The sequence below is a fragment of the Campylobacter estrildidarum genome (assembly GCF_005406205.1).
GTDB classification, from domain to species: domain Bacteria; phylum Campylobacterota; class Campylobacteria; order Campylobacterales; family Campylobacteraceae; genus Campylobacter_D; species Campylobacter_D estrildidarum.
On the sequence record NZ_NXLZ01000010.1, the window covers coordinates 1 to 57671 of the forward strand.

The following is a 57671-nucleotide window of genomic DNA, read 5'->3' on the forward strand; positions in this document are numbered from 1 at the left end:
ATCAAATTTATTTTCAAGAAGTTTTTTTATGAGTTCATTTCTTATATTATCATCTTTATAAGTTTCTTTGTTTTTACTTTCTGCTTGGATGGGTTTGAAATTTATTACTTCTTGATCTTTTTGTTGATTATATTGTTTTTGTATAGCTTGCATTTCTTGCTGAATATCTTTTCTGCTTTGCTCGGCAATTTCACCAGATCTAGCTTCGTGTTTGGCTTGAAGATCTAACCATTTCTGTTTAAATTCTTCTACACTCATACTTGTGTGATAAATTTTTACATATTCTTTTTGTAAGTCTTCATCCAACCAATACTCTGAAGCTCTATTTTTATCTTTAAAATCTTCAATTTCTTTGAAATCTTCTTGACTGAATTTACCCTTTAAAATCTGATCTTGTATAGAGCCTTTAAGAATAGGAATTCCTTTTGCAAGTTCATCATAATAATCTTCGTAACTTTTAAGAAGCTGATTTAAATTTGCAACATTATTTTTAGATTGAGCGATATTTTTATCGTTCAATTCCCTATTATTACTAACTATACTTATTCCAAAAATGTTTAATTTTGAACCAATAGTATTCATTTTTACCTCCTAGGATACCAACCGCCAAGAGTGCTTTTATATTTATTTGCCATTTTCTTGATTGTCATAATTATTATTTAGCATTTAATATCGACAAAATACAAATTTTTATTAATATCAATAAAATATAAAAATTAAATTTTACTAATACATTCTTTAAAGGTTTTTCCGCGTTCTATATAAGAACTAAATTGATCTAAACTAGCACAAGCTGGGCTTAAAAGAGCGACTTCATTTTTTTGAAGAACTTTTGAAATTTCTTCTACAGCTTTGCTTAATATTTCACATTTAATTATTTTTATATCAGCATTTTTAGCATAATCAAGCATTTTTTGCGTGCTTATGCCTATAGCATAAAGCGTAATGTCAAATTTTTTCATAAATTCAAATAAAGTACTTAAATCAACCCCTTTATCATCTCCGCCGATGATTAAGTGAATTTTCTTATCTTTATAACGATTTAATGCTGCCATAACAGCACTTTCATTGGTTGCTTTCGTATCATTTACCCAAAGTCTTCCCTGAGTATCAAACAATTCTTCTAATTTATTTTTTTCAAGAACAAATTGATTTAAAAGATCATAACTTAAAGTATCTAGTAAAATTTTTTCTATAGTTAAGGCCATAACAGCATCAAGCAAAAAAGGACTTTTAAAAGAAATTTTATTTATATCGATACCGAATTTGCTTGCTAGATCTTTTTCATCTTCATAAGCAATGATATAAGCTTTAGTAGGGGTTTTTTCATAAATTTTTGGCAAAATCACTACATCACATTCATTCATTCTTTCTAAAACACTAAGTTTATCTTTAACATAATTTTCAAAATTGCCATGCCATGAAAGATGATCTGCACTGATTGGCAAAAGAGCGTAAATTTCAGGTTTTGCAGTGTGGGTATAATGAAGAGTAAAAGATGAAGTTTCAAGCACCCAAAGCTTAGAATGAGCATCAAGTTCAGCCAAAGGAATACCAACATTTCCTCCCATAATAGCTCCTATGCGTGATAATAAATGTGTTATCATTTGTGTAGTTGTTGTTTTTCCATTGGTGCCACTAATCCAAACAGATCTTGGCATAGCATCATAAAAAAAATCATATTCACTTTGTAGATTTTTTGCCTTTTTGATTAATGTATGATTAGGTGGAAAACCTGGGCTTGGAATTTCAAGATCGCTTAATTTTTCATCAAATTCTTTAGGATTTAAAAGATAATTTCCAAATTCATCTTGAGTTGTGCTTTGAAATTGATCATCATAAATATGAAAAATACCAAATTTATCGCTAAGATTTTTTGCTATAGCACGTGTTGTTTTTCCATATCCAAAAAGAGAAATTTTCATTAGCGTAACTTTATAGATGCGAGTGCGAGTAAATTTGAAAGAAAGGCTATCATCCAAAAACGCACTATGATTTTATTTTCTACCCATCCTACTTTTTCAAAGTGGTGATGAATGGGTGCCATTTTAAAAACTCTTTTATTGAAAATTTTAAAACTTCCTACTTGCAGAATAACTGAAATGGTTTCAAGGACAAAAACAAAACCTATAAGTAAGAGTAGAACTTCATTTTTGCTAATAATAGCTAAAAAGCCTATAAATCCTCCAATAGCTAAACTTCCGCTATCTCCCATAAAAACTTGAGCAGGATAGCAGTTATACCATAAAAATCCCATTAAAGATCCAATTAGTGCGGCACAGATAATCGTTACCTCTCCTAGGCCTTGAATTTTTGGTAAAAGCAAGTATTCGCTATAATTGAAATTTCCACTAAGATATAAAAATATCCCTAAAGTTGATAAAGAAAAAATGCTAGGTACTGTAGCTAATCCATCAAGCCCATCAGTTAAATTTACAGCATTAGAACTCGATATTAATACCAAAATCCAAAAGAAAAGTGCAAAAATTTCCATATTAAAAAGAGGATATTTATAAAACGGAATATAAAATTCAGTATTAAATTGAGAACTAAAATATAAAGGTAAAATGCAAACAAAACTAGCACCAATTTGGGCTATAAGTTTCATTTTTGGACTAAGTCCTGAGTGATTATCTTTTTTTAAAACTTTGCCAAGATCATCAACAAGGCCAATAAGACAAAAAAGAGTAAGACAAAGTAAAGCACTTATAGCAAAAATATTTTCATATCTTATACATAATAAACTTGCTAAAAGAGCGCAAAATATAAATACAAGACCACCCATAGTCGGAGTGTGTGATTTTACCTTGTGGTTTTCAGGGGCATATTCATAAATAGGTTGATTAGCGTTTTTAGCTTTTGCCCAAGCTATAAATTTAGGCATTAAAAATAAAGATAAACATAAAGCGATAAAAAACGCAAAGCCAGCACGCACACTAATATAAGTAAAAAAAGCATAATTGCTTAAATCAGAAAGATAATACAAATTGAACCTTCTTTTTGGTTTTTAAAAGTTTAATTTTATTAAAATGTAGCCAAAAAAATTCTTATAAAAGATTAAAAAAATGAAACAAAAATGTATTTTAGTCATTACAGATGGAATAGGTTTTAATCAAGATAAAAAATTTAATGCTTTTGAAGCAGCAAAAAAACCTACTTATGAAAAGCTTTTTAAAGAAGTGCCTTATTCTCTATTAAAAACCAGTGGTTTGGCAGTGGGATTGCCTGAAGGTCAAATGGGAAATAGCGAAGTGGGGCATATGTGTATAGGCAGCGGACAAATTATTTATCAGAATTTGGTGCGAATCAATCAAGCGGCTGAAAGTGGAGAACTTAAAAACAATTTTAATTTGAAAAAACTGTTAGCAAAATGTAAAAGAATTCATATTATAGGCCTTTATAGCAATGGTGGAGTGCATTCTATGGATACGCATTTTAATACCTTGCTTGAAATTTGTACTAAAAATGGCAATGAAGTTTTTGTGCATGCAATTACTGATGGACGCGATGTAGATCCAAAAAGTGCTTTGGGTTTTATAAAAAATTTACAAGTGTATTGTAAAAAACTTGGAGCTTGTTTTGCTACACTATGCGGCCGCTTTTATGCAATGGATAGAGATAAGCGTTGGGATAGAATAGAAGAATATTATAAATGTTTAATGGGGCAAGGTAAGAGTGTTGCTGATTTTGCTGAATATATAGAGCAATCATATAAAGATCAAATAACAGATGAATTTATAAAAGCGATAAAACATAAGGATTATAAAGGGATGGATGAGAATGATGGGTTGATTTTCATTAATTTTAGAAACGATAGAATGAAACAACTTGTTGAGGCGCTAAATTTTCAAGATTTTAAAGAATTTAAACGAGATAAAATTTTTCAAAATTTATTAACTATGAGTGTTTATGATGATCGTTTTGATATCCCTGTAATTTTTCAAAAAGAAAAAATTCAAAATACTTTGCCAGAAATAATTTCTAAAGCAGGATTAACTCAACTTCATACAGCTGAAACAGAAAAATATGCCCATGTTACCTTTTTCTTTAATGGCGGTAAAGAGGAATTGCTAGAAAATGAAACAAGAATATTAATACCAAGCCCCAAAGTAAAAACTTATGATGAAGTACCAAAAATGAGTGCTTTTAAAGTATGTGATATTGTGAAAAAAGGAATAGATAAGGGTGAAGATTTTATCGTTGTTAATTTTGCAAATGGGGATATGGTAGGGCATACAGGCAATTTTAATGCAGCCACTAAAGCTGTAGAGGTGGTGGATACTTGTTTGGGTGAAGTGATCGAATACGCTAGAAAAAATGATTACGCTTTTATTATTACAAGTGATCATGGAAATTGTGAGGCTATGCAGGATGAAAAAGGAAATTTGTTGACCAATCATACCACTTTTGATGTTTTTGTATTTGTAGAGGCAAAAGGGGTGAAAAAAATTAAAGAAAATATGGGACTTAGCAATATAGCTGCAAGTGTTTTAAAAATTTTAGGTTTAGAAATTCCAAAAGAAATGAATGAAGCTTTGTTTTAGTTTATTTGCTTTTTCCTTTTTAAATTTGTTAAAATTCTAAACATTTTTTTTAAAGATTAATTTTTGATAAGGATTAAAGTATGAAATTCAGTGGAAAAAATGTTTTAGTAACAGGCGCAAGCAAGGGTATAGGTGCTTCTATTGCAAAAATTTTAGCGGGATTTGGACTTAAAGTATGGATTAATTATCGTTCGAAACCAGAACTCGCAGATGCTTTAAAAGATGAGATTATTTCAAAAGGTGGCAATGCTGCAGTGATTAAATTCGATGCAAGTAAAGAAGATGAATTTGAGAATGCTATCAAGACTATATTGGAAAGCGATGGTGAGCTTAGTTATCTTGTAAATAATGCAGGTATAACCAATGATAAATTAGCTTTAAGAATGAAAATAGAAGATTTTAGTTCTGTTGTAGATACAAATTTAACTTCAGCATTTTTAGGCTGCAGAGAGGCTTTAAAAACTATGAGTAAAAAGCGTTTTGGTGCTGTGGTAAATATAGCTTCTATCGTTGGAGAAATGGGTAATACAGGACAAGTTAATTACTCAGCAAGTAAAGGTGGAATGATAGCTATGACGAAATCTTTTGCCAAAGAAGGAGCTAGTAGAAATCTACGTTTTAATTGCGTAACTCCAGGTTTTATCAAAAGCGATATGACTGAAGTTTTAAGCGAAGAGATCAAACAAATGTATCAAGATAGTATTCCTTTGAAACGCTTTGCAGAGCCCGAAGAAGTAGCTAATTGTGTTGCGTTTTTATTGAGCGATTATTCTTCTTATATTACTGGAGATGTGCTTAGAATCAATGGTGGCTTATATATGTAAGGATGATTGTATGGATTTAAAAGAAATAGCACAATTTTTAGACGATAATGCACCTGCCTTTTTAGCAACTTTGGGAACTTGCGGTAATCCTAGAGTTCGTCCTATACAAAGTCCACTTTTAGTTGGAGATAGAATTTATTTTTGTACTTCAAATACAAAAGGACTCTTTAAGCATATACAAAATTACAATGGGATTGAATTTTGTTCTTGCTCCAAAGAAGGGACTTTTCTAAGACTTAGAGCTAATGCGATTTTTGAACCTAATTTAGAAGTTAAGAGAAAAATGTTTGAAAAATATCCTTATTTAAAAAATTTATACGATACTCCAGAGAATTCAAAATTTGAAGTATTTTATCTTGATAATTTGAGTGCTAGAATGCAATTTAATAATGGAGAGTTTAAACTTTTTAAGGCTTAAAGCAAGAAAATCTTGCTTTAAATATTTACTTCCATTTTTAAGGCGTGTTCCCAAAAGGCAACTTCTAAGCGAACGACATTGTGAAAGATTTTACTCAGTTTGTTAAATTTTTCTTCTGATATTTGTTTAGTATAAGAATTTACAAAATCTTCAAATTCTTTTACTGTTGCTTGAAATTCTTGACTCGAATAGGTTAAAATCCATTCTTTATAGATATGATTTTGTAATTTTTCTTTTGATATATTTTTATAAATTTCATTTCCTATATATCCATAACCTATCGCACAAGCACTAAGAGCGATTAACATATCTAAAAAATCTCCGTTTTTTCCAACGCCTAATATGTATCGTGAATAAGCAATATTAACAAGACTTTCATCTTTTTCATTAAAATTATTTGTGTTGATACCTAGATCTAAGATGCTTTTATGAAGTTCCAATTCACCCTCTAGAGTGTAATTTTGAAATTTAATAGCAAAATGTAATTCTTCAATTGAATTTGCATTCAAGGCAAGTCTTGCATAGCATTCGAGTAATTAATAAGATATATATAATCTTGTTTTAAATAAAAAAGAAACTGATCTTTACTTAAAGTTTCATTTTCAAGTTGTTTTATAAAATTATGCTGTATATATTCCTTCCAAATTTTTGAGTTTTCTTTAACAAGTCTTTGAAAAAGCATATTTTTTTACTCCTACATTTTTAATATACTTTTTAAAGTGTAGCTAAAAACTATAAATATTTTAAGTTTTTTTATAGTAAAATACGCTCTATTTTTATATATTTTATTTTTAAGGAGATACAAATGGCAACATTTGATGATGTAAAAGCAGTAGTAGTTGAGCAATTAAGTATTGATGCAGATACAGTTAAAATGGAATCAAAAATTATTGAAGATTTGGGCGCAGATTCTTTAGACGTAGTTGAATTAATTATGGCTTTAGAGGAAAAATTCGAAGTTGAAATTCCAGATAGTGATGCTGAAAAACTTATTAAAATTGAAGATGTTGTAAATTATATTGATAATCTTAAAAAATAATTTTTTTAATTAACTTTACAAGGAGTTTATTCTTGAAAAGAGTCGTGGTTACGGGCATTGGAATGATTAATGCTCTTGGTTTAGATAAAGAAAGTTCTTTTAAAGCTATTTGTGAGGGTAAGAGTGGAGTAAAAAAGATTACTCTTTTTGATACTACAGATTTTCCAGTCCAAATAGCTGCAGAGATTACGGATTTTGATCCTTTAGAGATTGTAGATCCTAAAGAAGCAAAAAAAATAGATCGTTTTATTCAGTTGGGTATAAAAGCTGCTAGAGAGGCGATGCAAGATGCTAATTTTAAAGATAATTTTAATCAAGAAGAATTTGGCGTCGTATCTGCTGCTGGAATAGGAGGCTTACCTAATATAGAAAAAAATTCGATCATCTGTTCTGAACGCGGACCACGAAAGATTTCTCCGTTTTTTATTCCTTCAGCTTTAGTTAATATGTTAGGCGGTTTAATTTCAATTGAGCATAAGCTCAAAGGTCCAAATATTTCTTGTGTGACTGCTTGTGCTGCAGGAACTCATGCAATTGCAGAAGCTTATAAAAGTATAGCTTTAGGTACTGCAAGTAAAATGCTTGTCATAGGCGCTGAAGCAGCTATTTGTCCTGTAGGTATAGGTGGTTTTGCATCCATGAAAGCATTATCAACTAGAAATGATGAACCAGAACGTGCTTCAAGACCTTTTGACAAAGAAAGAGATGGTTTTGTTATGGGAGAAGGTGCAGGCGCTTTGGTTTTTGAGGATTACGAAGAAGCTAAGAAAAGAGGTGCTACTATTTATGCGGAATTAGTAGGTTTTGGGGAAAGTGCTGATGCACATCATATTACTTCTCCAACTTTAGACGGTCCTTTAAGAGCAATGAAAAAAGCTTTAAATATGGCCGGAAATCCTAAGGTTGATTACATAAATGCACATGGAACTTCAACTCCGGTTAATGATAGAAATGAAACTGCCGCTATCAAAGAACTCTTTGGTGTCAATGTTCCGTTGGTTAGTTCTACAAAAGGACAAACAGGGCATTGTTTAGGAGCTGCAGGAGCTATTGAAGCAGTTATAAGTATAATGGCTTTAAGGGATGGAGTTGTACCGCCAACTATAAATCAATTTGTAAAAGATGAAGAATGTGATTTAAATTATGTTCCAAATTCTGCTAAAAAAGTGGATTTGAAAGTTGTAATGAGCAATTCTTTTGGATTTGGTGGCACAAATGGTTGTGTTGTATTTAAAAAAGTAGATTAATATGGCTTCATATTTAGATTTTGAAAAAAATATTCAACAGCTTGATGAAGATATTGCTAATGCTCAAATCAAAGCAGATATTGATGCCATTAATATTTTAAGAAAAAATCTTGAAAAAGAAATTATAAAAACTTATAAAAATTTAAATGATTATGGCCGTTTGCAGCTTGCTCGTCATCCAGATCGACCTTACGCTCTTGATTATATAGAGCTTATATTGCAAGATGCATATGAAATTCATGGAGATCGTGCTTTTAGAGATGATCCTGCTATCGTTTGTTTTATGGGGTATTTGGGGGATAAAAAACTTATTGTTATTGGCGAACAAAAAGGTAGAGGAACTAAAGATAAAATAGCAAGAAATTTTGGAATGCCACATCCTGAAGGTTATCGTAAAGCCTTAAGAGTGGCAAGACTTGCAGAGAAATTTCAAATTCCAATTTTATTTTTAATTGATACTCCTGGTGCTTATCCTGGTATAGGAGCCGAAGAAAGAGGTCAAAGCGAAGCTATTGCTAAAAATCTTTACGAATTTAGCGATTTAAAAACTCCTACTGTCGCAGTGGTAATTGGAGAAGGTGGAAGCGGAGGAGCTTTGGCTATAGGAGTTGCTGATAAACTTGCTATGATGAAAAATTCTGTTTTTTCAGTCATTTCTCCTGAAGGTTGTGCGGCAATACTTTGGAATGATCCGAGTAAGATTGAAGTGGCAACTAAAGCTATGAAAGTGACAGCTGATGATTTAAAACAGCAGGGTTTAATTGATGATGTCATTGAAGAGCCTATCAATGGTGCACATAGGGATAAAGAAGGTGCAGCTGTTGCTATTGCTGAATATGTAAAGAAATCTTTGGACGAATTAGACAAAATAAACCCAAATGAACTTGTCGCTAATCGTATGCAAAAGATTCTTAAGCTTGGAGCTTTTGCAGAAAGTTAGTATAAGATATTGGTTAAAATCAATAATTTCTGATAGTTTTATAATTTTTAATATTTAGAAAATTATTTTTAAGGTTTAATATGGCATTTGAAAATTTAAAAGAAATAGCATTTGATAGTTCTGATTATATTAAACCTAAACGTTTTTCTTATCAAAGTAATGGAAAAAATTGCACTTGGGATTTTATAGAAGTAAAAGACAGTGTGTCTATTCTTGTATATCATAAAGATTTTAAAAGTCTTGTTCTAGTTCGACAATTTCGTATACCGCTTTGGTATCATCAAAAAATCAATAATTATAAAGATAAAAACTTAGGTTATACTATAGAACTTTGTTCTGGTCTTGTAGATAAAAATTTATCCATAGAACAAATTGCGAAAGAAGAATGTATTGAAGAATTAGGTTATGCACCTAAGCATCTTGAAAAAATAAAAGATTTTTACACAGGTTTTGGATCAGGAGTTAGCAAACAAAGCCTTTATTTTGCAGAGATTGATAAAAGTGATAAAGTTTCTAATGGCGGTGGAATAGAAGATGAGCAAATAGAAACTATTTATGTAAAAATTAGCGAATATGAAAAATTTTCTAGAAATATTATCCACAATTCTTTACTTGATTTTGCTTATTTATGGTTTTTAAAAGAAAAAATGAAACCCTACTTTTAAATTAAAAGCAGAGTTTCATTATATCAAGCGTCTTTCGTTTCACTCGATTGCGTTTCATGAAGGATTTCTTTAAATATATCAAATAGATTTAAAGAGGCATGTTCAGCAGTTTGGCATTTTTCAATAATTCTATGTTGGACAGCATTTAAACTTACATCTTCTGCTCCCGCTATATCAATAGCAGCATTCATATTTTCATGTACTCTTTCGTGAGGTTCTCCAATTTTCAAGAAGCTTTTACTAGTTCCAAATCTATCTTTCCCTGCACCTGCAAACCATTTTCCAAGGCGACAACTTGTATGGTCTGCAAGTCTTTTTCCTGTTTTTGTAAAGATTTCTCTATATCCGTTAAGTTTAAAAGCAATATGATCGAGCTTAGCTAAAGAAATGAATGCTTCTGAGGCTATATTTACAGCATTTGAATTGGTAGAATGTGCTTCATTTACCAAACGGAAAAATTTCTCTGAAAAGTTTACAATATAAGCACTAGAATCTATAGAAATTTTTTCCACTTGCTCACTTTGAGTATACATTTCGTTTGCATTTTGTTTTAAAAGATTAATATTCATCTCTACTTCTGTAGTCGCTTTTTGTGTTTTCTCAGCTAATTTTCTAACTTCATCAGCTACAACAGCAAATCCTCGTCCATGTTCTCCTGCGCGTGCAGCTTCAATAGCAGCATTTAATGCTAAAAGATTGGTTTGATCGGATACATCTTTAATTAAATTGATTACATTAGTAATTTCATCAACGCTACGATGTAGAGTCCCTGCTACATCACGTGTTTTATTTGCTGATTCAGTAATATTGCTAAGAGAAGAATTAATAGAATCTGCAATATGACTAAGTTCGTCCATTTCTGCAAGTGAAGTTTTAGAATAATTAGAAATAATCTCAGCTTTACCAACATTTTCAAGCATATCATTTTGAACGATAGTAATATTTTTTAAAGCCCCATTTAACAATACATTTAAAAGTTCGGTTTTAAGTTTTGATTCCAAAGCTTCTTGTTCAAGAGCTGAAATTTTGTTTTTTAATTCCAAATTTTCAGCTTTTAAGTTTTGAAGTTGATTTGTAAGACTTTTGTTTTCTTCTTCAAGTTTGCCCGAGTCTATGTGATTATTTTTCTTACTAAACATAATTTCCACCTATTTTTTATAATTTTCTAGATATTCTTTTATTTTATCTTTAAGATAAAGTTTTTCTTTTTTAAGACTTGAAATTTCAATATCACTAAGCGATGGAATATCCCCTTGCTCTGCATTTTTAATTTGATCATCAAGTTCATTGTGACGTTCAAACAACTTATCAAAATGTGCATCTTTACCTTTTAATTCCGAGATTAAATCGCGATATTCGTGTAGCAAAACTTCCTCCTTTAAATATTTAAATTCTAAAGTTAAATATTCATTTATTTAACATTATACCTTAAAAACTTAATATTTTTACTTAAATATTTAAATTTATCGTAAATATCTAAATTTATAGTGAATAGGAATTAATTTTGTAGAAGTCTTAATTGAGGATAAGTCCTCAAAAACATTATTTAGAATTTTGTTTTTTGAGAGTCCTCAAAGTTGAAGCAGCAATTTTCATTTTTCTTGTAGTGCCATCTTCTAAAGTGATACGAACTGTTCTAAGATTAGGTAAAAAACGTCTTTTTGTTTTATTATTAGCATGGCTAACATTATTACCTACCATTGGCCCCTTGCCTGTAATTTGACATACTCTTGCCATTTTAGTTCCTTGTGAAAATTTAAAATTGAGATTTTAACAAATTTAAACTTAAAAATTCATATTTTTGCCGTTTTTAATTATAAATATAGATAAAATATAATAGAATGCTGCTTTAATCAAAACAAAGGATTTTATTATATGTATGTTGCTCCAAGTTTATTATCGGCTAATTTTTTAAATCTAGAAAAAGAAATTAAAGCCGTAGAAGAAGCGGGTGCTGATCTTTTGCATATTGATGTAATGGATGGTTATTTTGTACCTAATTTTACTTTTGGACCTTGTGTGATAGAGAAAATTTCTAACATCAGTAATCTTCCTTTAGATGTGCATTTGATGGTTGAAGATGTTAAGAAATTTGTAGATTTGTTTATTCCATTAAAGCCTAAATTTATCTCTTTTCATATGGAAGCTGAAAAACACCCTATAAGAATGTGTGAGTATATAAGATCTCATGGAATTCATCCCGCTATAGTTTTAAATCCTCATACTCTAATCAGTTCAATCGAATATATGATAGAATTTGTGGATATGATACTTTTAATGAGCGTAAATCCTGGTTTTGGTGGGCAAAGTTTTTTAAATTTTACCTATGAAAAAATTAAAAAATTAAGAGAAATGATTGATCAAAAAAATGCTAAAGTGTTTATAGAAGTTGATGGAGGAGTCAATGGTTTAAATGCTAGCGACTTAGATAATGCGGGAACGGATATTTTAGTTGCTGGAAGTTATATTTTTTCTTCTAGTGATTATAAGACTTCTATTTCATCGTTAAAGTTAGAATTTTGAGCTTTCAACAAATTGAGAAAATTATTTCTGTTTTAAGTAAACAGAGTAAACCTTATGAATGGGTGGTTAAACAATTTCAACAGGTTGATGAACTTAAGGATTATGAGTTTGATTTAGAAACTTTTGAGCTTTTAGGTTTGGGTTTTTGCTTAAATCAAGATAATATTTTAAGTTTAAAAACACGTACTACTAAAATTAAAGAAGAAAATTTTTGTATAGTAGATATTGAAAGCACGGGCGGTATTAAAAAAGGTCAGATTTTAGAAATTGGTGCTGTTAAAATTCGAAATTCTAAGGAAATAGATCGTTTTAGTAGCTTAATAAAGGTGGATCAAATACCGGAAAATATTACGGAGCTTACAGGAATTAGTTCGGATATGGTTGCAAATGCTCCGAATTTAACACAAGTTTTAAAAGATTTTAAACTTTTTTTAAAAGATAGTATTTTTGTAGCTCATAATGTTCGCTTTGACTATGGTTTTATTTCCAAAGCTTTAAATGAATGCGGTTTTGGTATTTTACTTAATCGTTATATTTGTACTATAGAATTTGCACAATGTTGTATACAAAGTCCCAAATATAAGCTTGATGTTTTAAAAGAATTGCTTGGAATAGAAAATATCCATCATAGGGCTTTAAATGATGCTTTAGCAGCTGCTGAAATTTTTAAATATTGTCTTAGAAAGCTTCCTTATCATATTAAAACTACAGAAGAACTTATTAATTATATAAAAACATCTCGCATAAGACAAAAATAAAAATTTAAAGAGTATAATTTAGAATATAAATGACGGGAGTTTGTGGAACAGGCTGAGAATAAGCTAAAAGCTTAGACCGAACCGGATCTGGATAATGCCAGCGTCGAGAAGATTTATACTTTTTTACACTTTTCAAAATTTATTCGCACCCTCATTTATCCAATTTTTAAAAGGATAAATTATGAAAACTCAAATGCTTTATGCTAAAGAAGGTATTTTTACCAAAGAAATGAAAATCGTCGCCCAAAAAGAGCAAGTAAGTCAAGATTTTTTACTTGAAAATATTGCTTGTGGCACAAGATCATTATCCCTGCTAATATTAATCATAAAAGTCTTGATCCAAACGGTATAGGATCTGGACTTCACACCAAAGTAAATGTTAATTTAGGCGTTTCAAATGATTGTATCGATTATAGCGAAGAGATGAAAAAAGTAGAACTTCCTCATAAATTTGGAATTGAGACTATTAAGGATTTAAGTAATTATGGAAAAACAAGTCGTTTTAGAGATGAACTCATTGCTTTTTCAAAAGCAATGATAGGTACAGTTCCTGTGTATGATGTAGTAGGATTTTTAGAAAAAGATCTAAAACAAATTAAAGCTAAAGATTTTTTAGATGTAGTCTATCATCACGCAAAAAGTGGTGTGGATTTTATGACAATACACGCTAGAATAAATTCACGTGCTGTTAGGGTTTTTAAAGAAGGAAAAAGACTTACAAATATAGTTTCAAGAGGAGGATCTGTGCTTTATGCTTGGATGACGATGAAAGAAGCTGAAAATCCTTTTTTTGAATATTATGATGATCTATTAGAAATTTGCTTAAAATATGATGTAACTTTATCTCTAGGTGATGCTTTGCGTCCCGGTTCTACACACGATTCAACCGATGTGTCACAAATTACGGAGCTTATAGAATTATCTTTGCTCACACAAAGAGTGTGGGAGGCTGGAGTGCAAGTAATGATATAAGGTCCTAGGCACATGGTAATAAACGAGATTGAAGCCAATATGCAACTTGAAAAACGTCTTTGCAAAGGAGTGTCTTTTTATGTTTTAGGACCTTTGGTTACCGATATTGGTGCAGGATATGATCATATAAGTGGAGCGATCGGAGGAGAGCTGTAGCGGCTGCTAGCGGTGCTGATGTACTTTGTTATGTAACACCAGCTGAACACTTAAGACTTCCAAATTTAGATGATGTTAGAGATGGCATAGTGGCGACTAAAATTGCAGCTCATGCAGGTGATATTGCTAAATTACCAAAAGAAAGAACTAGAGATGATAATATGAGCAAGGCAAGGCAAGATATTGACTGGGAAAAAATATTTAAGTCTGCTATTGATGGAGAGAAGGCTAAAAAATGTTTAATGAACGTCGCCCAGATGATTTAAATTCTTGTTCTATGTGTGGAAAAATGTGCGCGATGAATACAATGAATCAAGCTCTAAAAGGCGAAGATGTAAGCTTAATCTGAGTAAATTTCCACAGAAAAATTGATAGCAATACCTTTTTGTGTTGCTTTTAATATAAAAGGATAACCAATTTTAATTAAACTATCATAATTTTGTAAAGCGTCTATAAAATCATAAAAGCGTCTAGGGTTATTCATAAGTCCTTGAATATTTAATTTGTGGGTTAAGTATTTTTCTTTTTTATCGATATTAATTTCTTTAATTTGAATATTTTGAAAATATTTTTGCAAAAAAACTTCTAATTGTTTTATATTTAAGCCTTGATCAAATTGTTTGAGAATTTTATTATTCTGCGCTTTTAATTTAGAAATTTTATTTTCACTTATTTCTAAATCGGTTTTAACTGAATTAAAGATAGCGATTTCGGAATTTTCTTTTAGATTGTTATTTTTATAATCTTTCAATATAGGTAGTAATAAAAATAAAATTAAAGCCGTGCATACAGTAATAAAACTTAAGGCAAAAATAATAGTTTTTAAAATATCTAATTCTTCAAGACTTTTATCTTTCATTGTAAAACTCCTGAATTTTTCTTACTAATACTTACAAAGCGATACCAACCATTATTTAAACGATAATATGTTGTATTACTTTGATCAAAAATGCTTTTTAAAGGTGTCTCTAATAATAAAGCAAACATTTCTTTTGTAGGAGTAACTCCAATAAGTTCTAAAGAATTTTTTTCTTGTTTCATACTTTCAAGCGTGATGTTGTCAGTTTTAATGATTATGTCGAAAAGATTTTTTAGGCTATTTTTTATGATTTGATTTTCATCATTTATATTGTAAGCTATCTGACTTTTTCCAGAAAGTATCTTATAAGATATTTCATTTTGCTTGGTTTGTTTTTGCATTTTTATAACTTCTTGTTTTTGATTTTCTATGGAGTGATTAACCAATGCGATTTTTGTAATATATAAAAAATATATGGCAAATATAAAGATAATTCCAAATCCAAAAAGTCCAAACCAAATTTTGCTAAATAGTGTAAAAACAGGTTTTTTTCTAGGCTCGATAAAACTATAAGTCATTGAATTTCCTTCTGCATAAGCTCTATCATAAGTTCAAGAGTATTGACTTGTTTAGCAGTAATTTCTAAAAATGTTTCATCTTCTAAAAATTCAATAGCACTAATACCTAGTTCTTTTTCGCTATATATATACATATGCTCAATAAAAGTTCCAGAATATTTTTCATCTTTATAGAATTTTTCAATACTTGAGATAATGTAGCGGCAAAGTTCCATATTGCTACTAAATTGATTAAAATCTTCAAGATTGAATTCACTATTGTCATCTGAATTTTCTAGGTTATTTTCTTGATTTAAAGGTTCTTCTAAATTTTCATTAAAATTATCAAGCTCAAGTTCCTTATTGGGTATATTTTCGCTTGATTCATTTAAAAATTCTTCTGTATTTTCTGATTCTTGTTCGAAAAAAATTAAATCTCCATATAAAATTGTCTTATTTTTACAGATCATAATTGCCAATATTTCATTATAGTAGTAAGCATAGAGTGTTATTTTATTATCGTTTATATTTTTTTTTGAGATTTTGTAATAAAGTAGAGCAAAAGGAGAGTATAGAAAATCTAATCCATTATAATCTTCAAAAAGCTCGTTAAAATATTCTACATGCTCTGTTGCTGCAAAGACTAAAGCATTGTTTAAAGTGATGGATTTTAAGCTCATTTTGCCAATATCAAATCGTTCAAAATCTTTTTCATCGGTACTCGGAATAAGCCCTTGCTCTTTAGCATCTAAAAAAAGAGCTGTATTGAAGAATAAAAATTTTTTACTGATATTTTTAACATGTTCTAATGCTTTTTCGCTTTTATTGAAAGTTTTTTCACTACTACTTAGTAGTTTTTGGTTTCTATATACAGAAGTTTTAAGGACGCTTTTTTTATCCCCTAAAATAACACTGATAAAGAGTCGAGGTAATATTTTTTTAAGTAAAAATAACATTTTATTCCTTAAAACTATCCATTTTTTCAATATTTTCAAGCTGATTTAATAAAAATTCTTTAGCTTGATTTTTATCAAAATTTGAAATATCCAAGGGATCACTAAGCCTATAAATCAAATTTGTGAAAGGTTTAGGCAAGATCATTTTATCCCAACTTTTAAATTCCCAAAAACATTCCGCTTCATAATTTAAGAGCCTTATTTTAACATTTTTTTTCTGTGCAAGCAATACTGCTCCATCTGAAATACTATGATAAGGTCCGCGTGGTCCGTCTGGAGTGATAACTATATCGTCATTTTTATCCAAAACTTTAAAAGCTGATCTTAATGCACCACTAGCACCTTTTGATGTACTTCCTCTGACTGAATTTAATCCAAATAATTTAATAATTCTAGCGATTTGTTCTCCATCTTTGTGATGAGAAATCATTACATAAGCTTTTTTATTTTTTTGCCTAAAATACCTAAAAGCAAAGGGCATTAAAGCCAAGCGTCCATGCCAAAAAAGTATTATATATGGATTTTCATCGAGCTTATTTCCTCTATATGTTTTTTTACAAGTTAAAAAAATGATCCATTGTAAAATAAAGACTAGATATGATGTAAGAGTAATTTTAAACGAGTTCCCCATATAAAACCATACGCTTTGCATTTTTGATTTTTACATTTCTAATTTGTCCTAAAAGTTCTTCACTATGTTCAACTTGGACTAAAAAATTATTATCTGTTCTTCCTGCTATTGAATGATTAGCTCTTAATTCTTCAAACAAAACTTTAAATTCTTTATCGTTTTGTTTTTTAACAATTTCATCTAAAATTTCATTATGACGATTTTGCAAAATGGAGAGTCTTTTTGAAGCTGTTTCAGAATCAATTTGGTTTGGCATAGTTGCAGCTTTGGTTAAAGGGCGTTTTGAATATTTAAAAGAAAACATTTGTTCAAATCGAACCTTTTCTAGAACATCCATTGTATCTTCAAAATCTTTTTCACTTTCTCCAGGAAATGCTACAATAATATCTGTAGAAATGCTTACATTTGGACATAACTCTCTAAGCTTTAAAGCTCTGTCTAAATACCATTCTTTTGTATAACCACGTTTCATAGCTTTTAGAATTTCGGTAGAGCCACTTTGTAATGGCATATGCATTGATTTGCAAACTTTAGGGTTTTTGGAAAAAACTTCTAAAAATTTATCATCCATATGTAAAGGATGTGGGCTAGTAAAACGGATACGCTCTAAACCATCTATAGCGCTAAGCTCTTCTAAAAGATCTGAAAAATCCATTTTTTTATGATCATTTCTAAATCTTTTGCCGTAATTATTGACATTTTGCCCCAGTAGAAAAATTTCTTTTGCTCCTTTTTGCACCGCTTTTTTAGCTTCATTGTAAATGATATCAAAAGGTATGGAAATTTCATCTCCTCTAGTATGAGGCACTATACAATAGGTGCAATGCTTATCACACCCTATAGAGATATTGATATAAGATTTATAGATACTGTTTCTAAATTCAGCAAAAGCAAATTCACTTTCATCATAATCGATATCTACACTAATAAATTTTGGAGTGCTGATAGCCTGAGTAATTTTTGAAATATTTCTAGCTCCTAAAACAAAATCAACATAAGGAGCACGGCGAAAAATTTCATCGCCTAAATGCGAAGCAGTGCATCCACAAACTCCTATTTTAGCATCTTTCTTTTTGGCTTTTTCAAAACTTCCTACTTCAGAAAAAAGCTTATGCACAGGTTTTTCACGCACAGAGCAGGTATTAATAAGTATCAAATCCGCTTCTTTGATATCTTCTGTTAAGGAATAATTCTCTTTTTGTGTAAGTTCTGCGATCATATGTTCAGAATCCCTAACATTCATCGCACAACCTAAAGTTTGGATAAAAAGTTTTTTAGCACTCAAAGAATATGCACCTCATACATAAAGTCATTTTCATCTAGGCTATACTTAATGGTTCTATAGTAAACACTTAATCCTTTTTTTTCAAAATGCTCGACTAAAGCAATAAGGCTTTTATGAGAATTTTCTTTATCAAAATAAAAAAATTTTTGCCCTTCTTTATTTACAATCTCCTCAATTGCATTAAGACTGATATTTTTAGGCTTTTCATTAACTAAACTTCTTACTAATTTTAAATCCATATTACTTCCTTAAATATCATTATAAATTTGTAATCTTATCAAATTTTACTTTTAATTAAACTTATTTAAAGTATACTTTTAATCTACTTTATTATAAATCCCAAAATTAAGGTATTGATTATTATGGAAAAAATCGCAGATATTATAGAGAGCATTGCGAATGAAAAAAAATTGGAATTAGAGAGTGTTAAAGAAAAAGTTATTTTAGCATTAGTAAATACAGCTAAGCGAATTTATGGCCAAGAATATGATTTTTTTGTAGATAAGAAAAAATTAAACCTTTATCAAAAAATTACTATCGTAGCAGATGATGATCCAAGATTGGAAGAAAATAAAGAAAGTTTCATTGCGCTTAGCAAAGCAAAAACAGAAGCTCATGATGTTGAAGTTGGAGATGAACTTACTTATGAGTGTTCATTAGAAAATTTAGGTAGAACTGCAGTTAATATATTGCATAAAGAGTTAGAATATCATATTCAAAAATTATTAGAACAAACTATTTTTGAAAAGTATAAAAATAAAGTTGGAAAAATAGTTTTTGGCAATGTTGTCCGTATCGATAATGATGAAAATACTTTTATAGAGGTCGATGAGTTAAGAGCTTTTTTGCCAAGGAAAAATCGCATTAAGGGTGAAAAATTTAAAATAGGTGAGGTTGTTAAAGCTGTAATAAGACGTGTTTATACAGATAAAGGAATAAAAATGGAACTAAGTCGAACGAGTCCTAAATTTTTAGAATGTTTGCTTGAGGCTGAAGTTCCTGAAATTAAAGATGGTTATGTTAATATTGTAGGATGTGCAAGAATTCCAGGTGAAAGGGCAAAAATTCTACTTAAGTCTAATGGAGCAAATATAGATCCAGTTGGAGCTACTGTAGGAGTGAAAGGGGTTAGAATTAATGCGGTAAGTAAAGAATTGCATAATGAGAACATTGATTGTATTGAATTTAGCAATGAACCTGAAATTTTAATAACAAGAGCTTTAGCACCTGCTATAGTCAATTCTGTCAAAATTGAAAATAAAAAAGCTATTGTAAGTTTAAATAGTGAGCAAAAAAGTAAAGCAATAGGAAAAAATGGTATTAATATACGTCTTGCAAGTATGTTGAGTGGTTACGATATAGAACTTTATGAGTTAGAAAGTGGCAAATCAAATCATTCTTTAAGTAATGAAGAGGCTTTAAAAAATTTACAAGACTTGTTTAAGATTTAACATAAAAAACCATATTTCAAATTAGAGATATTTTTGATTAAACCATTTCCAATAAAAAGCAGCAAAAATAAAAATAGTTCCTAGTAAAAATGTGATAATTTCTAAGCTTAAACCCAAATAAAATAAAAATCCCATAAGTTGAGAAATTATAGCACTGAAGCTAAGATAAACCATATCAGTATAAGCAATTACTCTTCCATAATAAATTTTATTACAATTTTTTTGTATCATAGTATAAGTATAAGCCCAAAGAGACGAAGTAAAAAAACCGGCTGCGATGAGTCCTAAAAAAGAGATATAAAAATTAAATTGAGTCAAAGCCCATAATATAATTCCAAATCCTTGTCCTAAATATAGATAAAACAAGGTTTTATTGTTGATAAATTTGCTTAAAATAATAGGTCCTAACGCTAAAGAACAGGCACGTACTGCATTTAAAAAACCAATAACTAAAGCAGCCGATAATAACTCTTTGTATTTATGTTTTGCTAGTAAAGTTACCAAAGTTTCATAAGCTGTAAGTCCTACAAAAGCGTGTAAAAAAATAAGATGAAGTATAGTTTTATTTTTCAAAATATAAAAAAATCCTTCTTGGATCATTGAGAAAAAATTATTTTGGATTTTTTGTTTAAATTCAGGAATATTTAGTCTAGTTAAAAATAAAAAACCGATCATAATAAGACAGCAATCAAACAAGAAAGCGGTTTTTATGCCAAAAAAATCGATAAAAATTCCAGCACTTGCCATTCCAGCTGTATAAGAAACTGCCCAAATAACACTATGCATTTCATTAGCAAGTTTTAGCTCTTGCGAAGTCAAAATTTTAGCAAGCAAACTCATTTCAGCTTGAAAATAAATAGATGCAACGCACAATCTAATAAAAATTAAAATAAATAAGAGCCAAAGCATACTTAAACTTGTTACAAAAGTAAGGCAAAAAATAGAGATAAGCTCTATGCTAATCATACTTAATAAAAGCTTTTTGGGTTTGTTTTTTTCAACAATAACTCCATTAATTGGAGCAAGTAAAACTCCAGGCAAAAAAGCAAGCATAGCACTAGTTGAGATTGCCCAAGTGGGTGCATTAAGATTGACCAATAAAGTAAAAACACCCGTTTGAGAAAACCAAGCACCAAAATAAACTATAAATTGAACTGAAGCTAAAATTCTAATGTTTTTATTGTTTTTTAATAAATCAAAATAATTCATAAATGAAACTATAGCATAATTTATGTTTTTAAATGCTATAATTATTTTAAAATTTTATAGTATAAAAGGAAAAATTTTGAAAAGATTAAATAAAACAGAAGCTTTAGATTTATTAAAAAATGCGAGTTTAATTGAGCTTGGAGAAATGGCTTATCAAAAAAAAATAGAACTTCATCCCCAAAAAATTACAACCTTTGTAGTGGATAGAAATATAAATTATACCAATGTGTGTTGTATTGATTGTTCTTTTTGTGCGTTTTATCGTCATCATAAAGAAGATGATGCCTATATTTTAAGTTTTGAAGAAATTGGTAAAAAAATTGAAGAATTAGAGGCCATAGGAGGAACTCAAATTCTTTTTCAAGGCGGAGTGCATCCAAAACTAAAAATAGAATGGTATGAAGAGCTTGTTTCTTGGATAAGAGAGCATTACCCAAATATTACTATCCATGGTTTTTCTGCGGTTGAAATTGCTTATATTGCCAAAGCATCTAAAATCTCTATAGCAGAAGTTTTGCAAAGACTTCAAAAAAAAGGTTTATTCTCTATACCTGGAGCAGGAGCTGAAGTTTTAAGTGATAGAGTGCGTGATATCATAGCTCCAAATAAATGCGATACTAAAACTTGGCTAGAAGTGCATCGTCAAGCTCATAAAATCGGTATGAAAAGTACAGCTACTATGATGTTTGGAACGGTTGAAAATGATGAAGAAATTATAGATCATTTAGAACATTTAAGGACATTGCAAGATGAAACTGGAGGATTTAGAGCTTTTATTTTATGGAGCTTTCAAAGCGAAAACACTCTTTTGATTAAAAAACATCCTGAAATCATGAAGCAAAGTTCAAATAAATATCTTAGACTTTTAGCTTTATCAAGGCTTTATTTGGACAATTTTAAAAATTTACAAAGCTCTTGGGTTACTCAAGGTTCTTTAATAGGGCAGCTTGCTTTGAAATTCGGAGCAAATGATTTAGGATCTACTATGATGGAAGAAAATGTTGTCAGTGCCGCAGGTGCAAGTTATAGAATGAATCAAGATGAAATGATTAGACTTATTCGCAGTCTTGGAGAGAATCCTGCAAAACGCAATACAGCTTATGAAATTTTGGAGAAATTTTAATGCAATATTTAGAAAGCAAAGGGGTAAAAATTCCTTTTATCTTTGAAAAAAATCAAGATTTGCCTATCGTTGTTTTAAAGCTCGTTTTTCAAAATTGTGGAAGAAGTTATGATGAAATTGCTGGGCTTGCAAAAATGTTTTCCCGTATTTTAAACGAGGGTGTTGATGATAAATTTTTTAAAGAATTGGAATTTAGAGCCATTAGTTTAGAAGCAAATAGTGGCTTTGAAAGTTTAGAAATAAATCTTTCTTGCTTAAAAGAGCATTTTAAATTTGCTATAAAACAACTTGAGAATTTGTTATTAAAACCAAGAATAGAAGAGAAAATTTTAAAAAAGTTAAAAATAAATGTTTTAGGAGAATTAGCGAGTAAAAATAGTGATTTTGATTATTTGGCTAAAAATTTACTTAATTCTGAAATTTTTGAATACCCAGAGTTTCAAAGTCCTAGCGATGGAGATGAAAAAAGTATAGAGAATATTGCTTTAGAGAGTTTGTATCGCTATTATAAAAAAGCTATTTGCTTGAGTAATTTGGTGTGTATTATAGGCGGAGATATTGAAGAAAAAAAGGCTAGAGAACTTTTAATTTGCTTATTAGATAAGCTCGATAAAGGAATGCTTAGTAAAAACAAAAAATATGAATTTTGTAAGAAAAATAAAGATAAAATACTGATTAGAAAAGAAAGCGAACAAGCTTACATTTATTTTGCTACCCCATTTTTTTCAGCTCTTCAAGATAAGGATATTCATTTAGCTAAAATCGCTTTATTTGTTTTAGGTCAAGGTGGATTTGGATCAAGGGTAATGGAAGAAATTCGCGTCAAAAGAGGACTAGCCTACTCAGCTTATGCGATGCTTGATATAAATTTATCTTATTCTAGAGTTTTTGGATATTTGCAAACTAAAAATGAAAGTTCAGTTGAAGCTAAAAAAATAGTTAAAGAGGTTTTTTCAAATTTTTTAAAACATGGTATCGATACAAATGAGCTTACTCAAGCTAAAAATTTTCTCATCGGTTCTTCTCCTTTGCGTTATGAAAGTCTGTCCAAGCGTTTAGCTATAGCTTTTAATGAGTATTATCAAGGATTGGAGCAGGGTTATTATAAAAAAGAATTAGATTTGATACAAAAGGTAAAACTTGAAGAAATCAATGCTTATATCAAACAGCACAAAGAGATATTAAATATGAGTTTTGCTAGTATTCAAAATGAAAATTAAAGAAAACGATTTTGAACTTTTTAAAAAGTTAAAAATAAAGAGCGCTATTGATTTGGCGCTTATTTTGCCTAAAAAGATTGAAAATTTAAATTCAAGTAAATTCCCTAAAGAAAATGAAATTTGCACTCAAAAGATTATTTTAAAAAATGTAAATTATAATAGAAATCAACTTTTTGGTACAGGGTTTTGCAAAGAGTGGAGTAAAAATATTTCTTTTGTTTTTTTTCATCCAAGACCTTGGCATCATAAAATTTTAAAAACAGGAAAAGAAATTATTTTTAATGGAAAGCTTACATATTTTAATCATTCGTGGCACTTTAATAATCCTAGAATTTTAAATTCTTTTGAAGGCTTTGTTCCAAAATATCAAATTCAAGGTATCAGAGACGTAAAAATTCAAGAATTTATAAAAAAGTATCTGACTTTTGAAAATTTAAAAGAAAGTGGAATAGGTGATAAATATATTAATTTTCTTTTAAATTTACACACTTATGATGAAAAAAGTTTTAAAATGTTTGAAAATTTAGAATATTTTTTTAAAGATTTAAAGTATATTGAAATTTTTAATTTTTTAAGACGATTAAAAGCTAAGAAAACAAAATATCAGTCTTACAAAATCGAAGTTTTTAACATAGATGCTTGGCTTAAAGAACTTCCTTTTAAACCTACACAAGATCAATTTAATGCTTTAAAGGATATAGAGCAAGACTTAAATTCAAGTGAGGCTAAAAGACGAGTGATTATGGGAGATGTGGGTTGTGGAAAAACTTTAGTTTTGCTAGGAGCTGCTTTGATGGTTTATCCAAAACAGGCTATTTTAATGGCACCAACTAGCATACTTGCCAATCAGCTTTACGAAGAGGCTAAAAGACTTTTACCTGAATTTGTTAATATTTTATTTATCAAAGGAGGCAAAAAAGAAAAAGATTTAGCTCAAAAAATAGAAAAAGCAAATCTAATCATAGGAACACACGCCTTAATCCATTTAGAAAATCATAAAGCTGTTTTAGTGATGATTGATGAACAACATCGTTTCGGTTCAGCTCAAAGGCAAAAAATATATACCTTAAACAAAAAAGATTTCGCCCCTCATTTTATACAATTTTCAGCGACACCTATTCCTAGAACTTTAAGTATGATACAATCCGAATTTTTAGAATTTAGTTTTATCAAACAAATGCCTTTTAAAAAAGATATTACCACTATTTGCATACAAAATGAAGATTTTTCAAAATTAAACGAAAAAATCAAAGAAGAAATTGCACAAAACCATCAAATTATTATTATTTACCCTTTGGTTAATCCAAGCGATAAAATCCCTTATCTTTCTTTGGAGCAAGCTGGCGATTATTGGCAAAGTCATTATGAAAAAGTTTTTATAACACACGGAAAAGACAAACAAAAAGATGAAATTTTAGAACATTTTCGAGATGAAGGAAACATCTTATTAAGTACTACTGTAGTAGAGGTTGGGATTTCTTTGCCAAGACTAAGCACTATCGTGATAGTTGGAGCAGAGCGTTTAGGGCTTGCTACCTTGCATCAACTTCGCGGACGTGTAGGAAGAATAGGGCTTAAGAGCACCTGCTATCTTTATACAAAGCTTAAAGAAATTCCTACACGTTTAAAAGAATTTGCAAATACTTTAGATGGTTTTGAGATCGCAGAACTTGATCTTAAAAATCGTTTGAGTGGAGATTTACTTGATGGTTTTTTTCAGCACGGAAACGAGTTTAAATTTTTTGATTTTTCAAAAGATGAAATCATATTAAAACAAGCAAAAAAGGATTTAGAAAAAGCGATATTAAATTAATGTTTATATCGATAAAGCATATTTTGAAAATGAGAAGCTATCATATTTGCACGTTGTAAAATCATATTTTTAATTTCTTCATTATATATTTTATTTAAACTTTCTTCAAAGAGCTTAAGCCAAATTTCAAAAAATTCTTGAGGAAAAGGAGGTAGATCGAGATGTTTTTTTAAAGGTTGTCCATTATAATCACCCTTGCCTAAAAGCATACCCGCCCAAAAATTTCCTATTTTTGCTTTGTGTTCCTTCCATTGTTCGTTGCTTGTTCCAATAGCTTTGTTAAAAATAGGGCCAAGATTTTCATCTTTTCTTATTTTTTCATAAAATATTTCCATTAAAGTTGCAATATTTTCTTGATTAATTGTGTCAAATTTCATATAAATTCTCCCAAGGGTATTTTAAGAATATTATTAAAAAAAGAATAAAATGTGAATTAAAAAGTTTATTGAAATAAATCAATTTCGTAAGCTTTATTGTTTAAAGCTTGATTTTGTTCTTTTGTGAGTTTTGAATCCCCCCCCCCGCCCTTTTTTAAGATTGTTTTTAAAGCTAAAATGTCTTTGTTGATTTCAATTTCTTCTTTGGCGTCGATTTAAACCTTTTTTGTTATATCCTTTTAGTTACACTTAAAAGATTAGTTCTAATGTCTTTTGCAAGCTTCAACTAAAGATGCCGTTAAGGAAGCACACTCAATTCTAAACAACTCATCTTATCTCTAAACAATCTTAAAAGCTTATTTTCCACATCTTTATAACTTGAAATTTCTTCATCTGATTTTTTATTCTTGGAATTAATTTGCGAATAAAAAGTATTCGTGTAGTAGAATTTACTTGCATTGTAATCTCCTTATAAAGATTGTAATAACTTACTTAAATAATCAATACTCCGATTTTTCCTAGCTTGAAAATGTGCCTCACTCTCAAGGTTATTAACTTGAGAGTAAAGAGAATTACAAGAATTATTAATTGTCATAACAGTCCTTTTATTTAATATAAATACTTGTGCTTAATGAATTGAAAGGTGAATTAATCGATCTAGAACTAAATTCAAATCTTCCGCTAGAATTAGCAGGTTTAGAAATATCCCAAATATCAAGCCAACCATCGATAATATTATCGCCTGTTAAGTCTACTCCATCTGAGCTTAATTGCACTGCATCATTTCCTGCAAATTTAGCTCTATCATAACTTCCACCACCATAGCCTGTTACACCTGTTGAAACTAAAAAATAATTACCTCCATGATCTTTGTCCGTTATTGTCTTACCAAAAACACGTTCATAGCCACTTTGGGTAGATTCAATTTCTAAGATTTGAACCTCACTTACAGGAGGAGCAGGAGCTCTCATTGCCTTATTGTTTTTATTAGCCTTATAAGCTTTTTTCATTGCTTCCAAAGATTTATCAAATTCCCCACTAAGATATTTTTGTTTATTTGGAGAATTTGGCTCTAAATAAATATTAATACCATTGCGAGTAATCTTTTCTTTGCCTTTGATAAAATCAGCACTAGTTTTAGCGTCTATAGCAAAAGCTAAAGAGCAACTTAAAATACCTAATTAAGATTAATTTTTTAACCATCTTTGCTTCTTTGATTGAAAATCTTAGAATTTAAAACTCTAAAAATTTAACAAGCAATTTTCGTTCCAAAATAGAAAAATTTTTAGCGGGTTTAAGTATAATTCTTTATAAAATTAAAAATCTTTAATTTATTTTTTGATTTTTATAATTTTAAAAATTAATTTTTAGCATTCAATAAAATATTAAAAATCAATTCTAATTTTAATAATCCAGATTTTATTAAGTTAAAAAGGATAAAATTAGGGTTTTTAAAATTAATTGAGATTTTTATAATAATATATTCTTAGGATAAAAATGGATTTAAATTTTATAATAAACAATTCAAGTGTATTTATGATAGCTGCTTGGCTTACTTTAAAATTGAGTTTTTTTGGTATAGTATTTTCTATAATTATAGGATTATTTTGTATTTTAATGAGTTATTTTAGAGTTAAATTTATTGAACAAATTTGCAAAATTTATATAGAATTATCTCGAAATACTCCTTTGTTGATACAACTTTTTTTTCTTTATTATGCTTTACCAAAATTTAATATTCATCTAGATCAAATTCCGCCTTTAAATTTAATATGTCTAAGTGTTGATGAAACCTTGCGTCCAGCTTTTGCTTGTGCGATTGTAGGACTTAGTTTTTTAGGTGGATCTTATATGGCAGAGAGTTTTAGATCAGGATTTGAAGCTATTAGAAAACAGCAATTTGAGGCAGGGCTTTCTTTGGGTTTTACAAAATTAGGAAATTTCCGTTATGTTATTTTACCTCAAATGTTAGCTGTTTCGATATCAAGCATTAGTGCAAATATCATTTTTTTAATCAAAGAAACTTCAGTAGTGAGTATCATAGCTTTACCTGATTTGGTTACAGCGATGAAAGATTTAAATTCTTTAACTTACAAAACAGATGAGCTTTTGTTTCTTTTATTTATGGGTTATTTGTGTATTATTTTACCTATTTCACTTATTTTGTTTTTTGTAGAAAAAAGGCTTTCAAATGCTTAATTTATTAAATTTAGACACATTAAATCGCCTTTGGCAAGGTCTATTTGTTACGCTTGAAATTTCTATAATTAGTATTATAATCACGTCTTTTTTTGGCCTTTTTTTAGGAATTTTAATGAGTCTTAAAAATCGTTATATTTATATTTTATGCCGCTTTATGTTAGAATTCGTAAGAGTTATGCCACTTTTGGTTTGGCTTTTTATAGTGTATTTTGGTTTTTCAAGATGGCTCGGGTTTAATTTAAGCAGTATAGCTTCTGCTATTATTGTATTTAGCATTTGGGGAAGCTTTGAGATGATGGATTTAGTTCGTTCTTCTTTAGAGAGTATTCCAAGACATCAATATGAGAGTGCTAAAAGCTTGGGTTTAAATAAATTTCAAGCGTATTTTTATATTATTATTCCACAAGCCTTTCGTCGTCTTACTCCTGTAAGTATGAATTTGCTTACTCGTATGATCAAAAGTACAACTTTTGCGTATTTAATTGGCAGTGTGGAGCTTGTAAAAGTAGGCCAACAAATTATCGAGTTTAATAATAAAAATGATTTAGCCCCTTTTGTTATTTATGGCTTTATCTTTTTTATCTTTTTTTTAATTTGTTATCCTATTACTTTATATTCTAAAAAATTAGAAAAAAAATGGAGTTAAAATGAGTATTTTAAAAGTAACAAATTTGCAAAAATATTATGGAACTCATCATGCTTTAAAAAATATCAATTTAGAAGTAAAACAAAAAGAAGTCGTGGTAATCTTAGGGCCAAGTGGTTGCGGAAAATCCACTTTTTTAAGATGTATTAATGGGCTTGAAGAAATTGCAGATGGAATTATAAAGATTGGCAATGATGAAATTGATAAGAATTTTAAAGATTGGACAAGAGTGCGTCAAAAAGTAGGAATGGTATTTCAATCTTATGAACTATTTGAGCATTTAAGCGTTAAAGATAATATACTTTTAGGACCTTTAAAAGTGCAAAAAAGATCCAAAGAAGAGGTATTAGAAGAAGCTAAAATATGGCTTGAAAAAGTAGGATTAATTCATAAAATAGACGCTTTTCCTAGAGAATTAAGCGGGGGTCAAAAACAAAGAATTGCTATTGTAAGAAGTCTTTGTATGAATCCAGAACTTATGCTTTTTGATGAGGTAACTGCAGCACTTGATCCTGAAATTGTTCGTGAGGTTTTAGAGGTTATGTTAAATTTGGCAAAAGATGGAATGACTATGTTAATCGTTACACATGAAATGGGTTTTGCTAAAGCAGTAGCTGATAAAATAGTTTTTATGGATAATGGGGAAATTGTTGAAGAAAACAATCCTCGTGATTTTTTTGAAAATCCTAAAAGCGAAAGAGCAAAGAAATTTTTAAATTTGTTTGATTATCACAAGTAATTTTAAGCATATTGTTTTTATAGCACAAGAAAGAAAAATAATTACTAAAAAATTATTGTAGTTTTGTAGCTTAAGAAGCTATTTTTATTCTTGACAAAACATTTTTTTTAAGATATAATCCTAATTTTTAAAATTTTTTGAGAATAATGCTGGTTTAGCTCAGTTGGTAGAGCAGCTGCCTTGTAAGCAGCAGGTCGGGGGTTCAAGTCCCTTAACCAGCTCCATTGTATTAACAGTGTTTGACCAGAATATTACAAGATAGTGATATTTTATATGGTGAGTTACTCAAGTGGCCAACGAGGGCAGACTGTAAATCTGCTGGCTTTCGCCTTCCGTGGTTCGAATCCACGACTCACCACCATGCTTTGCGGGAGTAGCTCAGTTGGCTAGAGCATCAGCCTTCCAAGCTGAGGGTCGCGGGTTCGAGTCCCGTTTCCCGCTCCAAAAGTTAAACTGGGAGCTGTATTTTTTAATAATAACTTACAGTATATTCCCTAAATTGTTTTCAGTTGTCTGTATTTTGGTAGTTTCTGAGCGCTCGTATGGCTCAGAGGTAGAGCACTCCCTTGGTAAGGGAGAGGTCGCGGGTTCAATTCCCGCTATGAGCTCCATAAAATTTATTGAAAAGATTATAAATATAGACTTGGTTTTGCTTACATTTATTTTATATTGGAGGAAAAAAATGGCTAAAGAAAAATTTTCACGTAATAAGCCACACGTAAATATTGGTACTATCGGTCACGTTGATCATGGTAAAACTACTTTAACAGCTGCTATTTCTGCTGTTCTTTCAAGAAGAGGTTTGGCAGAGCTTAAAGATTATGATAATATCGATAATGCTCCTGAAGAAAAAGAACGTGGTATAACTATTGCGACTTCTCATATTGAATATGAAACAGAAAATCGCCACTATGCACACGTTGATTGTCCTGGTCACGCTGACTATGTTAAAAATATGATTACAGGTGCAGCTCAAATGGATGGTGCAATTCTTGTTGTTTCTGCAGCAGATGGCCCTATGCCTCAAACTAGAGAGCATATTTTGCTTTCTCGCCAAGTAGGTGTTCCATATATTGTTGTTTTTATGAATAAAGCGGATATGGTTGATGATGCTGAACTTTTAGAGTTGGTTGAGATGGAAATTAGAGAATTATTAAGTTCTTATGATTTTCCAGGAGATGATACTCCGATTATTTCAGGATCTGCCTTAAAAGCACTTGAAGAAGCTAAAGCTGGACAAGATGGTGAATGGTCTAAAAAAGTTTTAGATCTTATGGCTGCAGTTGATAGCTATATTCCAACTCCAACTCGTGATACAGAAAAAGATTTCTTGATGCCTATTGAAGATGTTTTTTCAATTTCAGGTCGTGGTACAGTTGTTACAGGAAGAATTGAAAAAGGTGTTGTAAAAGTAGGTGATACAATTGAAATTGTTGGTATTAAAGATACGCAAACAACAACTGTAACTGGCGTTGAAATGTTTAGAAAAGAAATGGATCAAGGTGAAGCAGGAGATAATGTAGGCGTTCTTCTTCGTGGTACCAAAAAAGAAGAAGTTATTCGTGGTATGGTTCTTGCTAAGCCAAAATCAATTACTCCTCATACTGATTTTGAAGCTGAAGTTTATATTTTAAATAAAGATGAAGGTGGTAGACATACTCCATTCTTTAATAATTATAGACCACAATTTTATGTTAGAACAACAGACGTTACAGGATCAATCAAATTAGCTGATGGTGTTGAAATGGTTATGCCGGGTGAAAATGTAAGAATTACAGTAAGCTTGATTGCACCAGTAGCACTTGAAGAAGGTACTCGCTTTGCTATCCGTGAAGGTGGTAAAACCGTTGGATCTGGAGTTGTATCTAAAATTATAAAATAAATAACTTTACAAAAGTCAAGCAATAGATTGCTTGACTTTTTTGATTTTTTGAGGAAAAGTGATGAGAATTAAGATAGGTTTAAAATGTGAAGAATGTGGTGATATTAACTATAGCACTTACAAAAATAGCAAAAACACCACTGAAAAATTAGAGTTGAAAAAATATTGCCCAAGGTTAAAAAAACATACGCTTCATAAGGAAGTTAAACTAAAAAGCTAAGATTAAGCTTTTAGGGCAATAGCTCCAACGGTAGAGCGTCGGATTCCAAATCCGCAGGTTGGGGGTTCGAGTCCCTCTTGCCCTGCCATAATTGAGGTTTGAATAAATGGAAAAATTGATAACTTATTTTAAATTATCAAAGATTGAATTAAGGAAAGTTATTTTTCCTTTGAAAGAACAAGTTCGAAATGCTTATATCATGGTTTTTATCGTGGTTACGGTGATTTCTTTGTTTTTGGCATTAGTGGATTGGATTATGTCTTCTATTGTTTCTATATTTGTATAGGATGGATTAATTAAATGAGTACTCATAAATGGTATGCAATTCAAACTTATGCTGGAAGCGAAATGGCTGTAAAAAGAGCTATTGAAAACTTAGTAAAAGATAACGGCATTGAGGATAGACTAAAAGAAATAGTTGTTCCAACAGAAGACGTTATTGAATTTAAAAATGGAAAAGAAAAGATTACTGAAAGAAGTTTGTATTCTGGATATGTGTTTGCGCATCTTGATTTAAATACAGAACTTTGGCACAGAATTCAATCTCTTCCAAAAGTTGGACGTTTTATTGGAGAATCAAAAAAACCAACTCCTTTAACCGAGAAAGACATTAATTTAATTTTGGAAAAAGTTCGCAATCGCGCAGCCCCTAAACCAAAAATTTCTTTTGAGGAGGGCGAGAACGTAAGAATTACAGAAGGTCCATTCGCAAATTTTACTGCTATAGTAGAAGAATATGATATGGTTAGAGGTTTGTTAAAATTAAATGTTTCTATTTTTGGACGTTCAACTCCAGTAGAAATCTTGTATTCACAAGTTGAAAAAATAATTTAATTATAAAAATTTAAGGAGATTTGTTATGGCTAAGAAAGTTGTAGGCGAAATTAAATTACAAATTGCTGCGACAAAAGCAAACCCATCGCCTCCTGTTGGGCCTGCTTTGGGTCAGCAAGGTGTTAATATTATGGAGTTTTGTAAAGCTTTTAATGAAAGAACAAAAGATATGGTAGGTTTTAATATACCTGTTGTCATCACTGTTTATGCAGATAAAAGTTTTACTTTTATTACAAAACAACCGCCAGCTACGGATTTAATTAAAAAGGCGGCAGGAATTTCTAAGGGAGCTGACAATCCACTTAAAAACAAAGTTGGTAAATTAACTCGTGCTCAAGTCTTAGAAATTGTTGATAAAAAAATTGCAGATCTTAATACCAAAGATAGAGATCAAGCAGCAAAAATCATTGCTGGTTCAGCTCGTTCTATGGGTGTTGAAATTGTAGATTAATTCCTTTCACCGCCAAGGTAAAAGGCGGTAGCACTTTAAAAATGCGGAGAAGATAAAATGGCTAAAATATCAAAGAGATTAAAAGAATTATTACAAAAAATTGATTCTAATAAAGAGTACAATGTAAAAGAGGCGATTGATACAGTTAAAAATTTAAAATCAGCAAAATTTGATGAGACTGTAGAAATCGCATTAAAACTTAATGTCGATCCAAGACATGCAGATCAGATGGTAAGAGGATCTGTGGTTCTTCCTGCCGGTACAGGTAAAAAAGTTCGTGTTGCTGTTATCGCAAAAGACGCAAAGGCTGATGAAGCTAAAAATGCGGGTGCGGATATTGTTGGAAGTGATGATTTGGTAGAAGAAATTCAAAAAGGAAATATGAATTTTGACGTATTGATTGCAACTCCAAATTTAATGGGTCTTGTGGGTAAAGTGGGTAGAATTTTAGGTCCTAAAGGTTTAATGCCAAATCCAAAAACTGGAACAGTAACAATGGATGTTGCACAAGCTGTCAATAATGCTAAAAGCGGACAAGTAAATTTTAGAGTCGATAAGCAAGGAAATATCCATGCAGGTCTTGGAAAGGTAAGCTTTTCTAAAGAACAATTATGGGATAATGTTTCGACTTTTATTAAAGCTATAAATAAACATAAACCGGCTGCAGCAAAGGGTAGATATATTAAAAATGCTGCCCTATCTTTAACAATGAGTCCTTCGGTAAAACTTGAAGTGCAAGAATTACTTGATATGAAATAAAGAGTTGATTTAACAACTCTTTATTTTAAGAATAAACATTTGAGAGAATTGTTAGTTTTTTGAAATGTTTATTTTAGATTGAAGATAGTCGAGGCGTAAGCTTAATTGGAAATTTCCACTCTGCTTGAAATCTCAATCGGAAAGGAGAAAATGTGACTAGAAGCGAAAAAATTGAAGTTATTTCTAAGCTTGAAGAAAGTTTTAAAGTTAGCGAAGCTATTGTAGTTTGCGATTACAAAGGTTTGCCTACTAAAAAATTGGAAGAACTTAGAAATAATGCAAGAGAAAATAATGTAAAAGTTCAAATTATTAAAAATACTTTGGCTAACATTGCTCTTAATAATTCCGGTAAAACAGGTCTAGTTCTTAAAGATACTAATATTTATCTTTGGGGCGATGATCAGCTTAATGTTTCAAAAGTAGTTGCTAAATTTGAAGAGAATAATGATAAATTTCAAATTAAAACTGCTTTTATTGACAATGAAGTTGCAGATGTTGCTAAAGTTAAAGCTTTGGCTAAAATGCCTTCACGTAATGAGTTGCTTGCTATGCTTTTGCAAGTTTGGAAAGCGCCAATTGCCAACTTTACTATTGGCTTAAATGCGCTAAAAAATAAAAAAGAAACTGAATAAAAAGGATTTAAAATGGCAATTTCAAAAGAAGATGTATTAGAATATATTTCAAACTTAAGTGTTCTTGAGCTTTCTGAGCTTGTAAAAGAATTCGAAGAAAAATTCGGTGTATCTGCCGCTCCAGTAATGGTAGCTGGTGGTGCTGCAGCTGGTGGTGCTGCAGCTGCTGCTGAAGAAAAAACAGAATTTAATATTGTTTTAACTGACGGCGGTGCTAAAAAAATAGAAGTAATTAAAATTGTTCGTGCTTTAACAGGTCTTGGACTTAAAGAGGCTAAAGATGCGGTAGAGCAAACTCCTTCGACTTTAAAAGAAGGTGTAGCTAAAGCTGAAGCCGAAGAAGCTAAAAAGCAACTTGAAGAAGCTGGTGCTAAAGTAGAACTTAAATAGCTTGAGTTTTTAATGGATTTAGTTGAAGAAGATTTGTTTATGGCAAGTCTTCTTTTTTTGTTTTTACCTAGTTTTTAGGTCTTCTTTTTTAAATTTACAAAATTTACCATGAGGTATATGCAAATGTTAGATAATAAATTAAGAAATCGTTTAAGAGCAGATTTCTCCAATATTTCAAAACAAATAGAAATTCCAAATCTTTTACAACTACAAAAAGCTAGTTTTGATTATTTTTTAAATTTTAATAATGGTGAAAGCGGTATAGAAAAAGTTTTTAAATCGATTTTTCCAATACATGATTCTCAAAATAGATTAAGTCTTGAGTATGTTAGTAGTGAAATTGGAAAACCAAAATACACTATTCGTGAGTGCATGGAAAGAGGTTTAACTTATTCTGTAAATTTAAAAATGAAAATCCGTCTTACCTTGCATGAAAAAGATGAAAAAACAGGTGAAAAAGTCGGTATAAAAGATATCAAGGAACAAGAAATTTATATTCGTGAAATTCCATTAATGACAGATCGAGTATCTTTTATAATTAATGGGGTAGAAAGGGTTGTTGTTAATCAACTTCATAGAAGTCCAGGTGTAATTTTTAAAGAAGAGGAAAGTTCGACAGTAGCTAATAAGCTTGTTTATACAGCTCAAATTATTCCAGATCGTGGCTCTTGGCTCTATTTCGAATATGATGCAAAAGATGTGCTTTATGTGAGAATTAATAAAAGAAGAAAAGTTCCTATTACTATGCTTTTTAGAGCTTTAGGATATAAAAAACAAGATATTATTAAGTTATTTTATCCTATTCAAACTATTCATGTTAAAAAAGATAAATTTTTAACTGAATTTAATCCAAATGATTTTGTAGATAGAATAGAATATGATATTAAAGACGAAAAAGGCAAAGTTGTTCATCAAGCAGGAAAAAAACTAACTAAAAAAAAGATCGAGCAACTAATAAAAGATGGTTTAAAGTGGATAGAGTATCCAGTAGAAATTTTACTTAATCGTTATTTAGCAAATCCAATTTTTGATAAAAAAAGTGGAGAAATGCTTTTTGATTCTTTAACTTTGATTGATGAAAGTAAACTTGCAAAAATAAGAGAACAAAAAAGTTTTGAGATCGCCAATGATTTAGCAAATGGTGTTGATACAGCTATAATTAACTCTTTTATACAAGATAATGAAACTTTAAAATTACTAAAACAAACCGAAAATCTTGAAGATGAAAATGACTTAGCTGCAATAAGAATTTATAAAGTAATGCGTCCAGGAGAGCCTGTAGTTAAAGATGCAGCGAAGGCTTTTGTAAATGATTTATTTTTTAATCCAGAAAGATATGATCTAACTAAGGTTGGTCGTATGAAAATGAACCACAAGTTAGGACTTGAAGTACCTGAATATGTAACCGTCTTAACTAATGAAGATATAATTAAAACCGCGAAGTATTTAATTAAAGTTAAAAATGGTAAAGGTCATATTGATGATAGAGATCATTTAGGAAACCGTCGTATTAGATCCATAGGTGAGCTTTTAGCTAATGAGCTTCATTTAGGTTTAGCAAAAATGCAAAAAGCAATTAGAGATAAATTGACTTCTTTAAACTCTGATATTGATAAGGTTATGCCTTATGATTTAATCAATCCTAAGATGATCACAACTACTATTATTGAATTTTTTACAGGTGGGCAGCTTTCTCAATTTATGGATCAAACTAACCCATTGAGCGAAATCACGCACAAACGTCGTTTGTCTGCACTTGGAGAAGGTGGTCTTGTTAAAGAAAGAGCAGGTTTTGAGGTTAGAGATGTTCATGCAACTCATTATGGTCGAATTTGCCCGGTAGAAACTCCAGAGGGTCAAAATATCGGTTTGATTAATACTCTTTCAACTTATGCTAAGGTTAATGAGCTTGGTTTTGTTGAGGCACCTTATAAAAAAGTTGTAAATGGAAAAGTTACAAATGAAATTGTTTATTTAACTGCTACGCAAGAAGAAGGTTTGTTTATTGCACCTGCATCAACTAAGGTCGATGCTAAAGGGAATATAGTGGAAGAATTTGTTGAGGCAAGACAAGATGGAGAAACTATACTTGCAAAAAAAGAAGAAGTTCAGCTTATAGATCTTTGTTCGGGTATGGTTGTTGGGGTTGCGGCTTCTTTAATTCCTTTCTTGGAGCATGATGATGCAAACAGAGCTTTAATGGGATCTAATATGCAACGTCAAGCAGTTCCACTTCTTACCTCTTCAGCACCTATTGTTGGAACAGGTATGGAAAGTGTTGTTGCGCGTGATGCTTGGGAAGCTGTAAAAGCTAAACGTGGAGGTGTGGTTGAAAAAGTAGATAATAAAAGTATTTTTATTTTAGGAGAGGATGAAAAAGGTCCTTTTATCGATCATTATATTATGGAAAAAAATTTACGTACCAATCAAAACACAAATTATATTCAACATCCTATCGTTAAGAAAGGAGAAGTTGTTAAAGCAGGGCAAATTATTGCAGATGGACCTTCTATGGATCAAGGAGAATTGGCTATTGGAAAAAATGCACTGATTGCTTTTATGCCTTGGAATGGTTATAATTACGAAGATGCGATTGTTGTAAGTGAAAGAATTATCCGCGAAGATACATTCACAAGTGTGCATATTTACGAAAAAGAGATAGAGGCTAGAGAATTAAAAGATGGTATAGAAGAAATTACCAAAGATATACCAAATGTTAAAGAAGAAGATATCGTGCATTTAGATGAAAGTGGTATTGCAAAGATTGGAACCCATGTTAAACCTGGTATGATTTTAGTAGGTAAGGTTTCTCCAAAAGGTGAAGTTAAACCAACTCCAGAAGAAAGACTTTTAAGAGCAATTTTTGGAGAAAAAGCAGGTCATGTAGTTAATAAATCTTTATACGCTACTGCTTCTTTAGAAGGAGTTGTTGTTGATGTTAAAATTTTTACCAAAAAAGGTTACGAAAAAGACGAAAGAGCAATAAAATCATACGATAAAGAAAAAATGTCTTTAGAAAAAGAACATCACGATAGACTTTTGATGATGGATAGAGAAGAAATGTTGAGAGTTTGTGCTTTATTATCTAAGTCAGCTCTTGCAAGTAGTCAAAAAATTGGAGATAAAAATTACAAAAAAGGAGAAAAAGCAGATTTAAGTGATTTAGAAAAAATTAATCGCTTTACTCTTGCTACTATTATTAAAGCTTATTCCAAGGAAGTACAAAAAAAATATGAAGATTTAAAAAATCACTTCCAAAATGAAAAGAAAAAACTAAAAGCTGAACATGATGAAAAGCTTGAAATTTTAGAAAAAGATGATATTTTACCAAGCGGAGTGGTAAAACTTGTCAAAGTTTATATCGCTACAAAAAGAAAATTAAAAGTTGGTGATAAAATGGCAGGGCGCCACGGAAACAAAGGTATAGTTTCTACTATAATTCCAGAAGTCGATATGCCTTATCTTGCAAATGGAAAGAGTGTGGATATTGCATTAAATCCTTTAGGGGTTCCAAGCCGTATGAATATCGGACAAATTTTAGAAAGCCATTTAGGACTTGTTGGGCTTAGATTTGGAGATCAAATTCAAGAAATTTTTGATAGAAAACAAAAAGATTTTATTAAAGAATTAAGAGCAAAAATGCTTGAAATTTGCTCTATTCCAAGACTTGCAAATGAAAAAGAATTCATTAAAAAATTAAGCGATGAAGAACTTTTAAATTATGCTAGAGATTGGAGTAAAGGAGTTAAATTCGCAACTCCTGTATTTGAGGGTGTCAATATAGAAGAATTTAAAAAATTATTTGAAATGGCAAAAATTGACATGGACGGAAAAACCGAGCTTTACGATGGAAGAACAGGTGAAAAAATAGCAGAGCGTGTTCATGTGGGTTGTATGTATATGTTAAAACTACACCATTTAGTTGATGAAAAAGTTCATGCTAGAAGTACTGGTCCATATAGTCTTGTAACTCAGCAACCAGTTGGAGGTAAGGCTCTTTTTGGAGGGCAAAGATTTGGAGAAATGGAAGTTTGGGCTCTTGAAGCTTATGGGGCAGCTCATACTTTAAAAGAGATGCTTACTATTAAGTCAGATGACGTAGAAGGTAGATTTAATGCTTATAAAGCGATCACTAAAGGAGAAAATGTTCCAGCAACAGGAATTCCTGAAACATTTTTTGTTTTGACGAATGAGCTTAAATCACTTGCATTAGATGTTGAGATTTTCGATAAGGATGAGGATAATGAGTAAATTTAAAGTGATAGAAGTAAAAGAAGATGCTAGACCTAGAGATTTTGAGGCTTTTCAATTAAGACTTGTCAGTCCTGAAAAAATAAAGTCTTGGTCTTATGGAGAAGTAAAAAAACCTGAAACAATCAATTATAGAACTTTAAAACCTGAAAGAGATGGACTTTTTTGTGCTAAAATTTTTGGTCCTATTCGTGATTATGAATGCCTTTGCGGCAAGTATAAAAAAATGCGCTTTAAGGGCGTTAAATGTGAGAAGTGTGGAGTTGAAGTAGCAAACTCTAAAGTGCGTCGTTCAAGAATGGGGCATATTGAACTTGTAACTCCAGTGGCACATATTTGGTATGTAAATTCTTTACCGAGTCGTATAGGCACACTTTTGGGTGTAAAGATGAAAGACCTTGAACGAGTGCTTTATTATGAGGCTTATATCGTTGAAAATCCCGGTGATGCATATTATGATAATGAAAATACTAAAAAAGTGGAACATTGTGATGTTTTAAATGAAGAACAATATCAGAATTTAATGCAACGTTATGAAAATAGCGGTTTTAAAGCAAGAATGGGTGGAGAAGTTGTTCGTGATCTGCTTGCAAATTTAGATCTCGTAGCGCTTTTAAATCAACTTAAAGAAGAAATTTCTTCCACAAATTCAGAAGCAAAAAAGAAAACTATCATTAAACGTTTAAAGGTGGTTGAAAATTTTTTAAATTCAAATTCTAATACAGATGTTAATAGCGAAGATGCGGTTCCTAATCGTCCAGAATGGATGATGATTACCAATTTACCTGTATTGCCACCAGATTTACGTCCATTAGTTGCTTTAGATGGGGGAAAATTTGCAGTTTCAGATGTAAATGACTTATACCGTCGTGTTATCAATAGAAATACTCGTCTTAAAAAGCTTATGGAACTTGATGCACCCGAAATTATTATAAGAAATGAAAAAAGAATGCTTCAAGAAGCTGTAGATGCTTTATTTGATAATGGTCGCCGTGCTAATGCGGTTAAAGGGGCCAATAAACGTCCTTTAAAATCTTTAAGTGAAATTATTAAAGGTAAGCAAGGACGCTTTAGACAGAATTTGCTTGGAAAAAGGGTTGATTTTTCTGGACGTAGTGTTATTGTTGTAGGTCCAAAATTAAGAATGGATCAATGTGGTTTACCTAAAAAAATGGCTTTAGAGCTTTTTAAACCGCATTTATTAGCTAAGCTTGAAGAAAAAGGTTATGCAACAACCGTTAAACAAGCAAAAAAAATGATAGAAAATAAAACCAATGAAGTTTGGGAATGTTTAGAAGAGGTTGTAAAAGGACATCCTGTTATGTTAAACCGTGCTCCAACTTTGCACAAACTTTCTATTCAAGCTTTCCATCCTGTTTTGGTTGAAGGTAAGGCTATACAATTACACCCTTTAGTTTGTGCTGCTTTTAATGCGGATTTTGATGGGGATCAAATGGCAGTACATGTGCCGCTTTCACAAGAAGCAATTGCAGAATGTAAAGTGCTTATGCTTTCTTCAATGAATATTCTTCTACCAGCAAGTGGTAAATCAGTAACCGTTCCATCTCAAGATATGGTTTTGGGAATTTATTATCTTTCTTTAGAAAAACCAAATGTAAAAGGTTCGCATAAGATTTGTACTGGCATTGATGAAGTTATGATGGCACTTGAAAGCAAGTGTTTGGACATCCATGCAAGTATCCAAACTATGGTTGATGGTAGAAAAATCATAACGACAGCTGGAAGATTGATTATTAAATCAATTTTACCTGATTTTATTCCTGAAAGTAGTTGGAATAAGGTTTTAAAGAAAAAAGATATTGCTGCGCTTGTTGATTATGTTTATAAACATGGGGGATTAGAAATTACTGCAAGTTTCTTAGATCGATTAAAAAATTTAGGTTTTGAATATGCTACAAAGGCTGGTATTTCTATTTCTATAGCGGATATTATTGTTCCTGATGATAAGCAAAAAGCTATTGATGAAGCTAAAAAACAAGTGAGAGAAATTCAAAATTCTTATAATCTTGGTTTAATCACTTCAGGGGAAAGATACAATAAAATTATTGATATTTGGAAAAGTACTAATAATCTCCTTTCAAAAGAGATGATGAAACTTGTGGAAAAAGACAAAGAAGGCTTTAATTCTATTTATATGATGGCGGATTCTGGAGCTAGAGGTAGTGCAGCTCAAATTTCTCAGCTTGCTGCAATGAGAGGACTTATGACTAAACCAGATGGTTCTATTATAGAAACTCCTATTATTTCGAATTTCCGTGAAGGTTTAAACGTTCTTGAGTATTTTATATCTACTCACGGTGCTAGAAAAGGTCTCGCAGATACTGCACTTAAAACAGCAAATGCTGGTTATTTAACAAGAAAACTTATTGATGTTGCACAAAATGTTAAAATTACTATAGAAGATTGCGGTACACACGAAGGTATAGAGATTAATGAAATTACAGCAGATAGTTCTATAATCGAAACTTTGGAAGAAAGGGTTTTAGGGAGAGTTTTAGCTGAAGATGTAATTGATCCGATTACAAATTCAGTTCTTTTTGCTGAAGGTACCTTAATAGATGAAGAAAAGGCGAAAGTTTTTGGTGAAAATAGTATTAAAAGTGTGAATATTCGTACTCCAATTACTTGCAAAGCCAAGAAAGGAATCTGTGCTAAATGTTACGGCATTAATCTTGGAGAAGGAAAGCTTGTAAAACCAGGTGAAGCAGTAGGTATTATTTCGGCACAATCTATCGGAGAACCTGGAACTCAGCTTACCCTTAGAACTTTCCATAGTGGTGGAACTGCAAGTACAGATTTACAAGATAGACAGGTTAGTGCTCAAAAAGAAGGTTTTATAAGATTTTATAATTTAAAAACTTATAAAAATAAAGAAGGAAAAATAATAGTTGCAAATCGTAGAAATGCAGCTATTTTGTTAGTAGAACCAAAAATCAAAGCACCATTTAAGGGTATAATTAACGTAGAAAGTATCCATGAAGATGTAATTGTCTCTATAAAAGATAAAAAGCAAGAGATTAAATATACTCTTAGAAAATATGATCTTGCAAAAGCAAATGAATTAGCAGGAGTTAGTGGAAGCATAGATGGAAAATTATATCTTCCATATCAAAATGGTGCTGAAATTAATGAAAATGAAAGTATTGTCGAAATAATCAAAGAGGGTTGGAATATCCCTAATCGTATTCCATTTGCAAGTGAAATTTTAGTTAAAGATGGAGATCCTGTTATTCAAAATATCAAAGCAGGCGAAAAAGGAACTTTAAAATTTTATGTTCTTAAGGGGGACGGCCTTGATAGAATTAAAAATGTTAAAAAAGGTGAAATAGTAAAAGAAAAAGGTTTTTTTGTTGTAGTGGTAGATGAGAATGGAAGAGAAGCAAAAAGGCATTATATTCCAAGAGAGTCTAAAATTGAATTTAGTGATAATGCAGTTATTGAAGATCCAAATACTATAATAGCGAGTGCTTCAAAACGAGAAAATAAAGTTATTGCAGAATGGGATGCGTATAATAATACTATTATTGCAGAAATAGATGGTACGATAAGTTTTGAAGATATAGAAGCTGGTTATAGTGCTGATGAGCAAGTTGATGAAGCGACTGGAAAACGTTCCTTGGTTATTAATGAATATTTGCCAAGCGGAGTTAGACCAACTTTGATAATTGCAGGAAAAGGCAATAAAGTAGCACGTTATCAATTAGAACCAAAAACGGTTATTTTTGTTCACGATGGTGATAAGGTTTCACAAGCGGATATTTTAGCTAAGACTCCAAAAGCTGCGGCAAAATCAAAAGATATAACAGGAGGTCTTCCAAGGGTTTCTGAGCTATTTGAAGCGAGAAAACCTAAAAATGGTGCTATTATTGCAGAAATAGACGGTGTGATTCGTTTTGATAAACCATTGCGTTCAAAAGAAAGAATTATTATACAAGCAGAAGATGGCACAAGCGTTGAGTATTTAATTGATAAAACAAAACATATACAAGTAAGAGATGGAGAATTTATCCATGCTGGGGAAAAATTAACCGATGGTGTGGTTTCAAGCCATGATATACTTAAAATTTTAGGTGAAAAAGCACTTCATTATTATTTAATTTCTGAAATTCAACAAGTTTATAGAGGGCAAGGGGTTGTGATTTCAGATAAACATATTGAAGTTATTGTTTCACAAATGTTAAGACAGGTAAAGGTTATAGATAGCGGAAATACTAAATTTATAGAAGGTGACTTAATTTCAAAACGTAAGTTTAGAGAAGAAAACGAGAGAATTATAAAAATGGGTGGGGAGCCTGCTATCGCAGAACCTGTGCTTTTAGGAGTTACAAGAGCTGCAATTGGAAGCGATAGTGTAATTTCTGCAGCATCTTTCCAAGAGACAACTAAGGTTTTAACTGAAGCAAGTATAGCTGGAAAATTTGATTATCTTGAAGATCTAAAAGAAAACGTTATTCTAGGTAGAATGATTCCTGTAGGAACAGGTCTTTATAGCGAACAAAAACTTAAATTAAAAGAACAATAATTAAATAGCCTTTTTGGCTATTTAATTTGATAGATTCCTTCTAATTTTGGAAAATCCAAATTGATCATTTCTTCTATTTTATTTTTTTCCTCAATTAATTATATAAGCAGATTTGAATAAATATTTGCGGTTTGTATATACTAAAAATACAAAGCGTCTAAGACTTAAAATGATTAAAGGAGTGTGTTTGCTCTAAATCAAAAGTGAACATAATTAGCAAAATAAGGAATTATAGATATAGATGAGAGAGAAATTTCTAGCATTAGATATGATTTTACTACGAGTTTAAAATTTGAAGATATAGTTTTTAATCTCACTTTTAGTACTTATATAGCACAAATGCAATAATACATTTTGTCAATTGTTAATGTTTTAATTTAAATTCCGCATTTGGAAATCAAAGTGAAAAAGCTAGACTTTGTTTTAAAAAGCGAATTTATAGAATTTATTGATACAAAAAGTAATATAAATTAAAAATTTAGTCAAAATATTTAGCCAAGCCTGTAAAAATAAATACTATTTTAAAAAATTTTACTTATTATAAAATAAAAAGGAATTTAAAAGAAAGAAGAATATATTTTTATAGGAATTGATATAGGTACAACAGGTGTTAGAGCTACTGCTTATGAAAAAATGGAACTCTTCTTTATTATGCAGAACAAAATCATGAATTAATTTTCATTAAAAGTAAAAAAGTTATAAAAGAAGTGGCAAATAAGCTCTTATATTTTAGAAAAAAACCTCTCGGTATATCTTTAAGTGTAGCTATGCATAGTTTTTCTCTAGCTAAAAAATATGAATTTTTGAGCAATATGTTAATTTGGGCTGATGGTAAGCATGGTCTGAAGAGTATTTAGCTACTCACGTTGTTTATTTGCAATACAATACAGAAAAACAATAATTTATTTACCTTGATTCGCAATTTGAATCAAGGTTTTTTAGAATTTAGATTCACCGAATCTTATTTTGTTATTCAAGCAATAAGTTTATTTATATTGCTAAGCCTTAATTTTTTACAGATGATCGTATAAATTTAAGATTAATATTATGCTATATGGAGTGTTTTTGCTTTTTATCATGAGAAATTTTAAGCAAATGTTTAATGATTAAACTTTTTTGTTTAAATGTTATTGTTTGAAAAGTTATTTGGTAATTTTGCAACATTTTTTCAAATAAGTCTTGATTTGTATAAAATAATTAAAAGGTACTCCTCCTAAAACAGCTATTATGTTACAAACGTATTTTTATAATGGTATAGATCTAATTTTCAACTTGAATAGCAAAACTATCCAATTGATATATAGTATATGAAACATCTCCTTTTATTTTTAAAGATTGAGATAAGGGATAATATCTTGTAGTAAATACATCACTACCATCATTTATAAATACTTCAACAGAAGAAGTATCTACAAATATTCTAAGATTATATATCGTATTAAGTTCTACACTTCTTTTAGTACGTCCACATCCTATAGTTTTTCCTATATCACCCATAAATTCTAGTATAAACTTATTATTTTGATGCTTAATAAATAATCCTTCAGATATAACAACCTGTAAATCTTTAGAGTCTTTTATATCAATTAAAACTTCATATGAGTCTATATTATTGTTTTTTATATCTTCTATAGATAAAGTATCCCTTCTCAATTTTTCTAAACTCTTATGAGGAGTTTGGTATACTCTATTATTTTTAAAAGATAGAGTACGTGCTATAGTGAGACAATGCTGCCAAGTTTCAGTATTGTTTTTATATTCTTCATCTATATCCGGTAATCCCATCCAGCCTATCATAACTCTATCATTATTTTCATCTATAAATGTTTGTGGGGCATAAAAGTCAAAACCCTTATCCAATATAAAAAATTTATCTACAGTAATATCATTTTTAAAATTATCTTCGGGGACAATAAAATATCCATTTAAATATATATTTTCATATAAAGATTCTACTCTTTTTACTCCTTGAGGGCATGTTATTAAAATATATTGGCCATCTAATTTAAATAAGTCAGGACATTCCCACATATAGGCAAAATCTTCTTTGGAATTTATCATACTTAAATATTTCCAATGCACTTTATCTTCAGAAGTAAATATGATAACGGCTCCTTTATTGTTTGGCTTAGTATTTCTTCTTACACCTTGAACCATATAATACATATTTCCTTCTTTCCATACTTTAGGATCTCTTATATGATTAGTTATACCATCAGGATAATCTTTCATTTCCATTATACATTTTTTATTATCAAAGTTTATGCCATCATTTGAAGTTATTAAAATAGTATTAGATTCTCTACCTTCATTAACGTAGTCATAATCTCCTCTTAACTCAATATTGCCAGTATAATATATGTACATTTTATTATTTTCTATAAATGCACTACCTGAAAATGCACCGTGGCAATCATATTTCTCATCAGGATATACAGATACACCTATATATCGATAGTTTATTAAGTCTTTAGTTTTATAGTGTCCCCAAAATTTAAGTTCACCATTTACTTCAAAAGGAGAATATTGGAAAAATATATTATATTCATTGTTATAATAACAAAGTCCATTAGGATCATTAAGCCAACCAATAGGAGGCATTAAATGATAATTTAATCTATACTTATCATTTTTCGCACTTAATAAGGACTCTTTTTCTAACTTTTTAATTGCTTTTTTTAAAGTTTTGCCCAAAACACTTATCATATTAAACCTTTCTTATTTTTTTGTCTTCAATTATATTATAATCCTAATATTATTCCTATGTACAGGCGAACTACCAAATACTCTAAATGCAGACCAACATATTAAAGCAGGTAAAAAAGCAAAAGTTGTTTCTGTAAGTACGCTTATAAATATTAAGAAATCTGGAGATATTTGTTCTGGGCTAAGATTAAAGATAGATAAAAGAGTTTCATTTAGCAAAGCTCCTTTGATCCCTAAAAATAAACCAGTTGCAATCATTGCAGGCATTATCGGTACAAATGCATCAGCAAAAATACGTATAAATCTTTTGAAACCTTTTTTATTTTCTAAAGGTTCACTACTTTCTTGTGTATTATTAGAAGTAGTAGTACCATTTACATCTAACATATAAATATCCCTTTGCATAATTTTTTATGTAATGTGATATTATTATCATAGTTATTTTTCATTATACAATTTATTTTTTTTATTGTCAAATTTGCTTATTGCTACACATCACAAGTTTTTAGATCTTATAAAATCTTATTTAGCTAGAGCGCGAAATTTGGAATGAGTATTATTTTTATAGATTAAGGATATAAAATGGCTTATTAAAAAATACAAAATATTCAAGACCAATATCGTTTTATCACGGAATATTTCTGCTTTTTATGCAATGATTAAACTTTCTTGTTTAAATGTTATTGTTTTAAAAGTTATTTGATAATTTTGTAACACTTTTTTCAAATTGGTATTAATTTTTCTTGATATATGAATCAATTTCGTGCTAAAATAGTTTAATAAAAAATGTAAAATATTACAAACGTATGATATCGTATTTGATATTTGTTTGAAAAAAATATTTAGCAAGGATTATTGATGAAAGTTTTAGTTTTTGGTGAAATTTTATATGATGTTTATGGTGATAAATACTCTATAGGTGGAGCTCCATTTAATTTTGCTATTTGGCTTTCTAGAATGATTGGGACAAAAGAGGCTTTAACTATGATTAGTGCTTTAGGAAATGACGATTTAGCCTTAAAGGCTTTAGAATTTGCTAAAAAAGAGCATATAGATACAAGCCTAATTGAACTTTCAACCCAATTTCCTACAGGTAAAGCTTTGGTATTTTTAAATGAAGATAAAATTCCTGATTATATCATTGAAGAAAATGTAGCTTGGGACAATATAATATTTAATGAGCAAGTTTCTCAAGCTTTAAATTTAGACTACGATATTTTTTATTTTAATCTTTTGGCTCAAAGATTTAGTACTAGCTACAATACTTTAAAAAAAATTATGCAAAAAGTAAAGGCAAAATTTAAGGTTTTTGATATGACTTTAAGAAAGGAATATTTTACTAAGGAAAAACTTTTTGAAGCTCTTAATTTTATAAATGTTTTAAAGGTTAATGAGGAAGAATTAGAGCTCATTAAAAAGCTTTTTTATCCTGATTTTAAATCGGACGTAAAACAAATTTTAGCACTCATTCAAAAGGATTTTAATATACCTTATATTTTCTTAACTTTAGGAGAAAAAGGATCTTGCTTGCAAAGTCTTAATGGATTTTTTACTCAAAATGCAAGAAAAGATATTAAACTTGTAGATACAGTAGGAGCAGGAGATTCTTTTTGTGCATCTTTGAGTTATGCTTTAGTTAAAAATTTAAGCGAGGAAAAAATTTTAAGTTTTGCTACAGAAATGGCTGAAAATGTTATACAGCTTCAAGGTGGAACAACTTTGTTTGATTTTCATCAAATCAAAAAAAGGTATTTTTAAGCAGTTTAAAAAAGCTATTTGAGAGTTTTGTTGTTAATGAAATTGTAAGATAGTTTGAAAGGATTGAACCTTCAAAAAACATCAAAATTGCAATTATTTTAGTAACTTCACTTTTCTTTAAATTATGGACAGTAAGTTACGTAACTTATAGATATGATGAATAAAAATTTCCAAAATCATCTTCATTTCACTCAAAGTCAGAGTAGATATTTACAATTCGTTTATTTTGGAGCTTTACTTGTAATAGGTGTGGTTGGAAAAACCATTATGCCTATTCGTATATCTTATAAATTATTAATGGTATAAGTTGGGATATCCGACAATGGTGCCTTTATTTTATATGTTACTTGGTATGGATTTTTTGGGTCACCAATAAAGTAAATCTTAGTTTATATTTTTGTAAGTAAAATTTAGCTACAATCACGACTTTATTATATTTTTCAAAGAAAGGAATTAATTGTGCCAACCATAAATCAACTGGTTAGAAAAGAGCGTAAAAAGGTTTTAGAAAAATCTAAATCTCCAGCGCTTAAAAATTGCCCACAAAGAAGGGGAGTTTGCACTAGGGTTTATACAACAACTCCTAAAAAGCCAAACTCAGCGTTAAGAAAAGTTGCCAAAGTAAGACTTACTAGTGGCTTTGAAGTGATTAGCTATATCGGTGGTGAAGGTCATAACCTACAAGAACATAGCATTGTTTTAGTGCGTGGTGGTAGGGTTAAGGATTTACCAGGTGTGAAGTATCACATTGTGCGTGGTGCACTCGATACAGCAGGTGTTGCAAAAAGAACGGTTTCTCGTTCTAAATATGGTGCTAAGCGTCCTAAAGCAAGTGCTGCTAAGTAAAAATTAATGACAGACAAATCCGTTTGATTTGATTTTGTTTGAGTAAAATTAAAAATTTGAAGGAATAAATAATGAGAAGAAGAAAAGCTCCGGTAAGGGAAGTTTTACCTGATCCGATTTATGGTAATAAAGTAATCACAAAATTTATTAATTCTTTGATGTATGATGGAAAAAAGAGTGTCGCAACAACTATTATGTATGGTGCTTTAGAAGCTATTGATAAAAAAGGTGGCGAAAAAAAAGGAATCGATATTTTTAATGACGCTATTGAAAATATTAAACCTCTTTTAGAAGTAAAGTCTCGCCGTGTAGGTGGTGCTACTTATCAAGTTCCAGTAGAAGTAAGACCTGCTAGACAGCAAGCTTTAGCTATTCGTTGGATCATTTCTTTTGCAAGAAAAAGAAGCGAAAGAACTATGATAGAAAAGCTCGCAGGAGAGCTTTTAGATGCTGCTAATAGCAAAGGTGCGTCATTTAAGAAAAAAGAAGATACTTATAAAATGGCTGAAGCAAATAAAGCATTTGCTCACTATCGTTGGTAAGAGGAGAATAAGATGTCAAGAACTACTCCTTTAAAAAAAGTTAGAAATATAGGGATTGCAGCTCATATTGATGCTGGAAAAACAACAACAAGTGAAAGAATTCTTTTCTTTACTGGAATGAGTCATAAGATCGGTGAAGTACACGATGGTGCTGCAACTATGGACTGGATGGAGCAAGAAAAAGAAAGAGGTATTACAATCACTTCTGCTGCTACAACTTGTTTTTGGAAAGATCATCAAATCAATCTTATCGACACTCCAGGCCACGTCGATTTTACAATTGAAGTTGAAAGATCAATGCGTGTTTTAGATGGAGCTGTAGCTGTTTTTTGTTCAGTTGGTGGGGTTCAACCTCAATCAGAAACTGTTTGGAGACAAGCAAATAAATATGGAGTTCCAAGAATAGTTTTTGTTAATAAAATGGATAGAATCGGTGCTAATTTCTACAATGTAGAAGATCAAATTCGCAACCGCTTAAAAGCAAATCCAGTTCCACTTCAAATTCCAATTGGTGCTGAAGATAATTTTAAAGGTGTTATTGACCTTGTAACAATGAAAGCTTTGGTTTGGGAAGATGACACAAAACCAACAGATTATGTTGAAAAAGAAATTCCAGCAGAATTAAAAGAAAAAGCTGAAGAATATCGCACTAAGATGATAGAAGCGGTTTCTGAAACTTCTGATGAGTTGATGGAAAAATATCTTGGTGGAGAAGAATTAACTCTTGAAGAAATTAAGGCAGGGATTAAAGCAGGATGTTTAAGTCTTGCTATTGTTCCTATGCTTTGTGGAACAGCTTTTAAAAACAAAGGTGTTCAGCCTTTATTGGATGCGGTTGTAGCTTATTTACCAGCTCCTGATGAAGTAGCAAATATCAGAGGTGAATATGAAGATGGTACAGAAGTTTCTGTAAAATCAACTGATGATGGTGAATTTGCGGGACTTGCTTTTAAAATTATGACTGATCCATTTGTGGGGCAACTTACTTTCGTACGTGTTTATCGCGGTAGCTTAGAGAGTGGTTCTTATGCTTATAATTCTACAAAAGATAAAAAAGAAAGAATCGGTCGTCTATTAAAGATGCATTCAAATAAAAGAGAAGAAATCAAGGTTCTTTATGCAGGAGAAATTGGTGCTGTTGTGGGACTTAAAGATACTTTAACAGGCGATACTTTAGCTAGTGAAAAAGATAAAGTAATTTTAGAAAGAATGGATTTTCCAGATCCTGTTATTTCTGTTGCAGTTGAGCCAAAAACTAAAGCAGATCAAGAAAAAATGTCTATAGCTTTAAATAAACTTGCACAAGAAGATCCAAGCTTTAGAGTTTCTACTGATGAAGAAAGTGGCCAAACTATTATTTCAGGTATGGGCGAACTTCACTTAGAAATTATCGTTGATCGTATGCTTCGTGAATTTAAAGTTGAAGCTGAAGTAGGTCAGCCTCAAGTTGCTTATAGAGAGACAATTAGAAAAACAGTTGATCAAGAATACAAATACGCTAAACAATCAGGTGGACGTGGTCAATATGGACATGTATTTTTACGTCTTGAACCGCTTGATCCAGGAAGTGGATATGAATTTGTTAACGATATCAAAGGTGGAGTGATTCCTAAGGAATATATTCCAGCTGTAGATAAAGGTATCCAAGAAGCTTTGCAAAATGGTGTTTTAGCAGGATATCCTGTAGAGGATGTAAAAGTGACTGTTTATGATGGAAGTTATCACGAAGTGGATTCATCTGAAATGGCATTTAAACTCGCTGCATCTATGGGATTTAAAGAAGGAGCTAGAAAAGCAGGAGCTGTAATTTTAGAACCTATGATGAAGGTTGAAGTTGAAACTCCAGAAGAATATATGGGAGATGTGATAGGCGATTTAAACAAGCGCCGTGGTCAAGTAAATTCTATGGATGAAAGAGGTGGAAATAAAATCATCACCGCATTTTGTCCTTTAGCTGAAATGTTCGGTTATTCAACAGACCTTAGAAGTCAAACCCAAGGTCGTGCAACTTACTCCATGGAATTTGATCATTATGATGAGGTTCCAAAAAATGTTTCTGAAGAAATTATCAAAAAAAGAAATGGTTAAAAATTAAAGCGGAATTTTTCTTCCGCTTTTTTGTCCTCGTAGCTCAGCTGGATAGAGCACAAAATTCCTAATTTTGAGGCCGTGAGTTCGAATCTCGCCGTGGACACCATTTAATAATTATCTTTAACTTTTGTTCTTAAAGTAAAAACATCTCAATTTAATTCTTGATTTAATTTTTTGGGTAGATTGTAAAATTTCATTTATATTGTAAACAACTGGTTGCGAAGGGGAGATTTGAATAATACTATATAATTAACTATATTTATATATATTTATTTTATTTTTTTTATAAAGTCAATATATAGGTCAATAATTTTTTAAAATATAAAAGCAGGTTGACTAATCTTTTTTGTTTCTTGGTTTAGCAAATCTTGAGTTTCAAAATTATACCATATTGTTGGATTAATCATATCTTTTGCAATTTCTACAGCTTCACTACCATTTCCAAAAATACTTTCTTCCTCATTGTCGTTTTGTTGATTAATCATATTTGGATTATCTGCAGTTATATTTTGAACCAAATCTAATATCTTACTTGCTCCACTCAATGTGTTTTCTAAAACATTCAATAATGCCTCAAAGCTTGTCATTTCTTTTGCTGCTTGTGCTGTAGTTTTTGTAAAGTTAGCAGCTAAATTCCAGCTATTATTTGCCCATGTTCCTATGAAATTAACAATATCCCAAACAGCACTTAAAATTTTAAAAATTTTATTACCGCTTAAAGAACCTACCGCTAATCCGACGCTAATACTTAAAGTTATTCCCATAGCAACACCTTTACTAATACCAAGAAGACCACTAAGCCAAACTCCTTGCCCTCCAATCCACCACGTAGCAACAGCCAAAACAATTGTAACAATAGGTGCTAAAAATGATAATATACCTTTGTTTGATTCTTCATATACATAAAGATAATAAAAGCTATCCCATAAGGCAAACCATCTGTCTCTTCTGCCATAAGGTAAGTTAGAACTTCTTCTGTATAAAGGATATATACTAGGACTTATTAAAGTTTCTTTTTTTCCAGACAAATTATTTAATACTCCAAATGCTATATATGGTTCCTTATAGCAGATTAAATTAAAATCTTTATTGATACATAAAGGCGAACCATATTTAAAATTATAATGATTTTTGATTATATTGAAGGCAGATAAAAATGGTATTTTCTCATTAACTAGGGTATAATAAGAAGTGCTTCCATCCATCTCTCTAGTTTTATCAACTTTTTTATAAGTCTGATAATAAATTTCTACTTTTTGAGTTTTACAAATATGATTATTTAGATTTTTAAAATCATTGTAAAATTTTTCTACATCAACACATAATTTATTATTAGAAATTAAACCATTTGTTATTTTTTTCCATTCTGTTTTTACCTCTGGAATATTAAAATCATCCACACTGGGATAAATCAATCGTCCATTCCTATTAAGTATTTTTAAAAAAATAACTATATCTGAATTGTTAATCAATTCCTCATATTGAACATTTTTTAATGCCTTATCTAAAAAGTTTTTAAAATTAATATTTTCATCAATATAATAAAAATTTGGATATTTTATTGCCTCTTTTTTATCGAAAAGTAAGATTAAATCTTTAGGAAAGCCAAAATAATAGTTTATTTTATCTAGAGTAGAATTTAATCTTATTTCACAAACATCGTGATAAATTCCTTTCTCATCACTAGGATCTCCTTGATAAGGCTTATACGGATCCTGACCTACAAAAAACTGATTTAAACCTAAATCATTATAATTATTTTTATTATAAGGAGCTGCACTAGGGCTTTTTATATTGTATTTTTTTACAATATACGCATTTTTATATAATGGGTGATTGACATTTTTTACCACAGCTCTACCTTTGCGAACAAGCTGTTTGTGTAAGAGTTCTACATATTTATTTATGCCAATCATAGCATAGCTAAACCATTGTTTATAAACTTCTTTTGTGTCTAATTCTCCTATATTAGCAGGATACGCTGGTTTTAGGGTAAAATTACCCATCAATCTTTTTTCATCAATTAGCATTATTTTTCTATATTTTCTATTTTTTCTTTTACGAGTCTCATAATTTCTTCTGGTATATCAAGCCCACCTGTGCAGTATCCAAATTGAACACTTTGTGTAACTTTTGCTGCTTCAATTCTTAAATTATCATCAATTTGTGCTGTTTGCCTTTGGATTAACTTAGGTTTTGCAAGTTCTGTTTGAGTTTGCGCTTTTAAAAGTGCAACCCTTTCTATATTTAATTCATTTTCATCACCCTGTAAAATCATTGATAAAGCTGTATTTTGACTTTGTGCTACTATAGTTTGCCCAACATTAACTAGAGCCTGTGCTAAGCTTTGAAATTGCTGGTCATTTCTGATAATATTATTGTTGCTAAAATCTTCCAAAAGTTTTTTAAATTCTCCAAAAGGAGACTTCTCAGCTAAACTCATTTCCAAAATTTGCGGATAAATTTCTTTAAAAGCATTTAATCTTTTGTTGTAATCTATATCAATTGCCATCATTTAACTCCTTAATCTTATTTATTTGTATCTCACATTGCTTGTATTTATAAAAAAGCAAAGAATAAGCATTTATGATATCAAGTTCATTTTTGACTTGTGGTTTTTCAAGGGGGCTTATGGTTAGTAGCTCTTTTGGAATTTTCACTTTTTGAATTTGTATTTTGCTTATTACTTGTTGCGTTGTCCCACAACCTATCAATAACATTGTTAAAAAGCTTAGTAAGATTATTTTCATTGCTTTTATAGATATATTCTTTAACATAATTTATCCTTTCTTTGATCTGATTTTTTTGAATATAGCTTTCATTTAAGGCTTTGAGTTCTAGATTGTGTCTTTGTGTAAGTTCTTGAATCTTTTCTTGATTGTTTTTATTAATCTCTAAAGCCAAAGCTAGATCACTTTGGCTTTTTTCTAATCTTGATTTAGTGCTATCAAGTCTTAGATATAAATAACCGGTTAAAATACTCATCAAGACTAAAGCGATATAAAGTTTTTTATCTCCAAGCAAAAAGTCAAACATTTAATTTTAGAAAGTTAAACTTTCTTACCCCCTTATTAAGAATAAGTCCATCTGGCTTTTTTGCCTCTGGTGTCAAGGTGGACGAATCCACCAAAAGGATTCTTAGGGTTATGTTTTATAGCAATTCCAAAAGGCTTGTCGCTGTATTTTTCTAAAACATATTGATGCACATCTTCAGTTTTAACACCTTCAACTATAAAATCAGCCGCACTGCCGATGGTGTGTTGGCTTTTAGGAGCTCCTCCTACTTCTGCGTTATGCTCTTTGCAACGATAACCGCTATTTATAGTAATAGGTGCGTTATAATGTTCCCTGATCTCACATAACACATCGACTAACTCATCACTTGGAACACCTTTTGGTAATTCACACTTGCCGCACTTGCATTTAAATTCGTCTTCTTTAAAATATTTGTTTTCTTTCATTTTAGCTCCTTGTTATTGATTTAAATATATATTTTAAAAAGTGAAAAGTGTTGCAAGCATGGTAAAAAATAAAGCATTTAAATTTAGAACATCCTAGCACACTCATTGCCTCTTTTAAAACCTGATCAGCTAACTTGTAATCTTTTCTTGAATTGGCTTTTTCACACAAATAATCATGTATCACGCAAGCACTAAAATACTCACTCCTGTATGGTGGATAAAAACTCCAAAATATACGAGGGATACTTGCACCATCTGTTTTGAAACCTTTTGGAATAAGTCCTTTAAAACTTGGTAATACGAAAACATAATCCAAAACTACTTCAAACCTGTCTTTATCAAAGGGCTTAACACAAACCCTTTTTAATTCTGTTTTAGTCATTTTTTATCTCCTGTCATTTTTCTTAATTCTCTGTTCTCGTAATGTCTGATTTCAAGCTTTAAGCCATCTATTTTTTGATTTATATTATCTAGCTTATCTCCTATGATTTTAGAATGCAAATCAATTAATTTATTGGAGCTTTCAAGTTGTTGTCTAGAATTTTCAAGTTGAGATTCTGAAATTTTATTATTAATTTGCATCTCTTTTAAAATATCACTTTGAATCTCATTGTTTCTTTTTTGTGTGTATTTAATCTCCGTAAAAATATGCTGTGTTCTATCCACTCTTTCAAAAAGTTTGTAAGCCACGTAAGAAACGCTTACGCTTATAAGAGCTAATAGTGTTACAATTCCGCCTTTTTCAATAATTGACACATATTCCATTATTTTTTACTCCTGATTTCAAGTTTTAATTCATCTAGACTTTCTTTAAAATTATCAAGCTTTTCAAGTATCCTTTCTTTATCCTTTGCACAATCTTCCATACGACCTTTAAAAAGCCTATAATTAATAATAAGACTTAATAAAAAAATGACAAACAAAGAGCCAAATGGAGTAAGCGTTTCAAACTCTCTAGCAAAATTTGTCAGCATAGTTGCATTAAAATCCACTATCAATCACTCCAAACTATACTTTCTAATTCTTGCAAGTTTTGTGCTTTTTCTACCTTGTCTTTAAGCTCTCTTGCTTTAATAGTATTAGTATTAACACTATTTGCCATAATAGAACCAAGCTGTGTTAATTCTTCTAAAGTAAAAGGCACAGCCGTATTATCTTGTGCTATCCAAACAAAACCTTCAGGAACTTGTTTTGTAATTGCAAAAAGACTTACTGTGCTTGTAAGCAAGTTTCTATCCTTTTCAGCACTTTGAAAAATCTTATCTTTAAAACTCACTCCACCTTCTATAGCTTTATCTCTTGCCTTATCAATCTCATCTTTTTTAAATTCTTTAGCATATTTCAAACTTGCTTCTTCTGTAGAAACTTCTTTAAACATTAAGAAGTATTCTTTTAGAAGTTCTCTCTCATTTGCAAGAATTTCTTTGACCACTTCAAGTCCTTTGTTAAGCTCGTCTTGTGTTATATCATCGATAAATTCTTTAAAAAAGCCATTATCTTTATAGTTTAACTTTCTATCATCGCTTACGATAGCAACCAAAGTCTTAACGCTCTTTATTAAATCGCTTATAATTGAAACGCTTAAGCTATTATAAGTTGCTCCATTTTTAGTTATAATCTTCATTTTAATCTCCTAATTTAATTTTTAAAACATATTCCATTTGGTGTTACTGTGTTAAATGCGATATTACAGTTAGATGTATTGTTTTCAAAATCAGCTAAATTGCAATTTACAAATGCACCACCATTTACGTTAATAGCGGTTTTGTTATTTTCAAATTTTATTTTTTGACAAGATGTAAAACTTGTACTCCAGCTATAAAATCCGTAATTACAATTTGAAATTTTTGTTTCACTGCTACTTTCATTCAATAAATTAACTAAAGCCATATTATTAATACACACTCCCGAATTAAAACCGTCGATTTTAAAAGAACAGTTTCTGTTGTTAAAAATCGCAGTGTCGCTAACTGTAATTGCAGATCCGATTTTATTTTCAGTATTTGGATTTGATATAGTTATATTATTAAGCTTCGGCGCAACACAGTTATTAAAATTAAAAGCTGTGTCATATATTCCATTATTTTCTTTTCTAATTGTATACCCTTGTCCATCAATCATAATATTCCTACAATCGCAATAAATAAAATTTAACATTTTAGTTAAAGTTAAATCCTCGGTGAGTTTTATGGTTATCATTAAATTGTTTTGTTTAGAATACTTCAAAGCTTCAGAAATAGCTTTTTCTAAAGTATTAAAATGTGTATCACTTTCTTCACCGCTGCCAACTGTAAATTCTATATTTTGAGTAAGAAGCTTAGCTTTTAAATTAAGATCCGTTTCTAATTTTGCTATTTTTTCGCCTTGTTCTGTTTTAGCTTCTTCAATTTGAGTCAAAGCTTCATCTTTTTTACTTATTACTTCATTTATTGAAGTATTTTTGCTTTCATCAATAGAACTTAATGCTGTAGTTTGTAGCTCTGTGATTTGTGTTGTGGCTGTATCTTTAACACTTTCTATTTCCCCTAAAGCCTCGGTTTTTTTATTGTTTAAATTCTCAATGATTTGTGCGTTTTGAGTGTTTAAGATATCCAAAGCACCATCATATCTTTCTCTTATTTCTTGTAATTTTAAAGATGATTGTTTTAAATCATTTGCAATTTGCTCTAAATTATCTGCCATTTTTACTCCTTATATGTTAATTTAACTATTTGCTTATCTATTAAAACTTTCTCCAATGAAAATAAATGATTATATATTCCACCTAGATTATCTTGGATGAGTTTTTCAAAAATTTGTGTATTTTCATTTGTTTTTTGCTCTATAGCTTCAATACCTTGTGTGGTAGCATTTTCTATAGCTTCAACTTTTCCATCAAACACACTTTCTTTTTCCTTAGCGTAATCATTTATTTTTTGTATAGCTAACTCGCCCTCATCATAAACTTCTTTTATTTTTTGCGTTGCATTGGTGTTGAATTCATTTGTTTTTTCTTGAAATTCAGTTTTAAAATTTTGAGTTAATGTTTCCAATAACACTCTTGCATCAATAATTGTTTTTTCTATGGCATTTTTTTGAGCTAAAATCCCACTTGTTTCATCTGTGATTTGATCTGCAACTTTTTGCATTTCTTTTAAAATATTTTCTTTTTGCTCTTGAATATAAGTCTCAATCAAAGCTTTATCATTAGCAAGTTCAACTCTAGCAACCT

General features: G+C 30.4%; 58 protein-coding genes, 6 tRNA genes and 4 pseudogenes (1 of these 68 running past the window's edge). 38 read left to right on the top strand and 30 right to left on the bottom strand.

What is annotated here, in order from left to right:
* From CQA69_RS05995 to mraY, 3 genes are all read right to left on the bottom strand, one after another.
* Window positions 1-582, bottom strand: a 582-nt coding sequence (locus CQA69_RS05995; protein ID WP_137620893.1) for a hypothetical protein, incomplete at its 3' end; no start/stop codon positions are given.
* Between the two features lie 134 nt (window positions 583-716).
* Window positions 717-1925, bottom strand: coding sequence for a UDP-N-acetylmuramoyl-L-alanine--D-glutamate ligase (gene murD, locus CQA69_RS06000; RefSeq protein WP_137620894.1), 1209 nt, complete (start codon window positions 1923-1925; stop codon window positions 717-719).
* Window positions 1925-2986 (bottom strand): phospho-N-acetylmuramoyl-pentapeptide-transferase, encoded by a 1062-nt coding sequence (mraY, locus tag CQA69_RS06005; RefSeq protein WP_137620895.1) that lies wholly within the window; start codon window positions 2984-2986, stop codon window positions 1925-1927. The genes murD and mraY overlap by 1 nt, the downstream gene beginning before the upstream one ends.
* 79 nt (window positions 2987-3065) lie before the next feature.
* Between mraY and gpmI the strand changes: the two genes are divergently transcribed.
* The 3 genes from gpmI (at window position 3066) to CQA69_RS06020 (ending at window position 5786) form a co-directional block, all read left to right on the top strand.
* Entirely contained in the window at window positions 3066-4544 is a 1479-nt protein-coding gene (gpmI, locus tag CQA69_RS06010; RefSeq protein ID WP_137620896.1) for a 2,3-bisphosphoglycerate-independent phosphoglycerate mutase, read from the top strand.
* A gap of 80 nt (window positions 4545-4624) precedes the next feature.
* On the top strand, window positions 4625-5368 hold the full coding sequence (fabG, locus tag CQA69_RS06015; RefSeq protein ID WP_137620897.1) for a 3-oxoacyl-ACP reductase FabG: 744 nt from the start codon (window positions 4625-4627) through the stop codon (window positions 5366-5368).
* A gap of 10 nt (window positions 5369-5378) precedes the next feature.
* Entirely contained in the window at window positions 5379-5786 is a 408-nt protein-coding gene (locus CQA69_RS06020) for a pyridoxamine 5'-phosphate oxidase family protein (protein ID WP_137620898.1), read from the top strand.
* A 17-nt stretch (window positions 5787-5803) separates the two neighbouring features.
* Here CQA69_RS06020 and tenA read toward each other — a convergent pair.
* Window positions 5804-6468, bottom strand: a pseudogene (gene tenA, locus CQA69_RS06025) (thiaminase II).
* Window positions 6469-6591: 123 nt separating this feature from the next.
* Here tenA and acpP point away from each other — a divergent pair.
* From acpP to CQA69_RS06045, 4 genes are all read left to right on the top strand, one after another.
* Window positions 6592-6825, top strand: a complete 234-nt coding sequence (acpP, locus tag CQA69_RS06030; protein ID WP_137620899.1) for an acyl carrier protein — start codon at window positions 6592-6594, stop codon at window positions 6823-6825.
* A 32-nt stretch (window positions 6826-6857) separates the two neighbouring features.
* Window positions 6858-8072, top strand: a complete 1215-nt coding sequence (locus CQA69_RS06035; RefSeq protein WP_137620900.1) for a beta-ketoacyl-ACP synthase II — start codon at window positions 6858-6860, stop codon at window positions 8070-8072.
* A gap of 1 nt (window position 8073) precedes the next feature.
* On the top strand, window positions 8074-9012 hold the full coding sequence (accA, locus tag CQA69_RS06040; protein WP_137620901.1) for an acetyl-CoA carboxylase carboxyl transferase subunit alpha: 939 nt from the start codon (window positions 8074-8076) through the stop codon (window positions 9010-9012).
* An 80-nt stretch (window positions 9013-9092) separates the two neighbouring features.
* Entirely contained in the window at window positions 9093-9677 is a 585-nt protein-coding gene (locus CQA69_RS06045; protein ID WP_137620902.1) for an NUDIX domain-containing protein, read from the top strand.
* 23 nt (window positions 9678-9700) lie between these two features.
* Here CQA69_RS06045 and CQA69_RS09420 read toward each other — a convergent pair whose 3' ends face one another.
* The 4 genes and pseudogenes from CQA69_RS09420 to rpmB form a co-directional block, all read right to left on the bottom strand.
* On the bottom strand, window positions 9701-10126 hold the full coding sequence (locus tag CQA69_RS09420; RefSeq protein ID WP_407924072.1) for a CZB domain-containing protein: 426 nt from the start codon (window positions 10124-10126) through the stop codon (window positions 9701-9703).
* 12 nt (window positions 10127-10138) lie between these two features.
* Window positions 10139-10405, bottom strand: a pseudogene (locus tag CQA69_RS09425) (methyl-accepting chemotaxis protein); the annotation flags it as partial.
* A 420-nt stretch (window positions 10406-10825) separates the two neighbouring features.
* On the bottom strand, window positions 10826-11044 hold the full coding sequence (locus tag CQA69_RS06055; RefSeq protein WP_137620904.1) for a YdcH family protein: 219 nt from the start codon (window positions 11042-11044) through the stop codon (window positions 10826-10828).
* A gap of 175 nt (window positions 11045-11219) precedes the next feature.
* Window positions 11220-11414, bottom strand: coding sequence for a 50S ribosomal protein L28 (gene rpmB / locus CQA69_RS06060; protein ID WP_137620905.1), 195 nt, complete (start codon window positions 11412-11414; stop codon window positions 11220-11222).
* Between the two features lie 138 nt (window positions 11415-11552).
* Here rpmB and rpe point away from each other — a divergent pair, with 138 nt between their 5' ends.
* The 3 genes and pseudogenes from rpe (at window position 11553) to thiC (ending at window position 14435) form a co-directional block, all read left to right on the top strand.
* Window positions 11553-12200 (top strand): ribulose-phosphate 3-epimerase, encoded by a 648-nt coding sequence (rpe, locus tag CQA69_RS06065; RefSeq protein ID WP_137620906.1) that lies wholly within the window; start codon window positions 11553-11555, stop codon window positions 12198-12200.
* Entirely contained in the window at window positions 12197-12958 is a 762-nt protein-coding gene (locus tag CQA69_RS06070) for a 3'-5' exonuclease (protein ID WP_137620907.1), read from the top strand. Before rpe ends, CQA69_RS06070 begins: the two co-directional genes overlap by 4 nt.
* Before the next feature lie 181 nt (window positions 12959-13139).
* Window positions 13140-14435 (top strand): annotated as a pseudogene (gene thiC / locus CQA69_RS06075) (phosphomethylpyrimidine synthase ThiC).
* Here the strand turns inward: thiC and CQA69_RS06080 are convergent.
* The 6 genes from CQA69_RS06080 to CQA69_RS06105 are packed head-to-tail and all read right to left on the bottom strand — an operon-like array spanning window position 14427 to window position 18553.
* On the bottom strand, window positions 14427-14945 hold the full coding sequence (locus CQA69_RS06080) for a hypothetical protein (RefSeq protein WP_137620908.1): 519 nt from the start codon (window positions 14943-14945) through the stop codon (window positions 14427-14429). The pseudogene thiC and the gene CQA69_RS06080 sit on opposite strands and share 9 nt — an antisense overlap.
* On the bottom strand, window positions 14942-15463 hold the full coding sequence (locus CQA69_RS06085) for a hypothetical protein (protein WP_137620909.1): 522 nt from the start codon (window positions 15461-15463) through the stop codon (window positions 14942-14944). Before CQA69_RS06085 ends, CQA69_RS06080 begins: the two co-directional genes overlap by 4 nt.
* Window positions 15460-16398 (bottom strand): clan AA aspartic protease, encoded by a 939-nt coding sequence (locus CQA69_RS06090; protein WP_137620910.1) that lies wholly within the window; start codon window positions 16396-16398, stop codon window positions 15460-15462. The genes CQA69_RS06085 and CQA69_RS06090 overlap by 4 nt, the downstream gene beginning before the upstream one ends.
* Window position 16399: 1 nt before the next feature.
* Complete coding sequence (locus CQA69_RS06095; RefSeq protein WP_137620911.1) at window positions 16400-17029, bottom strand: lysophospholipid acyltransferase family protein; 630 nt, start codon at window positions 17027-17029, stop codon at window positions 16400-16402.
* Window positions 17013-18314, bottom strand: coding sequence for a tRNA (N6-isopentenyl adenosine(37)-C2)-methylthiotransferase MiaB (miaB, locus tag CQA69_RS06100; protein ID WP_137620912.1), 1302 nt, complete (start codon window positions 18312-18314; stop codon window positions 17013-17015). Before miaB ends, CQA69_RS06095 begins: the two co-directional genes overlap by 17 nt.
* Window positions 18311-18553, bottom strand: a complete 243-nt coding sequence (locus tag CQA69_RS06105; RefSeq protein WP_137620913.1) for an HP0268 family nuclease — start codon at window positions 18551-18553, stop codon at window positions 18311-18313. The genes miaB and CQA69_RS06105 overlap by 4 nt, the downstream gene beginning before the upstream one ends.
* A 123-nt stretch (window positions 18554-18676) precedes the next feature.
* Between CQA69_RS06105 and nusA the strand changes: the two genes are divergently transcribed.
* Window positions 18677-19765, top strand: a complete 1089-nt coding sequence (gene nusA, locus CQA69_RS06110; protein WP_137620914.1) for a transcription termination factor NusA — start codon at window positions 18677-18679, stop codon at window positions 19763-19765.
* Window positions 19766-19786: 21 nt separating this feature from the next.
* On the opposite strand, the gene CQA69_RS06115 is transcribed toward nusA, so the two are convergent.
* Entirely contained in the window at window positions 19787-20974 is a 1188-nt protein-coding gene (locus CQA69_RS06115) for an MFS transporter (RefSeq protein WP_137620915.1), read from the bottom strand.
* Between the two features lie 76 nt (window positions 20975-21050).
* On the opposite strand from CQA69_RS06115, the gene CQA69_RS06120 reads away from it, so the two are divergent.
* From CQA69_RS06120 to recG, 3 genes are read left to right on the top strand one after another with little or no spacing between them, the layout of a single operon-like run.
* On the top strand, window positions 21051-22097 hold the full coding sequence (locus CQA69_RS06120; RefSeq protein WP_137620916.1) for a dehypoxanthine futalosine cyclase: 1047 nt from the start codon (window positions 21051-21053) through the stop codon (window positions 22095-22097).
* Window positions 22097-23317: a M16 family metallopeptidase gene (locus CQA69_RS06125; RefSeq protein WP_137620917.1), complete on the top strand. Its 1221-nt coding sequence runs from the start codon at window positions 22097-22099 to the stop codon at window positions 23315-23317. Before CQA69_RS06120 ends, CQA69_RS06125 begins: the two co-directional genes overlap by 1 nt.
* Window positions 23307-25130, top strand: a complete 1824-nt coding sequence (gene recG / locus CQA69_RS06130) for an ATP-dependent DNA helicase RecG (protein WP_137620918.1) — start codon at window positions 23307-23309, stop codon at window positions 25128-25130. The genes CQA69_RS06125 and recG overlap by 11 nt, the downstream gene beginning before the upstream one ends.
* Here recG and ctb read toward each other — a convergent pair.
* Window positions 25127-25507: a truncated hemoglobin Ctb gene (ctb, locus tag CQA69_RS06135; protein WP_137620919.1), complete on the bottom strand. Its 381-nt coding sequence runs from the start codon at window positions 25505-25507 to the stop codon at window positions 25127-25129. The two genes, recG and ctb, sit on opposite strands and share 4 nt — an antisense overlap.
* 605 nt (window positions 25508-26112) lie before the next feature.
* A complete protein-coding gene (locus tag CQA69_RS06140; protein WP_171000349.1) occupies window positions 26113-26517 on the bottom strand; it encodes a DUF4879 domain-containing protein in 405 nt (134 codons plus the stop codon).
* 487 nt (window positions 26518-27004) lie between these two features.
* Here CQA69_RS06140 and CQA69_RS06145 point away from each other — a divergent pair, with 487 nt between their 5' ends.
* The 18 genes from CQA69_RS06145 to rpoC all read left to right on the top strand — a co-directional run bounded on the left by CQA69_RS06145 (window position 27005) and on the right by rpoC (window position 43056).
* Window positions 27005-27706 (top strand): amino acid ABC transporter permease, encoded by a 702-nt coding sequence (locus CQA69_RS06145; protein ID WP_137620921.1) that lies wholly within the window; start codon window positions 27005-27007, stop codon window positions 27704-27706.
* Complete coding sequence (locus CQA69_RS06150; RefSeq protein ID WP_137620922.1) at window positions 27699-28355, top strand: amino acid ABC transporter permease; 657 nt, start codon at window positions 27699-27701, stop codon at window positions 28353-28355. Before CQA69_RS06145 ends, CQA69_RS06150 begins: the two co-directional genes overlap by 8 nt.
* A 1-nt stretch (window position 28356) precedes the next feature.
* Window positions 28357-29094 (top strand): amino acid ABC transporter ATP-binding protein, encoded by a 738-nt coding sequence (locus CQA69_RS06155; protein WP_137620923.1) that lies wholly within the window; start codon window positions 28357-28359, stop codon window positions 29092-29094.
* 148 nt (window positions 29095-29242) lie between these two features.
* Window positions 29243-29318 (top strand) — tRNA-Thr (locus CQA69_RS06160).
* A gap of 51 nt (window positions 29319-29369) precedes the next feature.
* A tRNA-Tyr gene (locus CQA69_RS06165) sits at window positions 29370-29455 on the top strand.
* Window positions 29456-29461: 6 nt separating this feature from the next.
* A tRNA-Gly gene (locus CQA69_RS06170) sits at window positions 29462-29538 on the top strand.
* Window positions 29539-29630: 92 nt separating this feature from the next.
* A tRNA-Thr gene (locus tag CQA69_RS06175) sits at window positions 29631-29705 on the top strand.
* A gap of 71 nt (window positions 29706-29776) precedes the next feature.
* A complete protein-coding gene (tuf, locus tag CQA69_RS06180) occupies window positions 29777-30976 on the top strand; it encodes an elongation factor Tu (RefSeq protein WP_137622495.1) in 1200 nt (399 codons plus the stop codon).
* A 61-nt stretch (window positions 30977-31037) separates the two neighbouring features.
* Window positions 31038-31196, top strand: coding sequence for a 50S ribosomal protein L33 (gene rpmG / locus CQA69_RS06185; protein WP_137620925.1), 159 nt, complete (start codon window positions 31038-31040; stop codon window positions 31194-31196).
* Window positions 31197-31208: 12 nt separating this feature from the next.
* Window positions 31209-31284 (top strand) — tRNA-Trp (locus CQA69_RS06190).
* An 18-nt stretch (window positions 31285-31302) separates the two neighbouring features.
* The gene (gene secE / locus CQA69_RS06195) at window positions 31303-31482 is read left to right on the top strand and encodes a preprotein translocase subunit SecE (protein ID WP_137620926.1); all 180 of its coding nucleotides are present in this window, start codon (window positions 31303-31305) and stop codon (window positions 31480-31482) included.
* A gap of 14 nt (window positions 31483-31496) precedes the next feature.
* Window positions 31497-32030 (top strand): transcription termination/antitermination protein NusG, encoded by a 534-nt coding sequence (gene nusG / locus CQA69_RS06200; protein ID WP_137620927.1) that lies wholly within the window; start codon window positions 31497-31499, stop codon window positions 32028-32030.
* Window positions 32031-32055: 25 nt separating this feature from the next.
* Window positions 32056-32481, top strand: a complete 426-nt coding sequence (gene rplK / locus CQA69_RS06205) for a 50S ribosomal protein L11 (protein WP_137620928.1) — start codon at window positions 32056-32058, stop codon at window positions 32479-32481.
* Between the two features lie 57 nt (window positions 32482-32538).
* A complete protein-coding gene (rplA, locus tag CQA69_RS06210) occupies window positions 32539-33240 on the top strand; it encodes a 50S ribosomal protein L1 (RefSeq protein ID WP_137620929.1) in 702 nt (233 codons plus the stop codon).
* Window positions 33241-33392: 152 nt separating this feature from the next.
* Window positions 33393-33872 carry a 50S ribosomal protein L10 gene (gene rplJ, locus CQA69_RS06215; protein WP_137620930.1) on the top strand — a complete coding sequence of 160 codons (480 nt, stop codon included), beginning with the start codon at window positions 33393-33395 and terminating at the stop codon, window positions 33870-33872.
* 12 nt (window positions 33873-33884) lie between these two features.
* Window positions 33885-34262, top strand: coding sequence for a 50S ribosomal protein L7/L12 (gene rplL, locus CQA69_RS06220; protein WP_137620931.1), 378 nt, complete (start codon window positions 33885-33887; stop codon window positions 34260-34262).
* 123 nt (window positions 34263-34385) lie between these two features.
* The gene (gene rpoB / locus CQA69_RS06225; protein ID WP_137620932.1) at window positions 34386-38513 is read left to right on the top strand and encodes a DNA-directed RNA polymerase subunit beta; all 4128 of its coding nucleotides are present in this window, start codon (window positions 34386-34388) and stop codon (window positions 38511-38513) included.
* Window positions 38506-43056, top strand: coding sequence for a DNA-directed RNA polymerase subunit beta' (gene rpoC / locus CQA69_RS06230; protein WP_137620933.1), 4551 nt, complete (start codon window positions 38506-38508; stop codon window positions 43054-43056). The genes rpoB and rpoC overlap by 8 nt, the downstream gene beginning before the upstream one ends.
* A 1260-nt stretch (window positions 43057-44316) precedes the next feature.
* Here rpoC and CQA69_RS06235 read toward each other — a convergent pair.
* Window positions 44317-45762, bottom strand: a complete 1446-nt coding sequence (locus CQA69_RS06235) for a glycoside hydrolase family 32 protein (RefSeq protein WP_212741629.1) — start codon at window positions 45760-45762, stop codon at window positions 44317-44319.
* Window positions 45763-45792: 30 nt separating this feature from the next.
* Window positions 45793-46149, bottom strand: a complete 357-nt coding sequence (locus tag CQA69_RS06240; RefSeq protein ID WP_212741630.1) for a PTS transporter subunit EIIC — start codon at window positions 46147-46149, stop codon at window positions 45793-45795.
* 471 nt (window positions 46150-46620) lie between these two features.
* On the opposite strand from CQA69_RS06240, the gene CQA69_RS06245 reads away from it, so the two are divergent.
* From CQA69_RS06245 to CQA69_RS06270, 6 genes and pseudogenes are all read left to right on the top strand, one after another.
* Complete coding sequence (locus CQA69_RS06245; RefSeq protein ID WP_212741631.1) at window positions 46621-47520, top strand: carbohydrate kinase family protein; 900 nt, start codon at window positions 46621-46623, stop codon at window positions 47518-47520.
* Window positions 47521-47582: 62 nt separating this feature from the next.
* A pseudogene (locus CQA69_RS09185) lies at window positions 47583-47814 on the top strand (glucose/galactose MFS transporter); the annotation flags it as partial.
* Between the two features lie 165 nt (window positions 47815-47979).
* Window positions 47980-48366 (top strand): 30S ribosomal protein S12, encoded by a 387-nt coding sequence (gene rpsL / locus CQA69_RS06255; protein ID WP_134869139.1) that lies wholly within the window; start codon window positions 47980-47982, stop codon window positions 48364-48366.
* Between the two features lie 71 nt (window positions 48367-48437).
* Window positions 48438-48908, top strand: a complete 471-nt coding sequence (gene rpsG, locus CQA69_RS06260; protein WP_137620936.1) for a 30S ribosomal protein S7 — start codon at window positions 48438-48440, stop codon at window positions 48906-48908.
* A 12-nt stretch (window positions 48909-48920) separates the two neighbouring features.
* Window positions 48921-50996: an elongation factor G gene (fusA, locus tag CQA69_RS06265; RefSeq protein WP_137620937.1), complete on the top strand. Its 2076-nt coding sequence runs from the start codon at window positions 48921-48923 to the stop codon at window positions 50994-50996.
* A gap of 32 nt (window positions 50997-51028) precedes the next feature.
* Window positions 51029-51105: transfer RNA gene (locus CQA69_RS06270), tRNA-Arg, on the top strand.
* A gap of 208 nt (window positions 51106-51313) precedes the next feature.
* On the opposite strand, the gene CQA69_RS06275 is transcribed toward CQA69_RS06270, so the two are convergent.
* The 11 genes in view from CQA69_RS06275 to CQA69_RS06325 are tightly spaced (at most 35 nt apart) and all read right to left on the bottom strand, a layout consistent with a single transcriptional unit that may run on beyond the window.
* On the bottom strand, window positions 51314-53029 hold the full coding sequence (locus CQA69_RS06275) for a hypothetical protein (RefSeq protein ID WP_137620938.1): 1716 nt from the start codon (window positions 53027-53029) through the stop codon (window positions 51314-51316).
* Window positions 53029-53514, bottom strand: a complete 486-nt coding sequence (locus tag CQA69_RS06280) for a hypothetical protein (RefSeq protein ID WP_137620939.1) — start codon at window positions 53512-53514, stop codon at window positions 53029-53031. Before CQA69_RS06280 ends, CQA69_RS06275 begins: the two co-directional genes overlap by 1 nt.
* Window positions 53501-53719 carry an Rz1-like lysis system protein LysC gene (gene lysC / locus CQA69_RS09190; RefSeq protein WP_137620940.1) on the bottom strand — a complete coding sequence of 73 codons (219 nt, stop codon included), beginning with the start codon at window positions 53717-53719 and terminating at the stop codon, window positions 53501-53503. The genes CQA69_RS06280 and lysC overlap by 14 nt, the downstream gene beginning before the upstream one ends.
* Window positions 53619-54035, bottom strand: a complete 417-nt coding sequence (locus CQA69_RS06290; RefSeq protein ID WP_137620941.1) for a hypothetical protein — start codon at window positions 54033-54035, stop codon at window positions 53619-53621. Before CQA69_RS06290 ends, lysC begins: the two co-directional genes overlap by 101 nt.
* A gap of 35 nt (window positions 54036-54070) precedes the next feature.
* Entirely contained in the window at window positions 54071-54460 is a 390-nt protein-coding gene (locus CQA69_RS06295) for a YcbK family protein (protein WP_137620942.1), read from the bottom strand.
* A gap of 1 nt (window position 54461) precedes the next feature.
* Window positions 54462-54842 carry a DUF1353 domain-containing protein gene (locus CQA69_RS06300; protein WP_137620943.1) on the bottom strand — a complete coding sequence of 127 codons (381 nt, stop codon included), beginning with the start codon at window positions 54840-54842 and terminating at the stop codon, window positions 54462-54464.
* Window positions 54839-55225, bottom strand: a complete 387-nt coding sequence (locus CQA69_RS06305) for a hypothetical protein (protein WP_171000351.1) — start codon at window positions 55223-55225, stop codon at window positions 54839-54841. The genes CQA69_RS06300 and CQA69_RS06305 overlap by 4 nt, the downstream gene beginning before the upstream one ends.
* Complete coding sequence (locus tag CQA69_RS06310; protein WP_137620945.1) at window positions 55225-55452, bottom strand: hypothetical protein; 228 nt, start codon at window positions 55450-55452, stop codon at window positions 55225-55227. The genes CQA69_RS06305 and CQA69_RS06310 overlap by 1 nt, the downstream gene beginning before the upstream one ends.
* Before the next feature lie 2 nt (window positions 55453-55454).
* Window positions 55455-56084, bottom strand: a complete 630-nt coding sequence (locus tag CQA69_RS06315) for a DUF4376 domain-containing protein (RefSeq protein ID WP_137620946.1) — start codon at window positions 56082-56084, stop codon at window positions 55455-55457.
* 14 nt (window positions 56085-56098) lie between these two features.
* The gene (locus CQA69_RS06320; protein WP_137620947.1) at window positions 56099-57142 is read right to left on the bottom strand and encodes a GumC domain-containing protein; all 1044 of its coding nucleotides are present in this window, start codon (window positions 57140-57142) and stop codon (window positions 56099-56101) included.
* Window positions 57143-57144: 2 nt separating this feature from the next.
* Window positions 57145-57671 carry the 3' portion of a coiled-coil domain-containing protein gene (locus CQA69_RS06325; RefSeq protein ID WP_246023128.1) on the bottom strand. It continues 1186 nt past the right edge of the window, so the window shows 527 of its 1713 coding nt (coding positions 1187-1713); the start codon falls outside the window, past its right edge; it ends in the stop codon at window positions 57145-57147.

Bases quoted from the DNA above. Each gene is read 5' to 3' on its own strand.
- murD (WP_137620894.1), bottom strand. From the start codon at position 1,925: ATGAAAATTTCTCTTTTTGGATATGGAAAAACAACACGTGCTATAGCA.
- gpmI (WP_137620896.1), top strand. From the start codon at position 3,066: ATGAAACAAAAATGTATTTTAGTCATTACAGATGGAATAGGTTTTAAT.
- fabG (WP_137620897.1), top strand. From the start codon at position 4,625: ATGAAATTCAGTGGAAAAAATGTTTTAGTAACAGGCGCAAGCAAGGGT.
- CQA69_RS06020 (WP_137620898.1), top strand. From the start codon at position 5,379: ATGGATTTAAAAGAAATAGCACAATTTTTAGACGATAATGCACCTGCC.
- acpP (WP_137620899.1), top strand. From the start codon at position 6,592: ATGGCAACATTTGATGATGTAAAAGCAGTAGTAGTTGAGCAATTAAGT.
- accA (WP_137620901.1), top strand. From the start codon at position 8,074: ATGGCTTCATATTTAGATTTTGAAAAAAATATTCAACAGCTTGATGAA.
- CQA69_RS06045 (WP_137620902.1), top strand. From the start codon at position 9,093: ATGGCATTTGAAAATTTAAAAGAAATAGCATTTGATAGTTCTGATTAT.
- rpmB (WP_137620905.1), bottom strand. From the start codon at position 11,414: ATGGCAAGAGTATGTCAAATTACAGGCAAGGGGCCAATGGTAGGTAAT.
- rpe (WP_137620906.1), top strand. From the start codon at position 11,553: ATGTATGTTGCTCCAAGTTTATTATCGGCTAATTTTTTAAATCTAGAA.
- CQA69_RS06080 (WP_137620908.1), bottom strand. From the start codon at position 14,945: ATGAAAGATAAAAGTCTTGAAGAATTAGATATTTTAAAAACTATTATT.
- CQA69_RS06085 (WP_137620909.1), bottom strand. From the start codon at position 15,463: ATGACTTATAGTTTTATCGAGCCTAGAAAAAAACCTGTTTTTACACTA.
- CQA69_RS06090 (WP_137620910.1), bottom strand. From the start codon at position 16,398: ATGTTATTTTTACTTAAAAAAATATTACCTCGACTCTTTATCAGTGTT.
- CQA69_RS06095 (WP_137620911.1), bottom strand. From the start codon at position 17,029: ATGGGGAACTCGTTTAAAATTACTCTTACATCATATCTAGTCTTTATT.
- CQA69_RS06105 (WP_137620913.1), bottom strand. From the start codon at position 18,553: ATGGATTTAAAATTAGTAAGAAGTTTAGTTAATGAAAAGCCTAAAAAT.
- nusA (WP_137620914.1), top strand. From the start codon at position 18,677: ATGGAAAAAATCGCAGATATTATAGAGAGCATTGCGAATGAAAAAAAA.
- CQA69_RS06115 (WP_137620915.1), bottom strand. From the start codon at position 20,974: ATGAATTATTTTGATTTATTAAAAAACAATAAAAACATTAGAATTTTA.
- CQA69_RS06125 (WP_137620917.1), top strand. From the start codon at position 22,097: ATGCAATATTTAGAAAGCAAAGGGGTAAAAATTCCTTTTATCTTTGAA.
- recG (WP_137620918.1), top strand. From the start codon at position 23,307: ATGAAAATTAAAGAAAACGATTTTGAACTTTTTAAAAAGTTAAAAATA.
- ctb (WP_137620919.1), bottom strand. From the start codon at position 25,507: ATGAAATTTGACACAATTAATCAAGAAAATATTGCAACTTTAATGGAA.
- CQA69_RS06140 (WP_171000349.1), bottom strand. From the start codon at position 26,517: ATGAAAAAAGCTTATAAGGCTAATAAAAACAATAAGGCAATGAGAGCT.
- CQA69_RS06145 (WP_137620921.1), top strand. From the start codon at position 27,005: ATGGATTTAAATTTTATAATAAACAATTCAAGTGTATTTATGATAGCT.
- CQA69_RS06150 (WP_137620922.1), top strand. From the start codon at position 27,699: ATGCTTAATTTATTAAATTTAGACACATTAAATCGCCTTTGGCAAGGT.
- CQA69_RS06155 (WP_137620923.1), top strand. From the start codon at position 28,357: ATGAGTATTTTAAAAGTAACAAATTTGCAAAAATATTATGGAACTCAT.
- tuf (WP_137622495.1), top strand. From the start codon at position 29,777: ATGGCTAAAGAAAAATTTTCACGTAATAAGCCACACGTAAATATTGGT.
- rpmG (WP_137620925.1), top strand. From the start codon at position 31,038: ATGAGAATTAAGATAGGTTTAAAATGTGAAGAATGTGGTGATATTAAC.
- secE (WP_137620926.1), top strand. From the start codon at position 31,303: ATGGAAAAATTGATAACTTATTTTAAATTATCAAAGATTGAATTAAGG.
- nusG (WP_137620927.1), top strand. From the start codon at position 31,497: ATGAGTACTCATAAATGGTATGCAATTCAAACTTATGCTGGAAGCGAA.
- rplK (WP_137620928.1), top strand. From the start codon at position 32,056: ATGGCTAAGAAAGTTGTAGGCGAAATTAAATTACAAATTGCTGCGACA.
- rplA (WP_137620929.1), top strand. From the start codon at position 32,539: ATGGCTAAAATATCAAAGAGATTAAAAGAATTATTACAAAAAATTGAT.
- rplL (WP_137620931.1), top strand. From the start codon at position 33,885: ATGGCAATTTCAAAAGAAGATGTATTAGAATATATTTCAAACTTAAGT.
- rpoB (WP_137620932.1), top strand. From the start codon at position 34,386: ATGTTAGATAATAAATTAAGAAATCGTTTAAGAGCAGATTTCTCCAAT.
- rpoC (WP_137620933.1), top strand. From the start codon at position 38,506: ATGAGTAAATTTAAAGTGATAGAAGTAAAAGAAGATGCTAGACCTAGA.
- CQA69_RS06235 (WP_212741629.1), bottom strand. From the start codon at position 45,762: ATGATAAGTGTTTTGGGCAAAACTTTAAAAAAAGCAATTAAAAAGTTA.
- CQA69_RS06240 (WP_212741630.1), bottom strand. From the start codon at position 46,149: ATGTTAGATGTAAATGGTACTACTACTTCTAATAATACACAAGAAAGT.
- CQA69_RS06245 (WP_212741631.1), top strand. From the start codon at position 46,621: ATGAAAGTTTTAGTTTTTGGTGAAATTTTATATGATGTTTATGGTGAT.
- rpsG (WP_137620936.1), top strand. From the start codon at position 48,438: ATGAGAAGAAGAAAAGCTCCGGTAAGGGAAGTTTTACCTGATCCGATT.
- fusA (WP_137620937.1), top strand. From the start codon at position 48,921: ATGTCAAGAACTACTCCTTTAAAAAAAGTTAGAAATATAGGGATTGCA.
- CQA69_RS06275 (WP_137620938.1), bottom strand. From the start codon at position 53,029: ATGCTAATTGATGAAAAAAGATTGATGGGTAATTTTACCCTAAAACCA.
- CQA69_RS06280 (WP_137620939.1), bottom strand. From the start codon at position 53,514: ATGATGGCAATTGATATAGATTACAACAAAAGATTAAATGCTTTTAAA.
- lysC (WP_137620940.1), bottom strand. From the start codon at position 53,719: ATGTTATTGATAGGTTGTGGGACAACGCAACAAGTAATAAGCAAAATA.
- CQA69_RS06290 (WP_137620941.1), bottom strand. From the start codon at position 54,035: ATGTTTGACTTTTTGCTTGGAGATAAAAAACTTTATATCGCTTTAGTC.
- CQA69_RS06295 (WP_137620942.1), bottom strand. From the start codon at position 54,460: ATGAAAGAAAACAAATATTTTAAAGAAGACGAATTTAAATGCAAGTGC.
- CQA69_RS06300 (WP_137620943.1), bottom strand. From the start codon at position 54,842: ATGACTAAAACAGAATTAAAAAGGGTTTGTGTTAAGCCCTTTGATAAA.
- CQA69_RS06305 (WP_171000351.1), bottom strand. From the start codon at position 55,225: ATGGAATATGTGTCAATTATTGAAAAAGGCGGAATTGTAACACTATTA.
- CQA69_RS06315 (WP_137620946.1), bottom strand. From the start codon at position 56,084: ATGAAGATTATAACTAAAAATGGAGCAACTTATAATAGCTTAAGCGTT.
- CQA69_RS06320 (WP_137620947.1), bottom strand. From the start codon at position 57,142: ATGGCAGATAATTTAGAGCAAATTGCAAATGATTTAAAACAATCATCT.